The following is a 57,671-nucleotide window of genomic DNA, read 5'->3' as shown; positions in this document are numbered from 1 at the left end:
ATTAATTCGCGCAGGGGCTTCCAGTGGCGGGATGGTCATCCCTGCATTAATGATTGCAACCTACAAAAATTGGAGCCCTGGAAAAGTCATGATGGGAATTAATTTATTAATCTTTTTGTTAACAGCGCTGGTCATTGATTATAAAATCGTCTTGTATGCTATTGTCTGCCAGTTTTTCTCCACCAATATTATAGATTTTATTTATGAGCTAAAGTTCCAAAACTTGTTTTTCTTATCGGCCAATTGGAGAAAAAGATAGGAAGACCTCATAAAAGGATCTCCCTATCTTTTAAATAACCGATTATAAAAGCTACAGATTCCTCAATCGTCACTTTATTTGTTTCGATTTTGATTTCAGGCTGTACTGGCGGCTCATAAGGTGACGAAATCCCGGTAAAATCGGGAATTTCCCCTTTCCGCGCTTTTTGGTATAAGCCTTTGGGGTCCCGGTCCTCACAGACCTGAATTGGGCAATGCAGGTAGATTTCAACGAATTCATCCGGTTCAAACAGGCCCCTTACTAATTCCCTGTCTTCCCGGAACGGGGAGATGAACGCGGAAGAAACAATCTGCCCACTGTCGACAAACAATTTTGCCACTTCCCCGATTCTCCTTATATTTTCCTTGCGGTCCTCTGCCCTAAAGCTTAAATCCTTGTTTAATCCATGGCGGATATTATCTCCATCCAAAACATAACTGTTAATCTTGTTTTGAAATAATGCATAATCAACTGCATTGGCCAGTGTCGATTTTCCCGAACCTGAAAGACCTGTAAACCACAGGACACAGCTTTTATGGCCATTTAATCGATGCCGTTCGGCTTTTGTAACCGTTGTTTGATGCCAAGTGATATTTCGACTCATTTCAATATCCACACCCTCTGAACATTTGACTAAGGTAACAGATTTATTTTAGTAAATTAGAGATTTTTTGATTTTCATATACCTCTTTCATGCCCTCAATTAAAACCGCCACTACTTCCGGGCGGCTGAATTCTTTTGGAGGTTGCACACCACTCTTTAACATCTCCCGCACTTTTGTCCCGGATAAAATGACGCGGTCCTCATCCCCATGCGGACAGGTTTTTTCTGATGCCATGTTTTCGCATTTCCTGCAGTAAAAACTATTTTCAAAGAACAAAGGCTTAATTCCTAATTCTTCCTCTTCAAAGTGACTAAAGATTTTTTGAGCATCATACGTACCATAATAATTTCCAACACCAGCATGGTCTCTGCCAACAATGAAGTGAGTACATCCGAAGTTTTTACGGACAATAGCATGAAAGATGGCTTCGCGGGGGCCGGCATAGCGCATTGATGCCGGAAAGACGGAAAAGAACACACGGTTATTTGGATAATAATTTTCCAAAAGTACCTGATAGCTCTTCATGCGAATTTCACCGGGGATATCATCGGATTTTGTTTCTCCGACTAACGGATTCAAGAACAGTCCGTCCACAGTCTCCAAGGCCGATTTTTGGATATATTCATGGGCGCGATGGACGGGATTCCGGGTTTGGAACCCGACTACTGTATTCCAGCCTAATTCGCGAAACTTCTCTCTAGTCTGTTCTGGGTCCAAATAATAAGAAGGGAAATTGGATTTCTCCGGACGGCACACCATGGTAATCGGGCCGGCCACGTAAACAGCTGGACGGTCAAACAGCTTATTGACCCCAGGATGCTTTCTCTCTGTAGTTTTATAAACATTTTCTGCTTCCCAGTGTTTATCCGGCAAATACTTTTCGGTCACTTCCAGGACGCCGTAGATTTTTCCTTGGTGGATAAGATTAATTGTTTCCCCCATTTCCAGTTGCTCCGCTTGTGCATGTGGAACGGCCAAGGTGATAGGCAAAGACCAAGGAAGTCCATCAGCCAGTCTCATCCGTTCGACAACCGAACGATAATCGGCTTCGCCCATAAATCCTTCAAGTGGGCTATAGGCCCCATTTGCAATTAACTCTAAATCACTAAGCTCCAGCTTGTCGATTTCCACATAATTAGCCGAATAATCAACAAGCAGATCAAAGTTGATTCGGTTTATTAATTTGCCGCCATGCGGGGTATTTTTTTTCAACGGATTTCCTCCTCGTACCTGTTTTATTTTGTCGTTAAAAATTAGGATGGATGGAGCCCGCACTCCGTTTTCGATAATCCAGCCCAGCGCCCAGCCCGCGAATCGCCTGCATCACCAACAGATTGTGTGCAAGGGGCACAGCCAATACTCGGGTACCCCAAGTCATGTAATGGATTATAAGGGAGTTGATTAAGGTCTAGATACGTCCTTATATCACTCCACGTCCAATCAACAAGTGGGCATATCTTGATTTTTTGAAATTTATCGTCCTTGTTAATGTACTGGGTATGGCTCCTTGTCGGAGATTGATCCCTCCTTAGCCCTGAAATCCAAGCTTTGGCCCCGCTTAGTGCTTCCTTTAGTGGTTCAACCTTTCGCATCTGGCAGCATAAGTTCGGATTATACTTCCATAACTCCCCGCCATACTGTTTCGCTTGTTCTTCCAAGGACAATTTTGGTTTTACCATATGGATATTTAGCGATGGGTACCTTGTTCTCACTTGTTCAATTAAGGCGTAGGTTTCCGGGAAGTGCAGCCCTGTATCAAGAAAGATAATTTGGGCATCTCGTTTTACCTTATGAATCAAATCAATCAGGACAATTCCTTCAGCCCCAAAACTGCATGAATACACGATCTCATCCTGGTATTCTTGAAAAGCCCATTTTAGAATATCCAAAAAGTCAGGCTGCTGGCTTATAATATCACTGACCTCTTCCTCATTCCATGTTTCATAGGTAAGTGTACCGGCCAATGATCATCCCCTCCTTTTCGCTCTTTTATTTTAAGGAAACAATAGCGTAACGCAGGAATTGTTATCAAGATTGCGCTGGTTCATCTGATTGATATGGCCGAACTCCGCATAGGAGAGCATCGCTCTAATCCACGAGCCGTGGCCGAAGACCAATAAATTGGAAACCATTTTATACTTATCTAAAAACAGGACAATCCGATTTTGTAAATTTGCTAAGCTCTCACCCAGGATTAATTCTTTTGGATTGGTGATCCATTGTTCTCCGTAATGGTCGATTAATGTTTGCTTCGGCACTCCTTCAAATGGCCCAAAATCCAATTCATCCAGTAACCCTTCTGTTTCTGCCTCAAATCCATAAAGCCTGGCTGTCTGATGGGTCCGTTTCAGGGTGCTGGCGAGAACAAGGTCAAACGGGGCAAGTTGTTGCAACAAGTGCTGATTTTGGATAATTCCTTGCCGATATTCCTCGGCTAATGGCAAAATATCGATATCCCGTTTTCCTTGCAGCCACGTTATCTTATTCCATTCCGTGGGAAGATGCCGGATTAAAGTAAGTTGCATTCAATATCCTCCAGATAAAAAGTTTCACTTCTTAAACCAACCCGCTGTGTCTCCAATACTAGGACGTCGTGAATTTTCACGTTACCCAAATTGACATTAGGGCCAATCTCTTTAATAAAGTACATTTGATGTTTATGGGAAGGCGCCTCAAAAATAATTTTGTTCGGGTCCACCTCCCGGATCAGCTCACGGATTATATCAAATTTAATTTCTCCGCTTTTTTCGTAAATGCCCGAAGTCCCCGAATCCCTGCCCTCGGTTATGACATATTCGCAGCCCGTTGCAAGCAACTGGTCAATTTCACTCTTCCATTGGGATATGTCCATATCCTTTTCACAGTCCTTTGAACCCACTTCGGCAATAACATGAAATTCGCTCTTTAACTTGGAAATGAGATGGAGACGTTCTTGGATTGATATGTCAAAAGTCCCGTTGGATACCTCAATCCATTCGATACCTAAAGAATGAAGATAATTCACATAATCCGGAATTTTGTTTTGGTAATAGCATTTTTCAAATAATGTCCCGCCACAGTACGGGCGGACACCATATTCTTTGTATAAGTTAATCTTTTCCCGTAAATTTGGTGTTAAATAGGCGGACCCAATGCCAATTTTGGCGATGTCAATGAGGTGGCCATAATCGGCCAGTATATGTTTCAGTTCCCCTATGGGAGTGCCAAAATCCACTACTGAAGTGAGACCGTAACTTCTTTTCCCTGTAGTTCTTTCTGGTAGTGTCAAAAAATCCATAGGCAAAGCGCCTCCTCTTTTTTTCTAGGATAGAGTATTCAAAATATGGGTGAATGTGTAAGGAATTAGGCTGTTTTATTAGAAATTAGGCAAATGCCTTGAATAAACCTGTGTGCCAAATCAAACAATAAAGGAGGCTTATTATCACAGTTAGGGGTGTGCATTTTGGTAAAGCAAAAGCATAAAGGCTTGACAATCGCAGCCATCAGTTCCATCCCAATGATTTTGGTTTTGGGGAACTCCATGTTAATTCCAATTCTGCCACGGATGAAGTCTGAACTGGATATTTCTCAGTTTAAAGTAAGTATGGTCATATCTGTTTTTTCAATCGCCGCTGCTATTTCGATTCCTGTATTAGGATATTTTTCCGACCGTTTCTCGCGTAAAGCCGTGATTATACCAGCACTCATTTTATATGGGAGCGGAGGTTTGCTAGCAGGTGCAGCATCTGCATGGTTTTCGAGCGCCTATACCTGGATTTTGGCGGGAAGGATCATGCAAGGGATTGGAGCTGCTGGCACCGCCCCGATTGCTATGGCATTAACAGGCGACCTGTTTAAAGGCGGTGAACAAAGTAAAGTGTTGGGTTTAGTTGAGGCTTCAAACGGCTTCGGCAAAGTAATCAGTCCAATTATTGGATCACTTTTAGCACTTTTGTTCTGGTATGCTGCCTTCTTTGCATTCCCGATTTTTTGCTTAGCCTCAATCCTGCTAACCATCTTTTTTATTAAAGAAGGTAAAGCAAAAAAGGAACCTCCGCCCGTCGGTAAATATGTGAAAGGACTGGCCTCGGTATTTAAAACTGAAGGCCGCTGGCTATTTGCCGCTTATTTGACAGGAGCGGTCTGCCTGTTTACCTTATTTGGTATTCTTTTTTATATTTCCGATATTCTTGAGAAACAGCACGGTATTGATGGGCTGCTAAAAGGGGCCATTCTTGCGATTCCTTTGTTGTTTATGACAACCACTTCTTATATTACTGGGAGTAAAATCGGAAAAAGAATGAAGCTGATGAAGTCGTTAATAGTTTTAGGTCTGATATTGATGACGGCTTCTTTTGCCTGTCTCATCTTCTTCAAAAGTCTTGTTCCGTTCTTTTCCGTACTGGTTGTCAGCAGTATCGGAACGGGTTTGGTCCTCCCTTGTATTAACAGCTTTATCACCGGTTCCGTACCAACGGACCGCCGGGGATTCGTTACTTCTTTATATGGTTCCGTCCGTTTCTTAGGGGTTGCCATCGGGCCACCTATCTTTAGTACCTTAATGGAATGGTCCCTAACCGGAATGTTTCTGACTACAGCAGGGCTAACCCTTTTATGCGCGGTATTATGTATGGCACTCATCCATGTGGCCAAGAAAGAAAAACCTTCAAAAGAAAACGATACTTTATTCGAAAAACTGCAGTTTACTTAGAAAAAGCGGAAACGCTTGGTTAGCGGCGTGCGGCCTGGGCTTCGACTGAGATAAAGGAAACACGGTGAAGAGAACCGATGTTGAATTATCGAGGGGAAAAGACCGAAGGACACTAAGCGCGCTAAGCTAGACAGTACTTATTAGAACAGTAGCAGCGCTATGTAGCGTTTCCTTCATTTAAAAAATTGGTAAAGTTGACATATCCAAAAGGGAGTGTATATCATTGCAGATTTATTTTTCTCCAGAGGTCATTACCCCACAATATCAGGTGTTAAACGTCGTGGATTCTGAGAACAAGGCTGTTGGTAATGTCGCTTTTTTATTTGACGAAAAGAAGCTGTATGTCTATGGAATTTTAGAAGAAGAAGGTGTCGGGGAGGATTTCAAAGATCTAGTTACCCCCTACATTAAGGGTCTCGCTAAAGCAAAACCGGATGTGGAAGTCTATTCCTGCCTATACATTGGATGTCAAAAAATAAAGTTGAAAGAGGAAGAAGATAAACAGGAATGAAATGATGGAGTGAAACCATGGGTCAAAATTGGATCTCACATGAACACATTGTTATGATTGCAACCGCAGTTATTGTCGGGACATTGGCCAGAGGTTTAACCATTAAAGAAGATTACCGGCAATATCCGAGTTACCCTAATGGCTATTTAATCCATTTGTTAACTGGTTTTGTGTCTGCCTCGATTGGGGCGGTCGCCATACCCGCACTCATGACGAAAAACTTTATTGCTGTCACCTTTTTAACGGCTGCCGCCCAGCAATTCAGGGATGTCAGGAAATCAGAACGTGAGAGCTTGCAGGATTTAGAAAAAACAGAATACGCCTATCGCGGTTCCGCTTATATCGATGGGATTGCAAAAACATTTGAATCCCGGAATTACTTTTCGTTAATTGTGGCCTTGGTGACGGCCATAACGATGCAAGTGGTCAAAGCAAAAGCCGACTGGATCAATATTTTAGCCGGTACCATCGTTGGAATGATTGCTTTTTATCTGCTTAAACGATTTTCTAAAGGGAAAACGATTGGAGACATTGCTGAAGTTGTCCCAGGTACTATTAAAATGGATGGTTCAGAATTATATGTTAATGGAATTTTTGTTTCCAATCATTTAGGTGCCGACAACGCATCGGAATTGATTAAAAAAGAAGCCTTGGCCGTCGTCATTAAGCCACGTCATGAATTCTTCCGGATTACTTTGGAAAATTTCGGACAAAGACAGGCTGCCCTTTTCGAAGCAACAAGAGCCTTGGGCCTAAAACGTTATCATTTTACAAGGAGAGATTTTGACACCGGGAATGTTGTGATTGCCCTTGTTCCTATTGTCAAGGACATCGATGTGTTAATAGAAACCGTTAAAAAAACGCCGCTTTTGGAAAGCACTAAAAAAAGCAAGTCTGTACGGAAAACAAATCTTGCCGGCAAAGAGTAAGAGAGGATATGGAGGAACACAAACCTTCAAATCCTCTCTGTTTTAATTTTTGGCTCTGTTATATTTGGCTGTTGATTTCCGCTCCAGGCGCTCAGCGAACCCGCGGGCGTGCCGGTGAACCTCCTCGGCGCCGGAGCACCTGCGGAAACTCCCCTGCCCCGTACTCCCGCAGGAGTCGAGCATATCCGCTCCAATCAACAGAGTTAAAAATATCAACACTATCGTTCAACAGAGACTAATTTTTAAAAAAGGGCAAGTAACAAGGCATTTGGCCACTTCATACCTTATTGTATGCTTTAATTCAGAGATGGGGTGTGTGCCCAATGAGTATCGGCATCATCATGATGGGACTTTTTATTGGTTTCATGGTTGGATTAACCGGGGTTGGGGGAGCAGCCCTGTTAACACCCATTTTAATTTTACTTGGAATTAATCCTTCCATAGCGGTTGGGACGGATCTTTTCTACAACTCGATTACTAAATTATTCGGTTCACTTCAGCATTGGAAGCAGAAGACCATCAATCTAAAGCTGGTAAAGTACCTGGCAATCGGTAGTATTCCAAGTGCCCTATTGGCGGTAGCAATCCTCCACCTATTCAATGCCTTTTTCCACAATCAAGAAATAATTATTAAACATTCCCTTGGGTATGTTCTAATATTAGTCGCCGTTGCCACGTTAATCAAAACGTTCATGAAGAATAAAATTGAGTGGAACCGGATTCAAATGAAGCCATTAGAGGAGAAACGCGCTTTGACAATTACGATTGGGGCGGTTCTTGGGTTTATAGTGGGGCTGACTTCCATTGGTTCAGGTTCCATGTTTGCCCTGGCCATGCTCTACCTTTATCGCATGGGTCCGTCGGAATTGGTTGGCACCGATATTGCCCACGCTTTCTTACTCGTGACTGCAGCCGGTATTTTGCATGCCGGAATCGGTAATGTAGATTACCTATTGGCCGTGAACCTGCTTTTAGGTTCAGTACCAGGAGTTGTTATCGGAAGCAATCTATCTTCCAAATTTCCCGCAAAGCCTTTAAGAACTGTTTTGGCTATCATGATTTTATTAAGCGGGATCAAACTACTTTAATCATTCACTCTTGAAAGCCCCCTATCACTTCAACAGCATTTACAAGAAAGAGGATGACTTAAAGTCACCCTCTTTCTTGTGTTACTTTGCAAAATCAACTTAAAGAACGGGTCTTCCAGGGGTTTCAATGCTGCGCCTTGATTTTCTCTTAACCACTAGGAACAGAGCAACTATGATCAGTTCCAGTATGAGCCCAAGGGAACTCCAAGTGTAAAACGAGAAATGGATATGTTCCATACTATTTTTAAACATAAGAATAGAGATATACCCCAAAATGAAAGCAAAGGGAAACAAAAATTTGTTGGTGTTGGATTTATAATAAAAACTTAAGCAATGGTTAATGGCAAATAACAAAAACGCGGCTTTGGTGATAAGTGTCGGGAGCCAGACAGCTACAATGACTAAATCCAGCCTATCCAAAAAATCAGTCAAATTAATTTGCTGGATGAGCACATAAGATGGGAACGTTGCTTCCCTAACAATTTTCGTCCCCAAAACTGCAATCTGCATGACAATCACAATGAGGAATAGGCCTATACCCAGCAATGTGCCTGAAATTACTGCTTTCCTTGCCTGTTTAATTGGGTTAATATTTCCCACCGCTATAAGAAAGAATAACATTTCACCCAGCCATGCAAAAGTAAAATAGACGGACTTTGAAACTGACAAAACCGAACGAAAGGAAGGAAGAGGCTGAAAGTTTTTTATATCGGATTCGTTCAGCAAGAGAACAGGCAGCAAAACGATAACAAACGCGAGGATCACAAAATAAATCGCATTTATTCTTGCCGTAACCTCTAAACCTGCCAATCCAATGTAAGCAATGATGAAAACGGACAGTATCATAATGATAGAAATAGGTGTACTTGGCAGGAGCACTACTGCAACAAAGTCGATCATTGCCCTTAAATCACGGATAAAAGTTAGTATAACGAAGAGTAAAAAGAAGAAAATAAACCCTTTTTCCCAAATACTGCTTCGTTTGTTGATGGTAAAAAGATTGGTAAATGAATCAATGTACTTTCTTTTCCCAAACAACACTAAATTCATGACGATTAGGAGAGGTAGTATCATCAGAGGTACCAGCCATGCATTTTGACCGCCAATATGGACGGTAATTTGCGGCAGGCTGATGACCGTTGCACTCACAATGAAATTAGCAACTAAAAACATCATTTGTAAATTGGAAATCAATTGCTTCATATATTCACAACCATTCTTGAGAGATCCCCGAATGTATTATTTAAAAAAACAGTGACCATATTTAAATTAATATTCATTCCCTGTAACACAGTGCAGCCTAATACCACAATAACCAGCAAATACATCCATTTCCGCTCTTTCTTGGCTAAAATCTTTCCTTTTAACATGGCCACTACGTAAACAATAAGAGACAGCCATACTACAATAATGCCTATATCCATCCCATTCATTTCCTCTCGATATTTCCTGTATTCGTCGTTCTTTGTATGTCTGCATCTACGTGGATATTTACTTTCAGCGTCGGGAGAATCGTGTCCCAATTTTGCTCCCAGTTATTCTTCCAATCACGATAATGATTCCGGTACAAATTCCAGCCAAATCCATATATATCGGCCCCTTCGGAATGGGCATGATGTAAAATATCATTTATATTCGTTTTAATCATTGCTTCCATTTTCCTTATGATCAAATTGTACGTCTGCGGATCCTCTATTCTTAAATCAGGCTCATTCTCCAATAAGATACCTATTGCTCTTACGGATAAGCCAAACACAGGCTTTCCATCAATCATTCGGAAATCAGGATTAATACTGCTATTAATTATTTGGACAGAGATTTCCTTATTTTTTAGCACTTCAAATGAGAAAGGTTTCCGGACCATTCTCTCCTTAAGCCACATAATTCCTTGGGATTCACTCTTATTTGTAGTAAAGATCAATTTATCATTTTTAAAAATCGCATAACTTCCCATCAAGATTTCTTTCCCGTTCTTTTCCTTCTTTGTCGTGCCAGTGTGTTCTATCCATGGGACAATCATATCTTTTCCGGGCCGTGACATATCCTGCATAGCATCCATTGCTGTCATGTTAAGGGAGGTTTTAGACATTTCCCTAATAGCTTCTGCTGAAAATTGCTCCATCCTCGGCTGTGCTTGCAACATTTTCACAGCCTCTCCCTTTGAAATGACCAGAAAGGTAGATAGCCTTGATTGCGGATGAATAAAAGTAGCGTGCAATGCCTCTTGTATTCCATGTTTAGCCAAGTCTTCCCCGATAATAAAAACACGTCTGTGACCAAAAAAGATTTTCCTGGACAGCCTTGCTTGCACATCTTCTAAACTTTGCCGTATATTGTCACCCGTTCCGACAAGGATTGAAGCAGGACCGCCGCCACTGGTTCCTCCCCCTCCGCCGCTTGAACCCGCCCCCCCCAGCGAACTCGGCAAAGGAACTTGGATTCCCACTCGATATTTCTCCGGCCCCGCCTCATCCACACTGGTGGCAAGAACAAACGCAAGATCATTAATTTCAGTTCGATCCCAACACCCGGTCAGAATGAATAAAAGCAAGGTTAGAATGAGGATCAAACGAAGTTTTTTCATGAGGAACTCCCTTCTTCACTGATTTTTCCAGTATCCTTGGATTGCCTTACGATATCATCCTTGACCAGTTGGTTTGGCCTGCGGTCCATCGCCCACCATGGCACCCGTAAAAAGACATCCTTTAAAGACTTAACAGACATTGGTGCAAGCGGCCAGAAATAGGGAATGCCGAACGATCTGAGTTTACAGAGATGGGTTAAAACCGCCAAAACACCGAGGACTACTCCAAATAATCCGAACATACTTCCAAGAATAATTAACGGAAACCTTAACAAACGAAACGCAATCGACATGTTGAATCTAGGAATGGTAAAGGAGGAAATTCCGGTAAGGGAAATGATAATAACGGTTGGGGCAGACACTATACCTGCCTGTACTGCTGCCTGACCAATCACTAATGCCCCTAAGATTCCCACTGCCTGACCGACAACCTGCGGCAACCGGATTCCGGCTTCCCGAAGAGCCTCGAATGATAACTCCATGATCATGACCTCTACGAACATTGGAAACGGGATAGCCTCCCTGCTTGCCGCAATGGATAAGAGCAAGGATGTCGGAATCATCTCCTGATGGTAGGTGGTAACTGCCACATATATACCAGGTAATGTAAGGGCGATAAACACAAATGCTATCCGAAGCAGCCTTAAAAATATGTAGATTTGAAAACGTCCATAATAATCTTCACTAGCTTGGAAAAACTGCCAAAAGGTTGCCGGCAGAATCAACACAAACGGTGTACCATCCACAATGATTGCCACCCGGCCCTCCAATAGATTAGCTGCCACGGTGTCAGGCCGTTCGGTATTTTGAATCTGCGGGAACACGGTCCAGGCGCTGTCTTCAATCAATTCTTCAATATAACCGCTTTCCAGGATCCCATCAATCTTGATTTTGTCCAGCCGCTTCATCACTTCTTCCACTAATTCCGGTGCGGCAATGCCATCAATGTATAGAACGGCAATTCCGGTATTGGTCTCTTCCCCAAGATCCTTTGATAATATTTTCAAACGATTGGAACGAACCTTATGCCGGATTAAAGCCGTATTTACCCTTAATCTTTCGGTAAAGCCCTCCCTTGGCCCCCGCACCGCGGATTCTGTCGTTGGTTCGCCAACCGTTCTACGGTCGCCTCCTTTTGCATCAAAGATGATCGCCTTTGTTAACCCATCAACCAAAAGCACTGTATTGGCCTTTAACACATTGCTCACTACATCGTCCAATTTGGATGTTTCTGATACGGAGCTCAACGAAAGGACCCGTTCCATTAATAAATCTGCTGAAATCCTTTCTGTTTCCACATCCTCTAACAACTGGCGAATTCCATGCAGTTCCACCGACTTAGAATCTATAAACCCATCCACAAACAAGACATAAGCATGTGCTTTACCGGCTACAATCGGTCGAAAGACGACATCCGTACAATCTTTAAATAGATCCTTTAAGATTTCAATATTTGCTGTTAAATTTGCACTTATTTCTTTATGTGTTTCATCACTCGTTAAAGGTTTTGAATTCAAGCTCTTTCTTTTTCTGAATTTCTTCATATCTCAAAACTCCAAAGATTATTTTTTTATGCAATTGAGGAATAAACCTATTTGCCCGCTTGGCATAAAATCAGTTTTTAATATAACCCGCATTTAGAAAATTATCCCTTGGAATAAACAGCAAATGAACAGTTTTGGATTCTTGTCCTTCTATTACCGAAATTGAAACATATAATGGGGATGAAATATTTATTAAGGAGGTTCCTATGTTTATATTTATTGAAAAAGCAGTATTAGGAATGGCCTTGCTGAGAATACTTTCCGGGAGTATCGAGGTCTTTGCGGCGTTATTAATGATTAAATTGAATTCGGTGGAAAAAGCCCTTATGGTGAATAGTTCCCTTGCTCTTGTAGGACCGGTTATTTTAATTCTCACTACCACAATTGGAGTTCTCGGGGTGGTCGGAAATATTTCCCTAGTTAAAATTGGGTGGATTTTTCTAGGGGTGAGCTGTATCTTAATTGGGGTTTTAAAATCATAAAAAAAAGCTGCCAAAGGGAAAGGATGATCCCTCAAAGCAGCTAGTTATGATGCTATTCAGTTGTCTCTTGCTTGTGATTTAAATTATAGTCGTATTTTTCCCTGTCTACCTGGGTAAAATTCTTCGGAGTGTAGAAGCGAAGTAAATCACCATTCACAATCTTATCCGAAAGAGCCAATTTTTGTTCCACTAATTTCTTGTACTGGTTGGCCTTTTCAAGTTGATTTTTGGCCAGTTCCGTCCCGTTAGTGGAATCGTAAAACTTCCCATCGATTGACGAAATGTCCGGACTCACAAAATCACCGTTCCGGAAAGGAACAACCTGGTCGTGCTGTTCTGATAACAGGTCTGTTCCCAGTTGTACATATTCCTTCGAACCAATTCCAAGCAAATGAAGCAGTGTTGGGAGCAGGTCCACCTGACCGCCATATTGATGCATCACACCGCCTTGGACTCCTGGAACATGGATCAATAAAGGAACCCTTTGCAATCCTGCGCTTTCAAATGCATTGATATCTTTACCCATTACTTTTGACATGGCTTTATTATGGTTCTCAGAAATACCATAATGGTCCCCGTACATGATGATGATAGAGTTGTCGTAAAGACCTGATTCTTTTAAATAGGCAAAGAATTGCTCTAAGGCTTCATCAGCATACCGCGCTGTTTGGAAATAATTATCCACAGAAGGATCACCCGTTGTATCTGGAGCAATGGTTGCATCCTCCTTTTTCAGCGGGTACGGATAGTGGTTGGATACCGTGATAAATTTGGCATAAAACGGCTGCGGCAATGATTGCAAAAGTGGAATCGATTGTGAAAAGAATGGCTTATCCATGAGACCATACTCAGCCAAGTCTGCCGAATTTATTGTGTAATACTGCGAATCAAAAAACTTCTCATAACCCAAAGATTTATAAATTTCATTCCGATTCCAAAAGCTTCCCGAATTCCCGTGGAAAACGGCTGATGTATAGCCCTGCTGGCCCAAAATAGCCGGTGCTGCCTGATACGTATTCAAGCCTTTGGTCGTAAAAGCAGAACCCTGCGGCAAACCAAACAATGAGTTTTCGAGCATGAATTCAGCATCCGAAGTCTTGCCTTGTCCCGTCTGGTGAAAGAAGTTATCAAAATAGAAAGTGTTTTGATCATTCGTGAGAGAATTCAAGAACGGCGTTACTTCTTCCCCATGAAGTTTATAGTTAATCAAGAAATTTTGCATCGACTCAAGATGTAAATAGATGACATTCATCCCTTTGGCTTTGCCAAAGTACGCCGGGTTTGGCTCAGCATAATTGGATTTTGTATAGTTGATTACTTCAGTAATGTCATCGCTATCCGCCAAAACTCTTTGGGCGGACGCTTTTGTACTTTTTACGGCATCGTAAATGGTGTAATTGTACATTCCTAAATATTTAACAATATAATTCCGGTCAAATCCCCTTGTTAACAATTGGGGTCGGTCGACTTCAGCTAATGCGATATTGATACAGGAAATAGCCAATGACAAAGTAATTAGGACCGTTGCTTTCCGGCGATTCCAACTGCGTTGTTCCATCCTGCCCCAGCCAAACGCCAATAAGCCGATTAAAACAATCACATCCAGAAAGAACAACACATCATATGGTCTTAATAAGGAAAGAACACTGCCGCTGACATCTCCGAAATTTTGTGTCTGCGTAATCGTCGGCAGGGTAATAAAATCATTAAAAAATCGGTAAAATACAATATTAGCATATAGTAAAAAAGATAATAGGAAATCAATCCCTATCAGCCAAATATACTTTTTTCGGCCTTTAATAAGCAATGATAAACTCAAAAAAAGCAGTGCCGATCCTAGTGGATTTATAAATAAAAGAAATTTCTGTAATGAATTTTCTATACCTAAGTCAAATTGTGTCAGTTGGGCTGCATATGTCTTAATCCAAAGCAAAATCACAGCCAACAAGAAAAAGCCATTATATTTATGAAAGATAACTTGAACTTTAGATTTTAAATTTTCGTTATTCATCATTACACCCGCCTTCCAAGGGACTATTATGACATAAATCCTCCTGGGTTTGTCAAGCATATTGGAACCAAATCTGCCATCATATTCCTTATATTAGGCTGTTGATTTCCGCTCAGTCGCTCAGCGAACCCGCGGGAGTACGGGGCAGGACACTAAAATTCTTCCTCGGATCCGCCCACGCAAGAATAAAATGCTCCAGTCAATAGAGTTTAAAAAAACCAATATTATCGTTTAATCAATCCTAAATCCTTCTATTTTGAAATCATTTTCCTGGAATTAAATCTCTCTTTGTTTTGGCTGTAAGCTCTTTTCCTTTCCAATACGCCGTACCCGTTGCAGCCAACAGTAACAATCCTGTTACCATAAAGACCATACGGGCAGGAAAAATGCCGCCGATATAGCCGCCTAAGACTGGTCCAGCCATTCCGCCAATTTGGTTCGCGGTTTGGTTTAAACTAAATGCACGGCCACGGAAATTATCAGGAGTGGACTTCACAACCAGCCCGTTCAAAGCTGGGAAAACGGCACAGAAAAACACGCCGTAGATAAACCGGATAATCGAAAAACCCCAAATTTCGCTAAACAAAATTTGGGCCAGTGTCCCGATTGCGCCACCCAACAATCCAAGGACAAGAACGCGTTGAAAGCCGACTTTATCTGCCCATCGCCCCCAAAACGGAGCAAACAGAGCACTGGCGATGCCAGGAAGGGAGAACACAATTCCGGCTAATAACGAAGCATTTTCGGCATTACCTCCCAATTTAACAATATACAAGGGGAGAACCGGCTCAATCGTCATGACCGAACCCGAAGTGACAATGGTCAAAAGAAGGACAAGAACAAATGGACGATACGTCCATGCCTGTAGAATATCATTCTTTACCGATCCCTTTTGTTTGTTTGGGGTGAAATTTTCTTCTTTTACCCATAACACAACAAGTATGGTGGAAATAAACACGATCAATCCCGCACTGCCAAACGCCCACCTATTCCCTGCCAAATGGGCAATGGCCCCGCCCAGAAGAGGACCGACAATATTGCCTGACGCGGAAGCGGTCGAAATCAACGATAAAGCATATCCCACTTTGTTGTTAGGGGTATTGGTTCCGATTAACGCGATGGCGCCGGGAATGAAACCCGTCAAAAGCCCTTGGGAAATTCGTAACGCCAACAGCTGGTAAGGATTGGTCACAAACGCGGTTAATGAATAAATGACAAACAAAGAAAATCCCGCTCGGATAATCATTGGCTTCCGGCCATATTTATCCGCCAAGCTGCCCCAAAACGGAGAAGAAAGCGCCCCTGAAAAAAAGGCCGCGCTATATAATACACCCGACCACATTTCCACATGTTGACTCACACCTATTTGCGGAAGAAAAATGGGCAAAAACGGAATCACCATTGAAAAACTGGCTGCTGTAAAAAATACCCCGATCCATAACACATATAAATTTCGTTTCCACATGGGCATTCTGTTCCATCTCCCAAATACATCAAAAATGAATTTTTTATTGTTAGTTAATAATGGCTATCATACCACAGATTTTTAATATTTTGATACCCGAAATATTACATCTTACAAAAAACATCCTGTTTTGATTCGATTATCTCGTTGCTGCCATCAATCCTATCATTGAATTAAATTGATTAACCGTGTTTTTTCGTCTATATTTTAAAATGAATAGAGAGATAAGCTTATACATAAAGGAGAGGTACCATGACTACATCCCAGCCTAAAATTCTGGTTTTTCATCCAAAGCAGGCAAAAGAGTACGCGGATTATATTCGGGCGCACGGTTTCTCGAGGGTAACTGAAGCAGCAACTTACGAAGAGGCTAAGCGGAATCTGCCCAACACGGAGATTATCTTGGGATGGAAATTCCCCACTGTTCTCCTCAGTCAACCAATGGGTTCTACTGTCCGATGGTTCCAATCGATTGGAGCTGGAGTGGATGATTTGGTCAAAGACCAATTCATTCCATCAAACATTCTTCTCACCAGAATTGTTGACCAATTTGGCCCTGTGATTTCCGAATACGTTTTTACTTATCTATTGTATATTACAAAAAATGTCCCACGAATGAGACAAGCCCAGTTGGACAGACATTGGGACCCTTTTGTTTCCGGGTCGCTCTCTGGAAAGACGATTGGGGTGGCCGGTTTGGGCTCCATTGGGGCTGAAGTTGTCCGAAAAGCAAGGGCATTTGACATGCGGGTATATGGATTGAGCATGAGTGGCAAACAAGCTTCACTAGTCGACCAACACTTTACCCCCGACAATGTAAAAGGGTTTGTGAAAGACTTGGACTATCTAGTGTTAACCCTTCCGCTAACACAGGATACTTATCACATCATTGGCAAGAATATTCTTAATAGCATGAAACCATCCGCTTGCCTGATTAATGTGGGACGCGGCTCCTTAATCGACGAAAATGATTTGCTTTTAGTCCTGCAATCGGGCCATCTTCAAGCAGCAGTTCTGGATGTGTTTGAAACAGAGCCCTTGCCGTCAGGCCACCCCTTCTATAGGATGCCAAATGTATATATCACCCCGCATTTGTCCGGTCCAAGTACCGTTAATGGCGTGGGCAGTGTTTTTATAGAAAATCTCCATCGTTATGTAAAAAATCAGCCGCTAGCTGGATGGGTAGATCGAGTGCGCGGCTATTAAACAGACACAAAAAGCTGGCCTCATCAGGCCAGCTTTTTGTGTCATTCCATTAAGAATTACGGTTCCTTTTAAAACCTTCTTCAACTAAAAAGATTTCTGCCTCTTCATAGGTAGCAAAGGTTTCTTCCAAATTGAGTCCGTAATAAATATTCCAAAAGTCGTCTTCGTTCACTAACAACAATTGTTGGTTTTCATCGTTTATCCAGCGTTCGTCTTCATTTTCCCCGATGATTGCCTCTTCTACTACGGTCTTTTGGTCAGCAGACAAACTCTTTATCGAGTCTTGAATCAGCTGCCTAAGTTCGTCAGAAGAGATCTCACGGATATTCACCATTCCTTTATCATCGGTTTGGTACTTTTTCAACAAACCCGCATAAACAAAGCCATTTCCGTTTGGATGCAGATGGTAAACCACGTTTTTCTTATCAGAGATGCTTTCTTTAAACTGGAAATTGACCCGTCCAAGTGAAACATTTACCCGCTCCAGTTCCGGAAATTCTTCTATGATCGCTAGTTTTTCTTCAAAAGTCAGCATGTCGGCCTCCCGCTTTTTAGTCAATATTATAGTATCATAATAATAGCAAAAGCAAAGACCATGTTGACAATTTTGCATAAATATTGATTTAAGTTCACCCAAGGTTAAGCCGACTCTGAGACGTCAGATAATGGATGGATGGTTGAAATCAACAATGATGCTATCTTCCACGCCTATTTCATTCAAATATAAAACAATCTCCTGGTGCGCCGGATGCGGACCATAGTTATCCAATGAGGTTCTGTCTTCAAAACGGACAGTCAAACCGACTTCATACCCCTTGCTTCGATTGGAAAAGTTGATCCCCTGCTGAATATCGACGATTCCGGGAATAATGTCTTTTAACAACATGGTTCTGCGAATGAGTTCTTGTTTTTGTACCATTGTTGTTCTTGGTGAAAATTTAATTAAGACAATGTGTTCTACCATTATAAAACTCCTAGTTTCCTGTTTAATTTTTCACGATCAAAGCCGGCAATTTGCTTATATCGGTTCGCGATATCCTCTAATTCCTTTTGTGAAATAATATCATGTAAGTTTTCAAAACCATGGGGCGCCCGTTCCTCAACAATTTGCATAACCACTTCCGGCCCGTTTTTCCGGTTAGCCATTACGATATTTGCCGTGGGTTCCAATCTGGCAGCTTCATATGCCCTCAATGCACTCTCTTCATTTGGCTGTGCAGCAATGGCCTCTCCTAATGCGTCTGCATCAAGGATTGCTTGCGAAGCACCATTGGATCCAATTGGATACATCGGATGGGCTGCATCTCCCAAAAGGGTCACCCTGCCAAATGTCCACTGTGGCAGCGGATCACGGTCCACCATGGGAAATTCATATACATCTTTTGTTTCTTCTATTAATTTAGGTACATTAAGCCAGCCAAAGTTCCAATTATCAAAGGCAGGGGCAAATATGTCTTTTTCGATTTTTCGGTTCCAGTCAGCCCGTGATGGCATTTCATCGGTTACAGCCAGTTCGGCAATCCAGTTTACCAACGACCGCCCTTTTGCTGCTGTATCCGGGCAAACCGGATAGGCAACAAATTTTTGGTCCTGATAACCAGCCATAATCATTGATCTCCCTGTTAAAAACGGAGTAGATTCTGTCAGTCCACGCCATAAGATACGGCCGCTGAAATTCGGGAGTCCCTCATTAGGGTAAAAGAATTTTCGTACAACGGAGTGAATGCCATCTGCAGCAATCATGATATCCGCACTATAGGTTCCAAGGCTCTCCCCTGTTTTTCGATTGATAAACTGTGCAGAAACTGACTCCCCCGACATTTCAAAAGATTTCAGGTGATGGCCAGTAAATACTGCGTTTTCCCCTAATTCTTTTTTTACAGCATTCAATAACAGCATCTGCAGACGGCCACGGTGGATGGAGTATTGCGGCCAGTGGTAACCAGCGCCGATTCCCCGCGGCTCTTGCCAAATTTCCTTGCCGAATTTATTAACATAGATGAGTTCTGCTGTCGGCAAGCCTGTTTTTTGGAGTTCATCTGCCAATCCTAATTCAGTCAATACTCTTACAGCGTGAGGCAGTAAATTGATACCCACTCCTAGCGCCTTAATGGTTTCCACACTTTCAAAGACACGCGTTGCCACGCCAACGCGGTGAAGTTTTAGGGCAGTAACTAGCCCGCCAATGCCGCCTCCAACAATAATTGCAGTTTTAATAGTAGTCAAAAAGATCCCTCCAGAAGTAATCAGGACTTAATTCTTTTAAATTTCTTTTAATTATTACAACAATTTTTAATAATATCAATATAAAAAATCTTAACTCTATTATTCCAATATATCAACTAAGAGTCTTAAGTAGTCCATATTATGAACCGAAAAAATTCTATGCTACAATTTAATATGTCAAAAGGGTTAATTAGCAGTAAAGGAGTCTTTGCAATGGACTATGGTACCTCCATTTTTAAAAAGAACTACCATATTGATTTAAGGGATGTCGATTTAAAAAAACAACTGAGGTTAAGTACGCTGTTCAGCTATTTTCAAGAAACCGCAAGTTTGGCATCTGAAGCTTTGGGATATGGAATTGAATTTTTAGACAAGGAATTCGGTGTTGCTTGGGTACTAATGCGAATCCGTGTAGAAATCATCCGAAATCCGAATTGGGATGAGGAAATCACGATCGAAACATGGCCGCTTGAGCCAGGAAAAGTGGAGTTTGACCGAGATTATCTGGTTAAGGATAAAAATGGGGATATTATCATTAAAGCTGTATCAAAATGGGTGATAATGGATATTGCTTCAAGAAAATTAAGAAGAAGCGATAAGATTGGCATTCGCTACCCTGATAACATAACTGAAAGAGCGATTGAAGGAAGCTTAGGAAAGCTGAAGGATTTTGGCTCATTAGAGACAGCCTACCATAAAGTGATCGGATACAGCGATATCGACTTTAACGGACATTTAAACAATTCCAAATATGTGGATTATATCATGGATTGTTTTCCTGTCGATGACCATAAAAACTACTCGATGCTAATGATCGATATCCAATTCCAACATGAAGCATTGCCGGGAGATACCATTACCCTTCAAAAGGATACCTCCGCGGCTGATAAGAATGTTATTTATATTGAGGGATTCAATCAAGCAGACAACAAAGTCGTATTTAAATCCCAAACATTTATTGCTAGGAGTCTTTCCTAATCAGGGCGGACTCTTCTCCTGAGCAATTAATAGATTTAATGGTTAAAAATTTATAATAATTGTAGAATCGAAACGGTGATTTGTAGAATCCTTGTTTAAGTCAGTTAAATCCACCTTTAAATTTGTAGAATAACAATAATTTTTGAAGAATTCACCCTAAAAACAGAAAACTCTCCCTAGTAAAAAGCCAAGTCCCGAAACAAAGACTTGGCTTTCCCCTATTATTTCCTTATTCCCGCCTCTTCGGCCAGTTTGGTGTATCGATCTTTTTCATTTTTGACGTCCTTCGTGAAGTCAGCCGAATTCAAATACGCCGGTTCAAGTTTGATTTTCTCCAATTCGCTGATAAACGCTTCGTCTTTCTGCATTTTTGCCACTGCTTCATCCCACTTTTTGACGATTTCATCAGGAGTTCCGGGTGCAAAAGATAATCCAGTCCACCATTTGACAGCTAGGTTGTCAAATCCCAGTTCTTTTGCCGTAGGAACATCTGGAAATAACGGATTCCGTTCGTCCGATGAAACGGCAAGCAATTTGATTTTTCCAGCCTCCGCGAGAGCCGCCATTTCCCCTACTGTATGCACGGCCAACACAACATGGCCGCCGGCAACTTTTGCAGTAGAGTCAGATGCACCCTCTGATGACACCATCGAAGTCTTTTTAAAATCCACCCCAATTGTTTTCAGCCATTCCGCCACGCCAAAAGCGGAAAATCCAGCGGGACCCACACTTGCCCACGTTAACTTTTCGGGATTTTTCTTTACCCAGTCAGAAAACTCTTTTAAATCCTTCCATTCCGCATCAGCTTTTACTCCAAACGCAAGTGACCCTGCTGCAATTCTTGAAGCGAATTTATTATCTGCAATCGTCAACGTTGGATTAGCATTTCCCGCTTCATACATCGTGGTCGAGGAATTATTATTCACCAGCACCGTATATCCGTCGGGCTTTGCCTCTTTCAACGCATACTGGGCACCAATAATTCCCCCTCCACCTGGTTTATTGGTTACGACAATGGGTTCGCCCCATTCCTTGCTTAGATAGTCCGCAACAGCCCGAGCGGCTAAATCAACTCCACCTCCCGCGGCAAAAGGAACCACCAGCTCAATTTGCCTTGTCGGATAATCAATCTCCTTGTTAGCATTTCCACCGGCAGTAGTTGCCGGTTTGGATATAGAGTTAGACGAGCATGCTGCCACAACCAAAGTAAGAATGAAAGAGTAAAAGAGGGTCAGAAGCGATCTTTTTTTCAAAAATAAAACCTCCCCACAATCAAATTATGAAAATTCCATCTTCTCACCTGTTTCTTGCAGGAGTCGTTTTTTCGTTCTTCTCATCAAAAATATGGATAGAACCAGGAAAATGACAGCCAATATTAAAATGGTCAGCGAGATGGGACGCTGCACAAAGATGAATAAGTTACCGGATGACATTTCCATCGACTGAATAAAGGAGCTTTCAATTTTAGGGCCAAGTACAGTACATAGAACAAACGGGATAATCGGCCAATGAAACTTATGGAACAAATAGCCAAGGACGCCAAAAGTGATGGCGATCGCCACATCAAACATGCTATTTCGGACGGAATAAGCCCCTAAAACACTCACTAAGAGAATGATGGGTGCCAATATGCCAAATGGAACCTCTGTCAGTTTTGCCCACAATCCCACCAAAGGCAGGTTTAAAACCAAAAGGATCACATTGCCCACAAACATCGAGGCAATGACCATCCACACCATTTGACTGTTTTGTTCAAACAATAGCGGACCAGGAGTTAAACCGTAAATCATGAGTGCCGCCAAAAGAACAGCGAGAGGCGGAGATGCAGGGATTCCCAGTGATAATAAGGGAATAAAACCGCCCGAACTGGTTGCATTGTTGGCTGATTCAGGTCCGGCAACACCTTCGATGGCTCCTTTGCCGAATTTCTCAGGCTGCTTGGAAAGTTTTTTCTCCAAATCGTAGGATAAAAAGGAAGTGATGGTTGCGGAAATCCCCGGCAGGATCCCCAAGAAAAAGCCCAATAAACTTCCTCTTAAAATCGCATTCTTGCTTTGAAGCAAATCTTTTTTTGTCGGGTAGACCCGTTTGATTTTGACACGCTCCCGTGAAGCCCGATTTTCTTCGAGCCCTTTTAACACCTCGGTGATCGCAAAAAGGCCGATAATGATACTGACCATGTCGAATCCGCCAGCCAAAAAAGGAAGACCAAAATTCAATCTTGGCATGCCGGTTGTCATCCCAATTCCCACTAACGAAATCAAAAAACCGAATAGACCCATCAGGATGGATTTCCTTAGTGAGTAGCCAGTCAGATTAAACAAGACTAAAAGGGCAATTAACATTAGTGTAAAATACTCCGGAGGACCAAACTTTAACGCTTGATCAGCCAAGAACGGGGCAAAAAGGACAAGGCCGATTAATCCGATGATGCCTGCGGTAAAGGAACCGATTGCGGCTATCCCGAGAGCTGACCCGGCCCTGCCCATTTTGGCAAGTGGATAACCATCCAATGTGGTAGGCACGGATGATGATTCCCCAGGAATGTTCATTAAAATAGCGGTCGTCGATCCGCCGTACATTGATCCATAATAGATTCCGGCCATCATCATTAATCCTTGGGCCGGCTGCAGGACCGTGGTTACCGGTAAAAGGACAGCAATAGCAGAGGTGGGGCCAAGGCCGGGAAGCACACCGACCAGAGTGCCAAGCAAGGAACCCAGCAAAACGATTAACAGGTTAGAAGGCGTTACAACCTCACTAAGACCACCCCATAAATACATGATTGTTTCCATATTTAGTACCTCCTGTTAAAAAGCAAAGATGCCGATTGGAAACGGAGTTTTTAAGATCACAATGAACAGGTAATATAGAACAGCCGTAATCATTCCCCCAACCAAAATGGCATAAATCCAACGATTTTTGGCTATCAATTTTAATAGGCCAATGGATACAACCAACGTGCTTGCCACATAGCCGAAATATTCAATTAACAAACAGTAGATAAATAGAAGGATGACAGACGCCGCTAATGTAAATAGGGTTCTCCCGGCCGGCAGCACCGACTTGCTTACTTCTTGGGTTTTTTTCTCAAAAAACAGACTTATTCCAACAACAACCAGAAATATTCCAATTAGTCCTGGCAAGGCATGGTCACCTGTCACAATATTCAAGCTATATTTGTATAATTTGACAGATTCGAAAAATGAGAGAAAACCAATCACTATAGCAATGCTGCCTCCGATGCTTTTCTCTGTCAACAATTTGGCTGTCATTACCGATACCCCCATCCTCTGATATGTTGTTATGAGCCTCGATAATACAGAAAATGGCCTGCAACGTTCAATTCCTTTTTTAAACATTGCAAGCTCTTCAGTGGTCTGATCGGACCTTCATTCATAGAGTTTTAATTGGGATAAGTAAAGTAGTGACAATTGCTGGGCAGTCATGTAGAAAATGGCGTGGAAAAAACGTTTATTTATACTTATTTTGATTGGACTTATTTCATAACCAAAAAGCTTGATTAATTTTTACTGATATTTATGTATAATATTTTTTGAGAATATATTTTTGTTAAAGGAGTATTAAAAATGATTAATGTTTTATTCGTCTGTCTGGGGAATATTTGCCGGTCCCCTATGGCCGAGGCTTTATTTCGGGACTTAGTAAAAAAGGAAAATTTAACTGATAAAATTACCGTCGATTCAGCGGCAACGAGTTCTTGGCATATCGGTGATCCCCCTCATCAAGGGACGCTTAAAATCCTTAAGCAATACCATATTTCTTCAGAAGGCCTTATGGGACGCCAACTAACCAAACAAGACTTTGACAAATTCGATTATATCGTTGGAATGGATATTAACAATGTAAGAGACATCGCCAAGATGACCGGTCAGCCTAACCATCCCAAAATCCTTCGTCTGCTCGACTTAACGAAAGATAAGAAGGATGTCCCGGACCCATATTACACAGGAAACTTTGAGGAAACCTATGAGCTTGTTTCAGAAGGCTGCCAAGCTCTGCTTGAGAAAATCCGCAAAGAACATAACATTAAATAAAAGTTAATCCCGCCTGGTTAATCTGGCGGGAATTTTTAAACTTTGGCTCTGTTAAATTTTGCTGTTGATTTCCACTCCAGTCGCTCGCGGACCTTAGGGCAGGGGAGCCTCCTCGGCGCTAGAAGCGCCTGAGGGGTCTCCCCTGCCCCGTACTCCCGCAGGAGTCGAGCGCCTTCCGCTCCAATCAACAGAGTTAAAAAATCAACAATATCATTTAACAGTACCTAAACTTTTATTTCTTATGGTAATAATGCTTAACCATTTCATCCATAACCCAATTGGTTCTTGCACCCGTTACCCCGTTACTTGGACAGGCATTCCCCTCACCGGTTAACTCTGCTACGATGGTTTCAACCAGCGGCTGATGGACATGCTGGGGCGGCACAAAACTCCATTCCTCTTTACCGTGATTAGTAGTTAAGATGACTGGGTCATTGCCAAAGGTAGAAAATGTGATTTTTCCCTCACTGCCAATTATTTCATTGATATCGACATTTTCAAAAGCGGAAAAACACCAATTTCCTGTACCATGGACACCGGATTCAAATAAAAAGTTACCTGTAACGATATCTTCCGCTGTATAATGCCCTGCCTGATTGGAAGCCGTGCCCTGAACAGATTGTATTGGTCCCAGCAAAAAGTCGAACATATCTAATGTATGGCTGGCTAAATCAAAGAATAACCCGCCGCCAGCCAAATCCGGCTGCACCCGCCATGGCAAATTTTTCGGGTCCTTCACATTTTCCGAGGCTTTTTGATATTGTGTGAGAGTGACAAAACGAACTTCACCGATCGCTTTGTGTTCCAACAGCTGTTTTATTTTTAAAAATTTCGGCTGTGCCCTGCGGTAATAGGCCACATATAAGGGAACCCCTGCTTCCCGGCAGGCATTCACCATTTCCTCGCATTCCTTATAGTTTCTTGCCATAGGTTTTTCGACATAAACAGGTTTGCCGGCCCTAGCGGCTTTCAATGTATATTCTTTATGGGAACCTGGCGGGGTGGCAATATAAACAATATCGACATCAGGATCATTTATCAGTTCATCGGCATCATCATACCATTTTGGTACGTTGTGCCGTATCGCATAATCTTTTGCCAGGCTTCCTGTCCTTCGCATGACGGCGACTAGCTCCGAGTTTTCAACTTTTTGAAAAGCCGGCCCGCTTTTTACTTCTGTTACATCACCACAGCCAATAATGCCCCAACGGACTTTTTCAAATAACATCTTAGTTATCTCCTCTTAAATAAATAGAATGGGTATCCATTCCTTAATTGTAGCAATCCCCTTAGAGATTTTATAGTGATATTTTAAATATCCCGCCTTATACCAATCACTTTCATTGGGAATATTATCAATGGACTTATACCTAAAAACAGGAGTCAAGTATGAATGAATTTAATGATAGTGCTTATGACAATGATATTTGCATGCATTTTGCCGATGAACCTAACCGTTTTCAAGGTGCAGTCATCCCACCAATCTATCATAATACTCTGTTTGTTTATCCAACATTAGAAAGTTTAGGGAACGCCATTGCAGACGAGACTGAGCACTATGTCTATATTAGAGGAACAAACCCAACCGTTGAAATGGCCGAAGAAAAGCTGGCGGCATTGGAACGGGGGGAACAATGCAAATGTGTCTCTTCGGGGATGGCCGCGATTAGTGCGGCCTTATTTAACAGTGTAAAAAGCGGTGACCATGTGTTGTGTGTTGGCAATATCTATCTGTCCACCATGAGTGTAATTCAATACCTAAAAAAGTTTAACGTTAACCATTCCGTTATTTACTCAACCAACATTGAGGATATGGAGAACGCCATTTTGCCCAACACGAAGGTCATGTTTCTTGAATGTCCGACTGATATGAATTACCGACTAGTTGATTTAAAGAAAACAGCAGAATTGGCGAAGGGAAAAGGAATACGGACGATTATGGATAATACTTGGGCAACCCCGTTTTATCAAAAGCCATTGACATTTGGTATTGATGTCGTTGTGCACTCGGCCTCAAAATATTTAGGAGGACATAGCGACATAGTGGGAGGAGCCATAATCAGCAGTAAAGAAATAATGAAAAAGTTATTCAAAGATGAATTCCTGTTATTTGGAGGGGTTATGGCACCGTATACAGCCTCACAGCTGCTCCGTAGTTTAAGAACGTTGCCCCTAAGGCTTGCGGCGCATCAAGAAAGTGCCCTTAAGGCTGCCAAATTTCTGGAATCCCATCCACGAATAGCAACCGTTCATTATCCAGCCCTGACGTCCCACCCCGATTATGAACTGGGAAAAAAACAATTAACAGGATATACAGGGGTATTTAGTTTTGATATCAAGAATGGCACATATGAGGTTGTTAAAGGGATTATTGACAAGTTAAATATTTTTCAGATTGGGGTATCGTGGGGTTCATTTGAGAGCCTAGTGATGTCACCTAATTATGGGTATAACGAACAAAAGTTGATAAAAGAGCACGTGAGTCCCGGGCTGATCCGGGTTTCGATTGGTTTGGAAGACAGTGATAAGCTTATTGAAGATTTGGATCAAGCACTGGAGCTATAGCGTGATGGCAACTTGCGGATAAGAAGATTTCATTTACGCTTAACATCAGCTAACTTGCGGATAACGCCCCCCTACTTGCGTTCGTATATTAATAAACAAAAGACCCGAGCATGATCGGGTCTTCCTGTTTCCATATTAAATTTAAGCCTTTCCTATATACTCATCAAGGAAGTCTGCAACCCCTGTATAGGCTGTAATATTATTTTTCAGTTTAACAAAGAAATGCCCTTCGTCCTCAAAGCGGATATATCGGACAGGATGTTGGCGGTCGCTTAACTCTTTTACCATCTGTTCCGTTTCTTCAATTGGCACACGAGGGTCGTTTGCTCCATGCAGCATCATGACCGGGCATTCAATGTCCTTAGTCCGGTGCAGCGGGTCAATCTCATCAAAGAAATCCCCGTCATTTTCAATGCTTCCATACTCTGCTTCCCTTAGCTTACGGCGCCAAACGCTGGTGTTTTCCAAGAATGTCCTAAAACTTGATATGCCGACAATATCAATACCTGCGGCCCAGAGTTTAGGATAATGTGTGATCGCGGCGAGTACCATAAACCCTCCGTAGCTGCGTCCCATCACGGCGATTTTATCAGGATCTGCATTCCCGTTCTCCTTCAGCCATTCCACCAATAAAGTTAAATCCTTGACAGAATCCATCCGTTTTTGGACATCATCCAAATGGATATAGGTTTTACCGTACCCTGAACTTCCTCTTACGTTTGGAGTACAGACAGCATAACCGCGGTTAATGAAATATTGAAGGAACGGGTTGTAAACGGCACGGATTTGCGATTCCGGTCCGCCATGGACAAATACCACAACCGGCAGCTTCCCTGATGCATTCTTCGGTTTGTAATAAAATGCCGGAACCTTCAAGCCATCAAACGATTGGAAACTGATTAGCTCCGGTTCAACCAATTGTTCTTCCACAATCGGCAGTCTTGAAACAAAGGTCAGGCGTTTCGTTTGTTTGGTTTGCAGGTCCAGTTCCCAAATATCTGATGGGTGTGCAGGGCCATTAAACACAAAGGCTAATTTTTGATTGTCAGGGGAAAAAGTCAATTCGGTAATCACACCGATCGGCATATCCCAGTTATCAATGGTATTGTCTTCAATCATATATAGGATACCTTCGGATACCCCGCCGGCATTTACTGTATAGGCTAACCGGCGTTTATCCTTGCTCAACACTAGGTCCTCCAAATCCCATTCCCGCCTGTCAAGCCAGTTGAGTTCCTTAGTTGCGATGTCAAGTACGGCAAGGCCGGTAAACTCATGTCCTTTATTTGTTAGCAAATACAACTGGCTGCCGTCCTTGCTAAATTCAGGGTGATCAAATTTTGCTTCCTCATCATGGGGTGTTAGCCAAGCCACCTCCCCGGTAGCAAGATCAATCAGGCCAAGGTCATTATCCAGATTAGAATTCACTTGTTGAATCAATAGTGATTGTCCATCAGGCGACCATTTCAATGGTTGAAACATGCCATCCCCTTGAAAAACAAGTTGAATCTCAAGTGTTTCAAGATTCTGCACATAAATATCAAAATAAGCGGGGTGCCTTCTGTTGCTTGCCCACGCGATTGAGCTGCCATCGGGAGCACTTCCTCCGTAATGGTGGATATGGTCCAAGGAATCAGTCTGCGGCTGCAATTCCCCGTCCTCTTTTAACAGAAATAGCTGCTGTTTTTCATTCACGCCGGCGTCCATTCCAATAATTCTTTGTGAACTTCCTGAAATATATCCAACAAACATAATTCTTTCTTCTGTAAAAGAATTTTGTGATGGCCATCCTCCGGTTAAATTAACCTCCCATACTTGGGGAAGACCGGTAAAATCAGTGATAAAGTTCATTCTGCTGCCATCCGGATGATAGACAGGGTTACTGGCGGTCCGGACGTGCAAAAATGGTTGAATACCGATTCCCATTACGCTTCTCCCCTTTCGCGTTTGGACAAAAGCGGCTGATTCATGTTTTCTACCCCTACCAATCCGAGAATGGTTAAAAAGATTTTTTGCACTCCATAAAATGCATCTTTCGGGTCAAAGTATTCCTGAAGGGTATGGCATCCGCCAAAATCTCCCCCTCCCCCGAGAGTAGCGGCGGGAATCCCGAGACTGATTGGCACATTAGAATCGGTGCTGCCAGGTTCATCTAAAACTGGTTCAAATCCAAGGACCTCTGCGGAAGCCAGCGCGGACTGGACAATGATGCTGTCCGTTGATTGGCTGCCCGCAGGCCTGTCACCCACGAGTTTTATCTCTACTTGAATGCTTTCGGCACCCCAACGCCTATTTTCTTCCTCAGCCGCATTTCTTACGATTTCTAGTACCTTATCTTCTAATGAAGACAATTCGTCGGGAGAGACAGACCGCATATCAACCAGCATTTGCGCACTGGCAGATATCGTATTGACCGATGTCCCGCCATTGACGGTTCCAACATTAAACGTTGTTTTTGGCTCGCTTGGTGTTTGGATATCGCTGATTTTCGCAATCGCTCTTCCCAATGCATGGATGGCACTCGGCGTTCCAAAATCACTGAAACTATGTCCCCCCGGACCATTAAAGGTAATAAGGTATCTACGGCTTCCCGTGGCCAGGTAGGTAATCCGTTCGGGATCGCCAGGCTCTATGGAAATAAAGCCGTCAATATTTTTATTATTTTCAAAAAGGGCCTTAACGCCATTTAAATCCCCTAAGCCTTCTTCTCCAACAGTCGCGCCAAAAACAATATCACCAATTGTATGGATACCCGCTTTTTCAATTGCCCTTAACAAGGTTAGTACCGAAGCGAGTCCTCTTCCATCATCGGAAATTCCTGGAGCGAAAACTTTTTCATCCTTCCGTTTGGCTTTCACATCGGTTCCTTCAGGAAAAACGGTATCGAGGTGCCCGGTGACTACCAACCGAGGTCCGTTTCCTGACCCTGGCCGAACTCCTAAGACGTTTCCTTGTTTATCGATTTGGACATTTTGAAGCCCGTATTCTACTAACCTTTTTTGATAATCCAATCCACGTTCTTGTTCGTGGTACGTTGGTGAGGGTATTTCTGTTAGGGCTATTTGCTCCAAAACGGTATTTTCGTTATCCTGCTTCAAAAACTCGAGCCCCGCTTGAACTTGCCCATTCTCCATTAATTGCTCAAAAACCAGTCTTGTAGATTCAGATAATAATTCTGATTCGGAATTTTGGCTGATATTGCCCATTTTGTCTCCTCCTTGATGTATTGCATATTATATATACTAATATATTCCGATTATTTTTTAAATTTTAACAACCTATTATTTTTAAAAAACTATTATAAAAAAAGAACTGCCCCACATCGGGAGCAGCTCATGCTTATGGTTCCAGTACTAAAAAATATTGAATGTGATTCGGGGATATTGGGGTTACCCCCATGATGCGATAACCGATACTTAGTAGTTGGGATAAGGTTTCGGCACAGTTATGCCGCGGCGGTTCAATCGGTGCGTGGTAACTCTTGTATAGGTTAATGAATTGATTTTGGTTTGTGCAATGGAGCAAGATTACATGCCTGCCGGTCCAAGCTTGACCGATGACTGGTTGGGGTTGTGTTTCCCTGTAATACATATTGAACACCCTCACTATTTGGATACTACAACTTATGATGCTGATGGGTGCTAGTGTTCTTAAAATTTATCACTTTAGCTTTTTCAGAGGCAAAAGTGCAGTTTTTGAATAACTGCCCTTCATTCCCCCAAATGTTTTACTCTTGCAGCCGCGGTTTAGCAGGGTCACAATTAGGCGGCGTTAGGTTCGCTGACTCCGCTAACTTCAGCAGATAATAGCATTCCTCCCGGTACATATGGTCCGCCATTAACGGTGCAAAAGTTCCTAATGCTTGGTGGCTTAGCCGAAATTCTTCAATTTCAACCAGAAAATTTTGAAATAACTTTATTTCCAATTGGGCGTCGGAATTCATTTTTGTCAAAGCGGGAAACGAAGTCAAATTGGCTCTTAAATAGCCAGCAAGTTCCACTGCTTTTAAATAAAAGGCTTCAAAGTTCTTCGTGAATGAATCACTCTTCTCCCTCAGTTTCTTTTCCACCGCATCCAAGTTGGACGAAATAGCCTCTGAATGGCCGGCTGCATCTAATAACCACAATAAATGATGATGGAGTTCATGATAAATTGGCGGTATTTGACCCGATCTTAAATGGGTTAAAATCCTTTTATACTCTTCCAACTCGTTTACCATATGACTGATAAAGGTAGGAGACAAGTGAATCTTGATCTTCCCAATTAAATGCTTCCTGATGAGTTCTAACTTAAATTCCCTTAATTGGTCTACCTGCGGTTCAATTTGGGCGGATAATTGCATTAGATTAGGGTTTGACGAGTTTGCGCGTTCGAGGAGGGAATCAAAAACCTGGATAAAGCTTTCGGCCGCTCGGATTTCCTCCGTCTGAACAGGCGTTAAGGCCTCATGAATAAACCTTGAATGGTCTCCCAATATTTGAAGCCAAAACCGATGTTCAAAGCTTGCGGTGCTCTCAAATGTGCCATTCATGCTGTTTCCCCCCGATAAAAAATTCACCTCATTGTTTTGATGTTTATTCCACATGCTCATTCCTTATGAAATTTGTTAGTTTAGATTGCTTAACGACAGTGGAGTTGCCCTATGCGGCAGTTGTGGCACTTTAACCGACAATTGCGTCACTCCATGCGACAGTGGGATCAGTCTATCCGACAATAGAGCCATCCTTTGATTAAAATTCTGATTGACAAAAGAATGGATAGATTATAAAATGTGAGCGTTATCAAAAATAGAAAATTCTAGCAATCTAACCCTGCAGGTTTTTTATACTAATAAGTTAATTATCGAAGAGTACTTTTTCACCCAAAAATGTTAACGTGTGCATTATGCATCATCACCATCAAGAAACGGCTTCTCAACTCTATTACATAGTTTTAAAAACCTTCCTGGGAGCTGAATAGTATGGAGTCCGATATCCAACAAATTTATGCCAAAAATCAAAAGAGTTCTTTTAAGGTGCTGGTACGATTATATAAGGGGAATTACTTGCGGCTGTTTTTCTCCGCGGTGTTTTATATCATCAAACACATCCCTGCCTGGGTCATGCCCATTGCCATCGCCAATGTCATTAATGCTGCCACCAGCCATGACGGAAATCCTATTCGGACCATCTACATAAATGCCATTGTTATGTTCATATTGGTGCTGCAAAACATTATCACAAACTACTATCATACGAAACTGAATAGCTATGCAATCCGCAGTGTGGAATCAGGTTTACGTGGCTCACTAATAAAAAAATTACAGGAACTTTCCATCCCCTATCAAAAGGAATTGCAGTCAGGTCGGCTTCAATCCAAAATCATGCGGGACGTGGAAGCCGTTCAAACATTGTCTTCTCAAGTTTTTGTCAGCAGCTTAAATATTCTTGTGAATTTAGTAGTGGCACTGGGAATTACCTTATACAAAAGTCCCACCGTGTTTATTTTCTTTATTTTGACCGTCCCTATTTCAGCTATAATCATTGTGTTGTTCCGCAATAAAATCAAAACCTCTAACTCAGCTTTCCGTAGAGAAATGGAAGAAACCTCAGCAAGTGTTATTGAAATGATCGAATTGGTCCCGATTGCCCGGGCACACGCATTGGAAAAACAGGAAGTGTCACGGTTAACTTATCGATTTCAGCAGGTTTTACAAAAAGGGTTTCAGTTGGATATTATTCAATCGTGGTTTGGTTCAGTGAGCTGGGCCAGCTTTCAAATTTTCCAAATCATTTGTTTAGCATTCACTGGCATTCTAGCATATCGTGGAACCATCACACCTGGGGAAGTCGTCATGTATCAAACCTACTTTACGACAGTCGTAAACTCCGTTTCTGGTATTATTACCATCATCCCTACTATTGCCAAAGGGATGGAATCGGTGGACTCCATTGGTGAAATTTTGACGGCTGGAGAAGTCGAAAAACATGAGAACAAGCTAAAGCTCAAGCAAGTCCATGGAAGTTTTTCATTGCAGCATGTTAGCTATCGTTATCCAAACACTGAGCAAAATATCCTTAATGATATAAACATAGACGTACAGCAAGGGGAAACGATTGCTTTTGTCGGTGAATCCGGCTCAGGTAAGTCAACGATTATGAATTTGCTTATTGGGTTTATTCAGCCGACTGAAGGGAAAATTCTGTTGGATGGCAAAGATATGGCCGCCCTTGATTTACGCTCATTCCGCAATCATTTGGCTGTGGTCCCACAGGCAACCATTTTATTCTCTGGAACGATTCGCCAGAATATTACTTATGGGAAACCATCTGTTACGGAAGAAGAGTTAGAAAAAGTGTTAAAGGCTGCCAATTTATGGGATGTGGTTCAGAAACTTCCGGATGGTTTGGACACAAGAATCGGAGAACACGGAGATAAGCTTTCCGGCGGTCAAAGGCAGAGAATCTCAATTGCAAGGGCCCTAATCCGGAATCCAAAGGTGATTATTTTAGATGAAGCCACTTCAGCATTAGACAGCCGTTCGGAGAAGAAAATCCAAGAGGCCCTTAACGTTTTATGTCAGGACCGGACTACCTTTATAGTCGCCCACCGCCTTTCTACGATACGAAATGCGGATAAAATTGCGGTTATTGAAAATGGCCGGTGTGTGGAATTTGGCACGTACGATGAATTAATGACTCATAACGGAAAATTTTATGAGTTGAAGCAGCTGCAAATGTAATGAATGGAATGATGGGTATAATCCAGAACAACAAACCCGTACAGAAAGTGTGTACGGGTTTCCATTTGTTTGGAGAATTGATTTACAGGTTCTGAAGTATGTTCCACTTCATTTATTTATTTTGAAAATAAGCATCCAAAATTTTCCTGCCAATTGCCTTATTGATGCCGCTTTCTGTTTTTACATTCGGAACAACCACTGTAAAAGCCACTTCTGGATTATTATAGGGAGCATAGCCCACTAACGTTAGATTGTAATTGTAGCCGCCATTTCCATTATAGACTTGAGCGGTGCCTGTTTTGCCGGCAGGGTCATATGACGCTCCTTTAAAAGCTGAAGCACCGGTTCCCTGAGCATCACTCATGACCAGATGAAAGCCTTCTTGGACCCGCTTAATATAGGACAAATCCATGTCGATTTTGTTTAATAGATTGGTCTGATATTCCTCCTCAACTTCTCCAGCCTTTCCGCTTCCGTCGGTTACGCTGCGGACTTCCTTCATAAAATGGGGCTGAACACGATTTCCGTCATTTGCTATGGTTGAAACATATTGAAGCAGCTGCAAAGGAGTATACGTATCAAATTGTCCAATTGCAAAATCCATTAAGTTCCCAAGTTTTTGTACTCCACCATTGTAACCTGTTGCTTCATCAGGTAAATCGATTCCGGTTTTAACCCCTAATCCAAATTCACCAAAGTATTTTCTCATTGTTTCATAGGATTTCTTGGGATTGTTGAAACCTGTCTTGCTGGTATAATCATATTCTCCTATTTTCATAGCTATGTTAAACATATAAACATTGGAAGAACGCTCTAGGGCAGTTAATTCATTAATTCTTCCCATATTGACATACGATTTTTTAACAGGCGTTCCACTAATTTTTATTGGCTCGTCTACAAACGTATCCCCTGGGGAAATCGCACCTGTTTGATAGCCAGTTAAAACAGTTGCACCTTTTACAGCTGAACCCATTGCATATGAGTTGTAAAAAGTTCCGTATAGTTCATCGGTTATCCCATTTGAGGTTTTTTTCTTGCCTGCAATCGCCAATATTTCCCCGGTTTTTGGATTGCTCATTACCACATATGCACTGTTTGCATTTTGGTCTTTTTGCAATTCTTCCTCCATGATGGTTTCAACCTGTTGTTGCAGGTTAGAATCCACTGTCAAGATTAAATCCTTACCCGGTTCCCCTGAAGTGACTTTTACATTAGAGACTTCTCCATCTTTATCCTTTACATAAGTTTGTTTTTCCTTCGTTCCACGAAGCACATCCTCATATTGCTGTTCAATAAAACTGGTACCCACCAGGTCACTTAAATCATAGCCCGACTTTTTGTAGGAAGCAGAATCCTCCTCGGGTATTTGCCCGACATTGCCGAAGAGCTGTCTAAGGGTATTGTCTAACACATATTTGCGCTCTGAATCCACTTTCACCTCGACCCCAGGAAGATACTCTAAGTGTTCATTGACTATGGCCATTTCTTCTGTCGTTAATCCTGACTTTATTCGTTTGGCGGAAGAAGTGTCTACATCCATTTCCCGCTTAATCGCAAGAACTTTCATTTCATCATCCGTTATACTTTCTAGTTCTTTATCGCTAATCCGTTTAAGGATAAGCTGGTATTCCTCCTGATCATCCAATTTCTTTTTTTCTTTTTCCGTTAATTTCGCATAGGCTTCTTCTTTTCTTGTTAAGATCCAATAATCTTTCTTATCCCTTTCCGTTACCTTATCTGTCGTAACGTCAATATATGTTGCCAGCTTTTTCGCTAATTGCAGCCTGTCCTGCTGGGTATCTTTATTATAAGGGTCCGTATAGGTTAACGTGTAAATCGCTTCATTATCGACTAATAAAATCCCATTTCGGTCGAAAATTTTTCCACGCGGAGTAGTCCAGGAATATTCCGTTTTTGTCGTTTTTTCACTATCCTCCTTATATTCTTCCCCATGGACAATTTGCAGGTTACCAAGCCTTAGAATCAACGTTGAAAAAAGGAAAAACACAATGATGAATAAAATTCTTAACCTAAAAAAGAGTATTTTGTTCGTTTTCCTCTTCTCCCTCATGTTCCCTCTTACTCCTTTCTATAAAAGGAAAAATAAAACACAAAGGGAGTCCTCCATTAAAATTCAGACTCCCCTTTGTATGATTAATTTTCTTTTGAACCGCCTAAGAAATGCATGCTGGAATGCTTACCTGGAAAAAGCCCCAACTCCTCCAATTGATCCGGATGCTTCGTCATAATCTCCTCGAAAAGTTGATCAGCAGACTTATTTTGGGTTTCCATTCCCAATTTTTCAGCAGCCAGGAAAATTCGCTTTTCTCGGACCTCACGGGCAATTTCGTGAACGTTTTTGTTATCCGTAGAAATCCCCAGTTCTTTGGCGTCCTTTTTCACTTGAGTTTCGTGAACTTCTCGGGCTAGATCCATTAATTCTTTTCCTTCAGTTGAGATCCCTAGCTCTTTGGCCTTGTTTTTGATTTGGGTTTCCCGAACCTCTTGTGCTAAATCCCTTATTTCCTTGCCCTCTGCTGAAATTCCCAGCTCTTTTGCTTCTTGTTTAATTTGCGTTTCATAGACTTCCTTTGCTAAAGTATCGATATCTTTTCCTTTGGTGTCGATCCCTAGCTCCTGAGCCCTCTTTTTAATAAATACTTCCCTGATTTCTTTTGCTAGGGTTTCTGTATCTTTACCATCTGTTTTAATTCCTAGCGATTCCGCTTGTTTTTTTATAAACTCTGGATCCGGCCTAAAATGTCCATGATCATGAGCCATTTCAGTTTTACCATGGGACTGCTCCTCTGCTGCAAAAACTTGGACAGGGCCTGCCAATCCAATGATTAATGCAACAATAAAAAGGTAGGTGAGCTGCACTTTTCTCATCTGTAATTTCCTCCTAAAAGTGGGTTTGATGGTTATTACAGATGGTAGGATGCCCAAAAGTTGTTACCGAATTATGAACAAATTGTTAAATTTTGCAATATAGAAATTACCTCTGTTAAATATTGATTTCCGCTCCAATCAACAGGGTCTAAAATATCAACAATATCGTTTAACAGAGACTAAAAATTAAACAATCTTGAATTTGTCTTTCTTCTTTTCCATGTCCTGATTTAAAATTTGAGCCAGGATCTCTTCTGAATATCTATTGAATGAAGGGTGGGAACGATGTCTTGGCCTTGGCATGTCAATGATCTGGTCCAGAGCAACTTTACCATCTTTCAGTACAATAATTCGGTCCGATAGAAGGACTGCCTCTTCCACATCATGTGTGACCAATATCGTGGTAAATTGGTTTTTTTGCCAAATGGATTCGATTAACTGCTGCATCTCCATTCTCGTTAATGCATCCAATGCTCCGAGAGGCTCGTCCAAAAGTAAGAGCTGAGGTTCATGGACGAGTGCCCGTGCTAGTGCAACGCGTTGCTTTTGACCTCCTGATAGGGAGGATGGGAATTGTTGGGCCCGGTCCTCTAGTCCGACACTCCGCAATCTTTCCATCGCTTTGTCTTTCCAATCACCGGTTAGCCCCATTCCAATGTTTTGCAGGATTCGCTTCCAGGGCAGGAGCCGGCCATCTTGAAACATCATTCGGGCTTCTTTGTTTAAACCCTGTATTTGATTTCCGTTCATCAGGACATGACCGCCGCTTACTTTTTCTAATCCCGCAATAATCCGAAGCAAAGTGCTTTTCCCGCATCCACTCTTTCCAACAATAGAGATGAATTCTCCTTGTCTAAAACTAAGGTTAATTCCTTTTAACACTTGTAGCTGGTTATATGATTTTTTTACATCTTGTAAAACCAATTGCTCCATTTTCTAATACCTGCCTCTCTTAAAGATTTTTAAAAGTTTCAGGACAACTGCCTCCACACCAGCCACTTGTTTTCAAATAATTTTGCAATCCAATCAGAGAGTTTTCCCAGTAATGCATAGATCAAAATACTTAAAACAATGATATCCATCTGCATAAATTCCCGGGCATTCATCGCCATATAACCGATTCCGGAATTGGCTGAAATGGTTTCGGCCACGATTAAGGTCGTCCACATAATTCCCAGTGAATAACGAACCCCTACTAAGATTGAAGACAATGCCCCTGGAAAAATGACTTGGGCAAAAAGAGTGAAACCCTTTAAGCCATATGCTTTCCCCATCTCAATTAACCCTTTATCCACTGATTTTATGCCATGGTAAGTATTGATATAAACTGGAAACAGAACTCCCAATGCAACAAGGAATATTTTTGACGTTTCATCAATACCAAACCATAAAATCACCAGCGGGATTAATGCCAGATGGGGTATGTTTCTTAACATCTGTATGGACGTGTCAAATAGTAAATCAAAATATTTAAACAGCCCGTTAAACAAGCCAAGGGCAAATCCAAGGGAGCCGCCAATGATAAAACCGATTAGTGCCCTCCATAGGCTGATTGAGATATGGCCGGACAGTTCACCCGAAGCAGAAAGTTCCACGCCTGCCTTAATCACATCCGTCGGTGATGGCAAGATTTTAGAAGGTATGATGCCTGCTTCACTTAGAAGTTGCCATAAGATCAAGATCACCATTGGAATCAACCAAGGGAGCCATTTCGCTCCTCGTACTTTATTCCCCAATGTTTCCACCTCCATTAATCGTCCATTACTGCCTCTTTTACCGAAATCTTTTTCGGGATGATATTTAACTTGTAAAATAAATCAGCGATTTGCTGCTGTTCCTCGATAATTTCATCTGATATTTCCTCAACCCCATATACGCGTCTCTCCACTGCCTTTGTGACAGATTCCGTATCCATCTTTAGTGCCTTTGATAGGAGGGTAATTAATTCCTGATGGTTATTATTCGCCCAGTCCATGGATTCAGTTATTTGTTTAAGGATCGCATCGATCACATCCGAATTATTTTTAGCAAAATCTTCAGATGATACGAAGAAATCACGGTCAGTGGTCAAACCTTCTCCATTCACCAGAAGTCTCGCATCGGAACTCACTTCCGTTGACGAGGTATAAGGGTCCCAAACGGCCCACGCATCTACTTGCCCTTGTTCAAAGGCGATACGGGCGTTACCGGGAGTTAAATAAACCGGCTCAATATCTTTCAATGAAAGGCCTGCTTTTTCAAGGGCCTTTACTACTAAGTAATGAGAGCTCGATCCTTTGGAAAAAGCGATCTTTTTCCCTTTTAAATCACTAAGACTTTGAATGGAGGAATCCTTTTGGACCAATATCCCGCTTCCTTCATATTTGGACTTGCCGGCAGCAACATATCGTAACTTAGAACCTGAGCTTTGTGAAAAAATCGGTGGTGTATTACCTGTTCTGCCGAAATCAATGCTTCCTGCATTTAATGCCTCTAAAAGGGAAGGCCCATCCTGGAATTCTTTCCATTCCACTTTATACCCTAATTCCCCTAACTTCTCATCCAATGATCCTAATGATTTAACAATATAAAGCGGCCCATTTTTCTGATAGCCAATTCGGACAATCTTATCTTCGGTATTGTCAGATTGACTGCTGCTATTTCCACAACCGGCAGCTAAAAGGCAGAAGACCATTAGAAATGCCAATATGGAAATAAATCTTTTTGTTTTTTTCACTGTTTATCACAACCCTTTTGTATCATCCTGTTACTTTACCTCGAGTTTTTTGTTCTTCATATGTTGCAAGGAATCAGGTCTTAACTCTCTTAATCTGGTCCTTTGAATTTTCCCCGTCGGTCCTACCGGTATTTCGTCTACAATATAGACCTCGGATGGACATTTATAGCCTGACAGCGAATGTTGGCAATGAGCCATAATCTTCTCCTTAATTCCGTCAGGAGTTCCTTGATTTTCATGGCAAACAATATAGGAAACAACCATTTCTCCATACAGCTGATGCGGCACTCCGACCACTGCTGCTTCCTTGACTGCAGGTATCTGCCTAATCACATCTTCCACTTCATACGGACTAACCTTTTCTCCGCCTCGGTTGATCATTTCTTTTATCCTGCCGACAATAAAAACATAGCCATCTTTATCGACATACCCCAGGTCTCCGGTATGAAACCAGCCATCCTGAAAATCATCCTGATTGTCAGCTTCAATGTAGGAATGGATTACATTACTCCCTTTAATCACGATTTCTCCTATCTTGTTTGCCAAACATTGCCGTCCTTGTTGGTCCAAAATTTTTAAATCCAAACCGATTGGCAAGCCAACAGAACCTAAGACTCGTTTATTGGGAGGGAGTGGATTTACACAAATTTGACTGGCTGCTTCCGTCATTCCATAAGATTGGATAATGGGAACACCAAATCGTTGTTCAAAACGGCGGGCATTTACCATTGGCAGCTGGGAGGATGCGGATCGAATAAAACGCAGACTATTGGAAATATGTTCAGGCTTAGGTGTATTTAATAGAATGGAAATGACTGCCGGAACAGCAGAAACCCATGTCACCTTGTGTTTATTCATCACATTCCAAAACTTCGACGCGCTGAATTTTGGTGCGATAACCATTTTTCCATTAGATAGAATCGTGGATAGGACAACAACCACTTGTGCGTTTATATGGAATAATGGCAAAAAGCAATAAGTGACATCCTGCTCGCCCAATTTATGAGAGTCAATAATATTTTCTATGGATGCCAGGATTTGTCCGTGACTTAAACCAACTGCTTTCGGTCTCCCTGTAGTTCCAGAAGTATAGAGCAAAATCGCTACTGAATCCTCGGAAGTTTGATGCGGTTTATAATGGACTATTTTTCCATTCGGATCATTCTGCAGCCATGCTGCCCCCCCATTTTCATACCTTTTATATAAAAAAGAATTTGCATCAACGACAAACAATGTGTTTAACGATAGATTAGAAACATGGTAGTTTAATAAGATATTGCCATGCTCATGGCCAATAAAAGCACATACTGGCCGGCACCGCTCTACGAAGGTGAGAAATTCATATTCTGGCATGTTCGGATTAATCGGAACCACTACCGCTCCATAATTAATAATCGCAAGAAATATACTGACAAACTTATACGAATTGGGGAAACTCACTAAAATTCGCTCCCCTTTTTGAACACCAGCGCTGGCTAAACAATCCTGCACTTGAGATATATCCATAAGTAAATCATTGGTTAAATACCACTTGTCATCATCATGAATAATGGATTTGGACATTGACAGTGAAAATTTAAGCCGGTCTGCTAAAACAGACATATAATCATCTCCTTTAATATCTTTACAAATTGCCTCGAGCCGTTACGGCTCTTCCTGAATTCGTTATGCTTGATTTTCTCCCCACCACGTATGAAACGAGTGGCAATTTATTCAGCCAGTAGGACAGGAACATGGATGAACCATAGACAAATAGAATGGATAACGGTATAGCCAACACATACAGCCACTTCATGTCGGAAAGCATCGGAGCCACCTGTTTGACGATAAACAAGGGAAATGGCTGGACAAGAAACATACCAAACGAAGTTTTAGAAGCAAGCATGATATACGCGCTGAAAGGCTGCCACTTTTGCTCTGTTCGATGCCCTGCCCACCTTTTTCCAAAAATTAACAATGCTGCAATCACCAGTAGGCTATAAGGGAGAAATAACGGCTGATGCGGTTCCTGTGCTTTATTTTCCGTTAGCAAAAGAAAAAACCGATTGTAATAGTAATAAAACCACATGAGAAAAACACCCGATAGCAAGCTAATCATAATTGACTTTGTATGTTTTTCTATGAATCGGCTAATTTTTTCGTAATGGCACGCCACCATGCCTCCAGCAATAAACCAGCATTGATAGGTCAAAACAAACACCCCGTAATGTGAGAGCAAATAGGGCCAGCCAGACCGGTCAATGTGCGGAATCCCAAATTTATAAAAAGTCATGAGTGCCAATTGGAAGATGACACTGCCAATAAAAATCTGGGGATGCCATTTTTCATATTTCCTTATTGCAAATAGCAGGAAAGGAAATACAAGATAGAACTGAAAACTAACTAATACGAAATAAATGTAAAATTCATCCCCCTGGAGGAGAGAGGTTACCAGCTCTTTTAGAAATGATAAAAATGAGCCATTAAAATCAAGCGAATAAGTACTGCGGAATAAGATATAAACGATATTCCAAAACAGGTAAGGAATAGCTATTAACGAAAGTCTCTTCTTCCAAAATGAAAGAATATGAAATTCTTTAGGATAGTAAGTGATAAACAATACCAATCCCGTAATGAACATAAACCCCATTCTCGTTACATGCATGGAAGAGTGGACAGCCGACATAGCCAAAGAAGGAAATGTCCCTTTCTCCATTTCATTTGTAAAAATGGTCATGGTATGTACAGAAAGCACTCCTAGCATGATAAAAGTCCGCATGAAATCTATTTCGTAAAGATGAATTTTTTTCAAATAAGAAAATACCTCCTTTACTTCATTTGACCTGCCCGTTTACTATAACTGTTTAACCTTAAGAAAAAATTAAGAAATTCCTAAAGGACAATCAAGAGAAAAAAATTTCCAAAAAATGTTAAATTGTTTTTTGGTGCTATTACTATTGAAACGAAAAAGTATGAACATTTTATTACCAGATTTTTAACAAATTGGGCAATCTTGCTATAAAACCGTTTACAAAGAAAAAAAGGTGACTATAGTCACCTTTTTAAATGGCGGTCAAAGTATTTATGAACAATGTTGAGGATAGTGGGCTGTGAGAATCCGCCATGCCCTGCCCCTTGGATTTGGTACATGGTTACCTCTACATTTGCTTTTTTTAATGCTTGATATAGCAAGACACTTTGGTTATAGGGAACCCTCTTGTCTTTGTCTCCATGCATGATTAAAAATGGGGGATCATCCGGTGTGATGTAGGTGATAGGATTGGCAAGTTTCACTTTTTCCGGGAGTTCCTGAATTGGCCCACCAATCAACATGGACTCAGGTGAATCCGGCGCATCAAAGTCAACCTCCGATGGAAACTTACTCATTTGCAAAAAGTCAGTTGGACCATACCAATCCACCACAGCTTGAACACGGCTGTCCAAACTGGGATGTCCAACATCCCCTTCTAATGGGTCAACACCTCCGGTAGTTCCTAATAACGCGGCGAGGTGTCCGCCTGAAGAACTGCCCCAAACACCCACTCTTGCTGGATTGATATGGTATTGCTCCGCGTTAGCCTTAAGATAACGGACCGCAGCTTTTATATCATGAAGCTGGGCAGGAAATTTGGCTTCATGACTGGTCCGATGCTGGACACTAGCAACCACATAGCCCTGCCTGGCAAATTGGACTAATTGCGGAATAAAGCTAAAGGACTTTTGAGGATGATTCTTGCCCCAGCCTCCTCCCTTAATAAAGATAATCAGAGGAAGTAGTTTGTTAGCATTTTTAGGGATAAGAAGATGTAGTTTTGCCGAATTAGAGTCCTCTTTGGAGTAATTGATATTAGGCAAAAGTTCCACATTGTCTTCTTGTGATTTTTTGGATCTAATGGTTTTTATGTCTGGTTCTCTTTTGCTTGCATCGGCAAAGTCGGTGGCCAAGCTTGAACTGGATAATAGGAGAATAACAGACATTATGGGAATGAAATATTTCATTGAACCAATCCTAGTCTTTGAGTATTTTAGTCGTGAATTATTATTCACTCGACTTTCTCTTTTATTCCTATTATAGGAAGACCTGGGATTGATTTTGGATTTAAACAAGAGAGATGGGCGTTTTGACGTCATCGCTCCACAACATGATCACGAAATTTCTTTGGTGTTTGACCATATTTTTCTTTAAAAATTCGATAAAAATAACTGATATTATCATAACCAACCTGCTCCACGATTTCCGATATCGGCAGATGAGTTCCTTCTAATAATTCTTTCGCTTTTTCAAGCCGCTTTTCCTGAAGTAATTCTTTAAAAGTAAACGAAGTGGCTTTTTTGATGATCTTACTGAGTCCATAGTGGGGTTGGTTTAATTTTCCAGATAATTCATAAAGTGAGGCATGCTTAAAATGTTCCTCAATATATTTAAGTGATTCCACTATCAAGTAATGATGAACCGATGCCTCTTCTTTCCGTTCCACCTTATCGGAGTTTTTGATGAGTTCTATCATTAAGAGTCCCATATAAAGCTTGATGGCTGACTCAGAAAAAGTAGACGGATACATAATTTCATAAATCATTTTTCCCATGAAGTGTTGAATTGACTCGACCTCAGAAACTTTAAAGTACAAATACTGACCGTTTTGGGTGTTATTGTATAAACTGTTTAATAAGAAGTCACTGACGATATTTTCAGAGCTTAAAAAAGAAAAAATAAACTCAAAGAAGGCCGGGCGAATGATTAAGTTGATGACGATATCCTCTTTTCCAGAGGCTTTAATTTCATGTTCAATATGCTGGTTTAGCAGGAGAAGTTCACCTTTCTTTAAGGTGATTGGCCGGCCGCCGACTGTCTGTCTCAATTCCCCATTGAAGACAAAATTAGCCTCAATATAATCATGTTTATGAAGGGGAAAATCGACAAACCTTGTATGTTTTCGCACCATAATCATTTTATCTTTACTAAGGAACTTCTCACTTTCAATAATAAAATTCTTATTACTTGTGTATAATTCCTTACTCACATCTGACTGTTGCTCGAGGATCGCTTTTTCTTCCTCGGTTATCTCCAATAGTTCGGATAAAATGTCAGGATTCATTTGACTCACCTATTTCTTTCATTATTACTAAAAGAAATCATACCACATTCTCTTGTTTAACCAATAATAATAAAAGGGCATATCCTTTTCGCGGATATGCCCTTTGGTTTTATAGAAGTTCTTTAAACATTTCAATGACTTCTTCTTTTGTAGGCTGGAATGGGTTTCCTGGTGCACATGCATCATTTAAGGCATTAACAGCTAATTTTTCCAGGTCTACATTCTCAACACCAAGTTCTGCCAATTTAGTTGGAATGCCTACCTGTTTCGATAAAGATTTGATGGCTTCAATAGCTTCTTCTGCGCATTGCTCATCGGTTTTTCCAGACACATCAAGGCCGGCTGCTTTGGCAATCACACGGAATTTCCGTGGATCACGTTTTGCATTCTCCCTTTCAACGATTGGCAGCAGCATCGCATTACATACACCATGCGGCAGGTCATAAACTCCGCCAAGCTGGTGGGCCATCGCGTGCACAAATCCAAGACCCGCATTATTAAAGGCAATTCCGCCTAAAAACATTACATAAGACATTTGTTCACGCGCTTCAATGTCATGTCCATTCTCTACGGCACGTGGCAAATAATTGAAGATAATTTCAACAGCTGCAAGGGCGGTTGCATCCGTAACACCGTATGCACCAGGGGTAACGATTGCTTCAATCGCATGTGTCAGTGCATCCATACCGGTTGCTGCAGTTAATGCCGCCGGTTTATCGACCATTAATTCTGGGTCATTGACGGAAATTGTAGTTAAACTATTTTTATCAACCATTACCATTTTTATTTCCCGTTCTGTATCGGTAATAACATAGTTAATAGTAAATTCACTGGATGTGCCTGCCGTAGTGTTTACTGCAACGATCGGGATTGATTTATTTTTTGTTTTGTTGACACCTTCATAATCACGGATGTCACCACCGTTTGTTACATAAAGGCCAACTGCCTTTGCTGTATCTTGAGGTGAACCGCCACCTACTGAAACTAGGAAATCACAGCCATTCGATTTAAATACATCCACGCCCGCATAAACATTTTCAATGGTTGGATTTGGCTTTACTTCATCATATACAATATATTCAAGATTAATAGAATCAAGTTGTGCAAGAACTTTACCGGCAACACCAGATTTGCTTAAAAATTTATCAGTTACTACCATTGCTTTTTTAAATCCAAGGTCTTTCACTAATGGAGCCAGTTCATCTAAACAGCCTCTGCCAAACAAATTGGTACTTGGTACGTAATAAACACTCACACTAATTCCTCCTCAAAGTTTGTTCACTTATTCACAAATTTATTTATAAAATTAAGGAACTTTTACGTCCCTTAATTTGTATACGGAAGTGATTTACACATTTAGAATTCCTGGGCGTGGAACCACCTTAAAGGCGTCTGCCAATTGTTGAAGCTGTGCATCAGTAATGGTTTGTTTTTTGCCGCCTTGGGCACAAACAAGGGTATAAACTTCTGCTGCTTTTTCAGCGGTTTCAATCAGGCCAAATGTTTCATCCATTGTTGAACCAGCACCAAAGATTCCATGATGCGGCCAAAGAACCAGGCGGACATGCTCCATTTTTTCAGCAGTGGCTTCACCAATCTCGTTTGTACCTGGAACAATCCATGGAACGATGCCAACACCTTCAGGGAAAACAACCAAACATTCTGTACACATTTCCCAAAGGGTTTTTGTAAATGCATCTTCGTTTAAGCTATGTGTAAATGTCATGGCTATTAAATTGGTAGCATGGCAATGCATAATCACACGATGATTTTTATCAACAGAAAGTCGGGTCATGTGATTCATTAAATGTGTCGGAAGTTCGCTTGTTGCCACCGCGCCGTTTTCAAATCCCCATAGAATCTCATAGCTTCTGCCATCATCCGAAATCCGAATGAGTCCCATGTTGGAGGCAGGATCTTGTTTCACATTTTTAAAGTATTTGCCTGAACCAGTTACAATGAAAAATCTTCCGGCAAGTGCAGATGCATCAAAATTCATCGATACTCTTCTGATTACTTTGGTAACATCCAAGTAAGGAATGACTTCGTATTCGTTTAACAGATAGCTGATATTTCCTCCATTGCGTTCATCCCAGCCGTGACGATACAAGTTAGTGGTTGTTTCAATCATTTCCTGAAAAAATGGTGCCGTTTCAATTGAATTTTGGTTCAATATCATAGCCATGATTTATCGCTCCCTATATTTAAAAAGTCTTTGTTTTTTATCAAACACTTTTGTTAACTTCTCTACACTGAAATCATACATCGAAAACTCACGTAAATCAACATAAACACAGAATTTATTTTTGTTTATTTTTACTTTATTAACATTTTTGTCACAATTATCGTTTAACCGTCCTTTAAATCAAAAGAAAACAGACTTAAAATAGTCCGTTTTCTTTTGGTTTCTATTCACTTCTCAATCTATTCAAACTCTTCATCTTTCCAAACGAGATAGGCCAACTCCAGCTTCTTGCGCCTCTATCTCATTTAACTTTTCAATAATTTCCTCCATATGACTAATGGACAAACCCGTTAATGGATGATTTGCCAACTGCTTTAGTTGTTGCTTTTTTAAGCTGGCCAAAATGCTTGTATTGCCCTCGATTCTAGGAATATAACGAATTAAAACCTCAGCGGTCTTTTCATTGGCCAGCAGGTCAATCACTTTTGTCTCTGGGGAATATAAAGCAGCAAGTCCTTGCTCATTCGGATAAATGAATATATAGGTTCCAGAACCTATGTTTAGAGAAACACCATCTTCTGTTTGACAGAAATCAAAAATTCCAATAAGTTGTGCAGGAAGTTTTTCATTTACTATAAGATGGGAAAGCTTGGCATTTGGCAAATGGACTTGTGCAGTTGTATTAGCTGGAATTTCAACTTCTACTGTTATCTCCTCATTGGTTAATTTCCAAGCAACTGAAATTCTCCCATACATCGATTGATGGGCTGCACGGACGCTGGTCAATTCCCTGCCCGCGAAGTTTGGCTTAAATAGAATGCGCTTGTAGGCAGGCCTAGTTTCATCCATGTCCAAACCTGCCAATACTCTGTACATCCAATCCCCGATGGCCCCATAGGCATAGTGATTGTACGAGTTCATGTCATCGCTCCAAAACGAACCGTCCGGCTTAATGCCGTCCCAGTGCTCCCAGATGGTTGTTGCCCCTTTGGTGATAGAGTAAAGCCATGAAGGATAGGATTTCTGCAAAAGCAACTTCACTGCCGTTTCATGATACCCATTATTGGAAAGGGCAAAGCAAAGATAGGGTGTACCTACGAATCCAGTCGTCAGATGATAATCATGATCCAATACCAGTTCATTCAAATCATGGGCAATCCGTTCCCTCACTTTCCCTTCAACCAGATCGAACATGAGAGTAAGGACATGGGCGGTTTGCGTCGAAACAGCCAAACGGCCGTTATGGGTCACAAACTCGTTTCGGAATTCTTGGATGATATGGTCTAGTAATTCTCCATAGGTTTTAACATCTTTAGTCTTGTTTAAAACCGCTGCCGCATCACGGAGCAGCCGTGTCGAATAGGCGTAAAAAGCGGTTGCTATCAAATCATTAGGGGTAGCACCATAATAGCTGTCCTCCTTCCCATCCAGCCCGAGCCAATCTCCGAAATGGAAACCAGTATCCCAAAGGTATTCATTGTCCCCTTGTTTACGGATATATTCAACCCAGGCTTTCATGCTGTCATATTGTTCGGCAAGGAGTTTTTCATCTGCATAGCAGAGATAAACGTTCCAAGGACAGATAACTGCCGCGTCTCCCCAAGCTGCGGATGATGCACCGTCCACCACTTGCGGGATCACGAATGGAACGCCGCCATCCGGCAGTTGGTCTGCTTTTAGGTCACGTAACCATTTCGTAAAGAACTGCCCGCCTTGATAGTTAAAAAGGGCAGTACGGATAAATACTTGGGCATCTCCTGTCCAACCAAGACGCTCATCCCGCTGCGGACAATCTGTCGGAACATCGACAAAATTACCTTTCTGGCCCCAAACAATGTTTTGCTGCAACTGGTTAACCATGATATTGGAAGTTTCAAATTCCCCTGTCCGCTCCATGTCGGAATGAATGACCTCTCCTGTGAATTTTTGAAGCGGGAGCCCGTTTTCTTGACCTGGGTAGCCTTCCACTTGGACGTAACGGAAGCCTTGAAAAGTAAAATATGGCGCATATACTTCGTTTCCGGTTCCCTTGGTAATGTAGGTGACTGTTTGCTTGGCAGTGCGGAGATTGCCAAAATAAATATTTCCATCCTTATCCAAAACCTCTGCGTGTTTTAACACAATTTCGGTCCCTGGAGATGCATCTACGGTGATCCTGATTCGACCGACCATATTCTGTCCAAAATCCAAAATGGTGTCTCCAGCAGGGGTGACAAACGATGCAACTGGACTAATGGTTTCAGTTACGCGGACAGGGACGTTTTCTTGCGCAACAAGATTGCTCAATGGGGGTTGGCATGCAATAACGCTTTTCCAGCCGGTGTCATCACATTTCGCTTGATTCCACCCCGCAACTTCCAGCCGCGCATCATAGGTTTCACCATGATATAATTCGGAATAGACAATAGGACCAGTGGAAGCCCTCCAAGAGGAATCGGTCACGATCATTTCCTCAGAATGATCGTCATAGCGGATATGAAGTTGAAGCAATATCGCACGCTGAGCTCCGTAAATATTTCGGTTCTCTTCCCAGCCCAAGTTACCTTTATACCAGCCATCAGCCAGCATGATACCAATTGCATTAGCGGTACTATTAAGCTTGGCAGTTACATCGTGTGTTTGGTACTGAATCCGTTTGTTATAACTAGTCCATCCGGGGGCAAGCCATTCATCCCCTACTTTTTCCCCGTTTAAATACAACTCATAAAGACCAACCCCCGTCACATATAGACGAGCTGATTCAATTCCCTTCGTAAGTTCAAACTGCTTACGCAACATAAAGGCTGGCTCTGTTTCAGCACCGATTTCTTCAGGATTTGGAGTAATCCATTCTGCCTGCCATTCATTGCTTTCTAGAAAGGCGGTTTCCCACCATGCCGTGCCACTCCAATCAGACTCCCGGCCAAAATTGTCCCAAACCTTTACACGGTAAAAATACCTAGTTCGGGATACAAGCTGTGGACCATTAAACTCGATATGAAGAGATTGCTCAGACGATACACATCCTGTATCCCAAATAAGAGAATGAAAATTTTCATCTGTTAAAGAAACCTGTACCTGATAAGCTGACTGAATCGTCCCATGTTGATCCGAAACTATTTGCCAGCTTAATCTTGGCCTTTTACTATCGATTCCTAACGGGTTCCTTTGATACTCACATGTAAGGGATACTACTTTTAATGGTTCCATTGTGATTCCTCCTCATCTTTTTCAAAGACTTCCTATTACTTAATTGAGCCGGCAGTCATGCCAGCTACAATTTTTTTATTGAAGAAAATAAATAAAATAAGCGGCGGAAGTGAGATTAATAGAATATTTGTGAACAGCAGGTTCCATTGCGTGTTGTACATGCTGGAGAAATTATAAAGGGTAAGCTGCAATGTGGCATTTTCCGCGCCTGGGTAGAAATATAACGGGTTGACAAAGTCATTGTAAATTCCTACTGCTGTCAAAACGATAACCGTTGCGGAAACAGGTTTTAACAATGGTAAGATTATTGAGAAAAATAAGCGAAAACGGCCGCAGCCATCCATCAACGCGGCTTCATCAATCTCACGTGGAATGGTTGCCATAAAGCCTCTATAAAGCAGCACAGTAAACGGCAGGCTCAGCGCCACCTCCACCAAAACAATTCCTGGCATTGTTTTAAACAAACCGATTCCGTCTAACACCCAGATGGTGGGAACGATGGCTGGCGGTATAATAAGACCGGCAAGAATCAAAAAGTTAATAAACGGTGTGGCTTTGTTTACCTTACGCTGCAAAACATATCCGGCCATTGCACCAAGAATAATTAACAGGATGATAGAAAAGCCTGTAATGGCGATGCTATTAAAGAAAGCGCGGATAATCATGCCATCCTGTGCTTCGATTACGGCCCTCATATTCTCCATCAGGTGGAAGGAACTCGGCCACGCCATATTTAACAAAGAAGACTCCTGGACATTTTTCACTGCGTTAATCATAACAAAATAAAAAGGAACTCCGAAGATGACCAAGGTCAATAAAACTGCTATGCATTCCACTACCAGCCTTAGGATTCTTTTTCCCGTGGGTCCCTTAGTTTTTTCCATCACAATGGAAGGATCGGAAGGTTGAATCACCGTCTTGCTCATTACAAATCCACCTCTTTTCTGGTTAGAAAGGCATAAAGCGGGAATGCCAGCGCTGAAACAAGCAGGAATAAAATGACGTTCCCTGCTGTGGAAAGCCCGTAAAAACCAGCTTGGTACTGCTTGTAAATAATCGAAGCGATTAGGTCGGTGGTAAAGCCCGGACCGCCTTTTGTCATTGCCCAAACCAAGTCAAACGATCGCAATCCTCCGATAAAGGAAAGGATGATTACTGAGTTCATTGCAGGACGACTGAGCGGTAAGGTGATTTTCCAAAATTTATGGAGCGAGTTTCCGCCGTCCATCATAAGTGCTTCGTAATAATCGTTCGGAATCGCCATGATTCCTGCGATAAAAATAACAGTGGCAATTCCGACCCCTTTCCATACATCTACTAAGGCAACAGAAAGAAGGGCAATCTTTGTATCACCCAGCCAATCCAGACCAACAATGCCCATTGTATTTAATACCATGTTAATTAGTCCTCTTGATGGATGCATCATCATCATAAAGGCCATTCCCACCGCAATCGTACTAAGGAGCGACGGAAAAAAAATCATCGAACGGATAAAGCCGATTGTTTTCAGTTTTGTGCTTAAAAATACACCAAGCAGCAAACCAATCACGACCTTCAAAGAACAAGTAACAACGGCATAGATAATCGTATTTTTAAACCCGATGGTTAAGGACTCTTCGGTCAAAAACATTTTAAAGTTTTCGAGTCCAATAAATCTCCAGTCTGTGAGCGACCACCATGTCATACTAAAGAAAAACGACATAATGGTGGGGAGTAAAAAAAATACAAAATAAATAATGCCGGCTGGAACAAGAAACATATAAGTGTAGGTCCTATTGGCAATCTTCCCCATTCCGCAAGCTCCTTTCTTTTTTAGTGAAAAAGCCCTGTCGTATTTAGGACAGGGCCTTAGTTTCATGGTTACTCAGCGGATTACCAACCCTTTAAACCAAGCTGCTTTGCTTGCTTTTCTACATCTTTATCGTAGGACTCTGCACCTTCTTTTGCAGTTGTCAAACCACTGCCAACTGAAACGGTAATTTGCTCCAGGTTTGGTCCTTTTACTGGACTTAAGAATTCAAGAGCTGGGGCTGTTTTGCCATCTTCAAAGTATGGAAGCATGTCTTTTACGGCAGTATATGAATCTTCTGGAAGCTCTACGCCCTTTACGGCTGATGGACCAAATGGCTTCACTTTGGACATTAAAATCTGTTGGGCCTCAGGAGAAATGAAGAACTCTACCCATTTCTTTGCTTCTTCTACATGTTTGCTTGCTTTATTAATATAGACTCCACCCGGTGACCAAACTGTAATTCCATTTTTATCAGAGCTTTCACCCGGCTGCGGGAAAAATCCTATATCGTTAATTTTATCTGGATACAATGTTTCAATGTTTGGCAACGCAAAAGTAATCATCGGATACTGGACACCCGTGCCTTCTGCCAGCATCTTCAAGCCGTCTTCATAGCTTGTTGCATTGAATTCTTTATTCATATAACCTTTTTTGTAGATTTCCTCCAATTTTTCAAATCCTCTGAATGCTGCGGGTGTTGTCGCAATTTTTGCCTTGTTTGCGGTGAAGTCTTCCGCAAAAGCAGGCTCTTCTGCCGTCACGTTATAGAAGTCTGCCAAAAAGACAACCTGAGATGTCCAAGTAGTTTTATAGGAACTGATAACAGCTGTTTTACCGGCTGCCTTAATTTTTTCACTGTTTTCCTTCAACTCATCCCATGTTTTTGGAACCGAAAGACCCAACTCTTGGTATACCTTTTTATTGTAAAGCCAACCGCCTGCACTGAAATTTCCTAATGGAACCCCAAATACCTTTTTATTTACCGTTACCGAATCTTTAAAAGAATCCTCTAGCTTATCCATATACGGCTCGTTAGTTAGGTCCACAAAGTTTTTCTCTGGGTTCAGTGCTTGCATGAGTGAACCAGAGTTATAAGCAACCAGGTCTGACATATCACCAGTAGCGAGACGTGTTTTTACTAGATTATCCCCTTCTGTACCGCCGGGACGGGTTTCGATTTCAGTCTTAATGTCGTATTTCTTTTCAAACTCTGCTGCAATCTCCTTAAGTGCCTCCAGTGTGGAAGGATTTTCATTATCAGTTAATAATGTAAGCGTTTTGGTTCCTTTGGAATCCTCTCCACTTGAAGCATCTTTGCTTCCGGTGCAGCCTGCCAAAATAACTGCAAATAACAAGGAAGAGCATACAACTGTTAAAAATTTGTTTTTAATCTTTAACACTCTAATTGACCCCCTTTGTAAAATTTATTGGTGTGCCACTCATGATCTTTCTTTTATTGTAAGTGCTTACATTATATTTTTTAATAGGTTGATTTTTTGTGTTTTATCCTTTTTTTTCTGAATAAAGGCAGTGTTCACAAGTCAGATTTTTTAAATACGCTGTGTTAAATAGGCTGTTGATTTCCTCTCCATTCGCTCAGCGAACCCGCGGGCGTGCCGGGGATTCGAGCTTATCCGATCCAATCAACAGAGTGAACAAAGTCAACATTATCATTCATAAATGCCCTTCAGAATAAATGCAGTTCACAAGGTTGCTCTTTAGTTAGAAGAAACAGAAAAAGCCGGCTCATCATAATATGAGCCAGGCCCTAAATCTTTTTCCAGTTAATGTTAATCAACCTTTAAAAGGAATCACGAAATTGTCCGGGTTTTACTCCGACATGCTTTTTAAATAATTCGGAGAAGTGTTTGTAACTATGGTAGCCGACCAATTCACTTACTTCCCCCACCTTTTGTCCACTTCGCAGGAGTTCCTTTGCTTTTTCCATTCGCATTTGGGTCAAATATTTGATATATGATTGATTCATTTCTTCTTTAAATAATAGACTAAAGTAGGTTGGATTCATTTCCACATATTCTGATACTTCTTGCAGAGACAGGTCACGAAAGTAGTTGTTTTTTATATAGTCACAGGCTTTTTCAACTGCTTTATGTTTCGTTTCCTTCCGTACCGTTATCAACCAATCAATCATTTTTTCCATTTGTGTGCAGAACCAGCTGTTCATTTTTTCTCTCGTGTTCAAGGACCGTATCTCTACATGTGGTAAAAAGCCTGTATCGTATAATTGGGTGACGTCACCTCCACCTTCTTTTGTTACTTCCATCCCCAAATAAATGATCTTTAAAATTTCACGTTCCATCACATCTGGATTTAGCCGCTGCCCTTCTAAATGTCCTATAAAGCCGTTTACCTGATCTAAAAGCCCTTTTTTATCTCCGGTACGCATGCAAAAAATGATTTTTGCTTCCTGTTCCGATAAATGAACTGGAATTTTTGGATTGTCTCCAATGTCCTCAAAACGAATCCAGCCTTTCTCTTCCATAAACTGCGCATATCTAAATGCTTGTAACGCCTCATTGTAGCTTTTTTTCGCCTCTTTTAAATGGCTGTACATTTTACCGGATCCAACTGTCATTCCAAGCGGCTCCGGACAAGTTAACAATTGCGTCCACAAATCTTCCATTTCAGGCTGCAGATGAAAAACCACATGCAAATGTTCCGTCCCGTTTGAAACTTGAACTGACTTGTAGGTTGAATGATTATCCAAAGCAAAGTTCTTACTTGATACAGTTAGGACAGTTACGCCAACAATAGGCCCAGCATCATCCCCATAGATTTCCTTCCACTTGGGAATGGCCTCTTCACCCAGCAATAGCAAATCTAATGTGACTTTTTCCAGCAGCTCTCCCCTTGTGTCTTCCCATCTTGACTGTAAAGAAGAAATACTTTTTTGATGGCTAATTTTCTCCGTGATTTTTTTTATGGCTTCTTCAATCATTTTAATGGTGATCGGTTTTTCTAAATAATCGGCGACGCCCAATTTTAACGCTTTTTTTACATAGTCATATTCATTAAACCCACTGAAAACAATGCAAATCGTTTCAGGTGCCATTTCGAGGATTCTTTCAATTACCTGTAAACCATCCATACCTGGCATGCGGATATCGGTAAAAATAATGTCAGGACGGCATTCTTCAAATAACATTAACGCTTCCTTTCCGTTTGTTGCTGTTCCAACTAATTCGATTCCATACTGGTTCCAATCAATCATCATTTGCAAGCCTTGAAGTACAATGTATTCATCGTCGAATATTAACGCTTTTAACAACTGTTACTCCTCCCTTGCATGGGGCCGGAAGTGGATTTCGATGGACGTTCCCTCATTTACCCTACTCCTGACCGTAAACGTGCTTTCCGGACCATTACATAACAGTATCCTCTCTTGAACATTTCTCAGACCGAAACCTTGCTCGGTTACTTTTAGATCTTCAATCCCAACTCCAGTGTCGCTTACTGTAAAGGTAATCCAACCATCTTCTATTTTTCCGGTCAGCTTAATTAAACCTTTTCCTATTTTTGGTTCTAAACCGTGATAAATGGCATTCTCGACAAGTGGTTGCAGAAGGAGCTTTAAGATTTTCTTCTCCATTAATTCTGGTGTTACACTTTCCTCATAATGAAAGCGATTTCGATAACGGTGATTCTGAATCGTCATATAATGGCGGATATGTTCTAATTCCTTTTTTACCGGAATCATATCTTCCCCTTTATTCAGACTTAATTTAAAGCTTTCCGACAGAGCAACAGCGATTTGGGCAATATCGGGATTATTTTGCAAGGTGGCCATCCAATAAATCGAGTCCAAGGTGTTATATAAAAAATGGGGTTTAATTTGTGCTTGGAGTGTCCTTAGCTCCGCTTCTTTTTCCTTTAATTGTGCACGAACAAGCTTTTCACTTAATTCTTTATTTTCATCAGTGACCTTTTGGGAAATTTTCATGAGGTTATTTATGGGTCTGGCTACTGTACCAGACAAGAAGAAGGATAGAAAAAGGGCGATTACACCAAGAAACAATGAAATAAGTAGTGTTGCGATCCTAATTTGATTTGACTGTTGAAACAGTTCTTTTTCCTTTATTAATTGGAAAAAGGTCCATCCCGTTGTTTCATTTTGATAGCTGCTAAAAAGGTAGCCTTTCTTCTGAAGATTAATACTGGGGGTGTTTGAATCAATAGAATGAACAAACTTTACATTTGATGAAGTTGGGTAATGGAAAATAACATTTGTTTCTTCACTGGTTGGATCAAGTACAATCCATTCTCTCTTGCCATCCTCATGAAAGACTCTGGCGAACATTGATTTATTCATGTTCACCACCAATAAGCCAATTATTTCAGGGGCAAATAACTTTTGTGGATCTTTTAAGAGTTTGACAGATGAAAAAGTATTCTTCGATTGTTCTTTATTAAGTACATTATGACCAAAAAACACCGGGCTTCCCTGTGATTCAACAGCTTTCTCATACCAAGCAGAAGCAGAGATATCTTGATAAATACCACCATTGTCATACACACCAATGCTGGATGAATTCCCATAACAAACAGATCTGAAGTTCACATCAAAGAGGCAAACAGAATCAATATATTGAGTGTCTATAAGATATCTTGAAATTAAAGTTTGGATCCTTACAGATGTATCTTGATTAATGATATTTTCTCCTGCCCCGGCATTCTTTGCGCTATCAATTAGTTCCCGTCGGACATCTTGGTTCCAAGAAATCAACCGTTCCATGTTAATAATATTCCGGAATAAGAGGTCTGCAACTTCACTTGATGTTTTTAAATGGTTCTTTGTTGTTTGCAATTGATTTTCAACTAAGGTATTTTTGGCAATATTAAATGAAATAAAGCCCAGTAAAAGAAGCGGCAAAATAGATATACCTAATATTAAAAGGAAATATTTCACTCTCACATGATCCTGTTGAAGCAGGTTTTTGAGCTTTATCAGACTCCCTTTCATCAACCGACCAACCCTTTTTGTTGTTATATCTTCTATTATACCAAATATTCAGGAATATATTACTCTCTTTTTCTTTTGTAAAAAAATAAAGCCCGGAGTCGTTTTCCACGCCCCGGGCTTGAAGTTATTATTCTTCTTAAACAGCTTTATTTTTTAGGTCTTTTGTTTTGCCAAACCGTTCTTCTTCAATTTGTTTTAATGTTTTACCATTGGTATTTGGTGCAAGCAGTATACCGACGACACAATGGATGGCCAAGAATACGAGCATGACAATCCCGGCAACTTTGAAGCTTAATTTATCCATGATTGTTGGTAAGATGAAGGACCAAATGGCAATCCCAAATCGAACTAAGAAATACATAATTCCTTGTGCACCGGCACGATACTTCGTTGGGAAAAGTTCGCTTGCCCATAGGCCATAGAATGCTTGGGCGCCAAATCCTGCCGCACAGCCCCAAAGGATAACGAAGGCAAATAGCGAGAACCAGTTCATACCTGTAAAGGTTAGGATAAGCCATGCGGCGATTCCCATTACAGCACCTAATCCAAACAAGAATTTCCTGCTGTACTTATCGCCTAATTTCATGAAGACAAAATAGGTAGTTGCAACGGTTAAGCTCCAAAGCAATACTTGAAGCAAGTTGGCTTGAGTGCCTGTTAAGCCGCCGACATTTTGATAAATATATGGCATAAAATATCCCATGGCACCTGCAGTTAAGTTCCAGAACAAGTAAATTCCGATTAATAGAAATAATGCTTCACGGTTGGGTTTAAGGCTGAACAATTGCTTCAGCACACCTTTATTCTCTGTTTCTTTACCAAGTTTTGCTTCTTTTTCTTTTCCTTCTTTCCAAATGGCCGATTCAGATAAGCCTTGACGGATGTACCAAGTAATGAAGGCAATAATCAATAGATGGATAAA

Annotated in this window: 51 protein-coding genes (2 of these 51 only partly in view); 11 read left to right on the top strand and 40 right to left on the bottom strand. The window is 41.4% G+C overall.

Features of this window, described 5'->3' with window-relative positions:
* Positions 1-259, top strand: the 3' portion of a protein-coding gene (locus ACY8D0_RS06215) for a YitT family protein (RefSeq protein ID WP_462409606.1). 359 nt of this gene lie to the left of the window's left edge; only the last 259 of its 618 coding nucleotides appear in the window; the start codon falls outside the window, past its left edge; the stop codon is at positions 257-259.
* Positions 260-266: 7 nt separating this feature from the next.
* Here the strand turns inward: ACY8D0_RS06215 and cysC are convergent, their stop codons facing one another.
* Genes cysC through ACY8D0_RS06190 form a run of 5 tightly spaced genes read right to left on the bottom strand, consistent with a single transcriptional unit; the run spans position 267 to position 4,141 of the window.
* Positions 267-863, bottom strand: coding sequence for an adenylyl-sulfate kinase (gene cysC / locus ACY8D0_RS06210; protein ID WP_462409605.1), 597 nt, complete (start codon positions 861-863; stop codon positions 267-269).
* Positions 864-906: 43 nt separating this feature from the next.
* A complete protein-coding gene (gene sat / locus ACY8D0_RS06205) occupies positions 907-2,076 on the bottom strand; it encodes a sulfate adenylyltransferase (RefSeq protein ID WP_462409604.1) in 1,170 nt (389 codons plus the stop codon).
* Positions 2,077-2,117: 41 nt separating this feature from the next.
* On the bottom strand, positions 2,118-2,828 hold the full coding sequence (locus ACY8D0_RS06200) for a phosphoadenylyl-sulfate reductase (RefSeq protein ID WP_462409603.1): 711 nt from the start codon (positions 2,826-2,828) through the stop codon (positions 2,118-2,120).
* 30 nt (positions 2,829-2,858) lie between these two features.
* Entirely contained in the window at positions 2,859-3,389 is a 531-nt protein-coding gene (locus ACY8D0_RS06195) for a histidine phosphatase family protein (RefSeq protein ID WP_462409602.1), read from the bottom strand.
* Positions 3,374-4,141: a phosphosulfolactate synthase gene (locus ACY8D0_RS06190; protein WP_462409601.1), complete on the bottom strand. Its 768-nt coding sequence runs from the start codon at positions 4,139-4,141 to the stop codon at positions 3,374-3,376. The genes ACY8D0_RS06195 and ACY8D0_RS06190 overlap by 16 nt, the downstream gene beginning before the upstream one ends.
* Positions 4,142-4,360: 219 nt before the next feature.
* On the opposite strand from ACY8D0_RS06190, the gene ACY8D0_RS06185 reads away from it, so the two are divergent.
* The 4 genes from ACY8D0_RS06185 (at position 4,361) to ACY8D0_RS06170 (ending at position 8,082) form a co-directional block, all read left to right on the top strand.
* Positions 4,361-5,554 (top strand): MFS transporter, encoded by a 1,194-nt coding sequence (locus tag ACY8D0_RS06185; RefSeq protein WP_462409961.1) that lies wholly within the window; start codon positions 4,361-4,363, stop codon positions 5,552-5,554.
* A 223-nt stretch (positions 5,555-5,777) separates the two neighbouring features.
* Positions 5,778-6,065 carry a hypothetical protein gene (locus ACY8D0_RS06180; RefSeq protein ID WP_462409600.1) on the top strand — a complete coding sequence of 96 codons (288 nt, stop codon included), beginning with the start codon at positions 5,778-5,780 and terminating at the stop codon, positions 6,063-6,065.
* Between the two features lie 17 nt (positions 6,066-6,082).
* Positions 6,083-6,994 (top strand): YIEGIA family protein, encoded by a 912-nt coding sequence (locus ACY8D0_RS06175; RefSeq protein WP_462409599.1) that lies wholly within the window; start codon positions 6,083-6,085, stop codon positions 6,992-6,994.
* 323 nt (positions 6,995-7,317) lie between these two features.
* Positions 7,318-8,082, top strand: a complete 765-nt coding sequence (locus ACY8D0_RS06170; RefSeq protein WP_462409598.1) for a sulfite exporter TauE/SafE family protein — start codon at positions 7,318-7,320, stop codon at positions 8,080-8,082.
* 99 nt (positions 8,083-8,181) lie between these two features.
* Here ACY8D0_RS06170 and ACY8D0_RS06165 read toward each other — a convergent pair whose 3' ends face one another.
* From ACY8D0_RS06165 to ACY8D0_RS06150, 4 genes are read right to left on the bottom strand one after another with little or no spacing between them, the layout of a single operon-like run.
* Positions 8,182-9,285, bottom strand: coding sequence for a GerAB/ArcD/ProY family transporter (locus ACY8D0_RS06165; protein ID WP_462409597.1), 1,104 nt, complete (start codon positions 9,283-9,285; stop codon positions 8,182-8,184).
* Positions 9,282-9,506 carry a hypothetical protein gene (locus ACY8D0_RS06160; protein ID WP_462409596.1) on the bottom strand — a complete coding sequence of 75 codons (225 nt, stop codon included), beginning with the start codon at positions 9,504-9,506 and terminating at the stop codon, positions 9,282-9,284. The genes ACY8D0_RS06165 and ACY8D0_RS06160 overlap by 4 nt, the downstream gene beginning before the upstream one ends.
* A gap of 5 nt (positions 9,507-9,511) precedes the next feature.
* Positions 9,512-10,666: a Ger(x)C family spore germination protein gene (locus tag ACY8D0_RS06155; RefSeq protein WP_462409595.1), complete on the bottom strand. Its 1,155-nt coding sequence runs from the start codon at positions 10,664-10,666 to the stop codon at positions 9,512-9,514.
* Positions 10,663-12,210, bottom strand: coding sequence for a spore germination protein (locus tag ACY8D0_RS06150; protein ID WP_462409594.1), 1,548 nt, complete (start codon positions 12,208-12,210; stop codon positions 10,663-10,665). The genes ACY8D0_RS06155 and ACY8D0_RS06150 overlap by 4 nt, the downstream gene beginning before the upstream one ends.
* 206 nt (positions 12,211-12,416) lie before the next feature.
* Here ACY8D0_RS06150 and ACY8D0_RS06145 point away from each other — a divergent pair, with 206 nt between their 5' ends.
* Complete coding sequence (locus ACY8D0_RS06145) at positions 12,417-12,692, top strand: YqhV family protein (protein ID WP_462409593.1); 276 nt, start codon at positions 12,417-12,419, stop codon at positions 12,690-12,692.
* Between the two features lie 52 nt (positions 12,693-12,744).
* Here the strand turns inward: ACY8D0_RS06145 and ACY8D0_RS06140 are convergent, their stop codons facing one another.
* Complete coding sequence (locus ACY8D0_RS06140; RefSeq protein WP_462409592.1) at positions 12,745-14,706, bottom strand: lipoteichoic acid synthase; 1,962 nt, start codon at positions 14,704-14,706, stop codon at positions 12,745-12,747.
* A 259-nt stretch (positions 14,707-14,965) separates the two neighbouring features.
* Complete coding sequence (locus ACY8D0_RS06135) at positions 14,966-16,174, bottom strand: MFS transporter (RefSeq protein WP_462409591.1); 1,209 nt, start codon at positions 16,172-16,174, stop codon at positions 14,966-14,968.
* 246 nt (positions 16,175-16,420) lie between these two features.
* Here ACY8D0_RS06135 and ACY8D0_RS06130 point away from each other — a divergent pair, with 246 nt between their 5' ends.
* Entirely contained in the window at positions 16,421-17,374 is a 954-nt protein-coding gene (locus ACY8D0_RS06130) for a D-2-hydroxyacid dehydrogenase (RefSeq protein ID WP_462409590.1), read from the top strand.
* A gap of 49 nt (positions 17,375-17,423) precedes the next feature.
* On the opposite strand, the gene ACY8D0_RS06125 is transcribed toward ACY8D0_RS06130, so the two are convergent.
* The 3 genes from ACY8D0_RS06125 to ACY8D0_RS06115 form a co-directional block, all read right to left on the bottom strand.
* Positions 17,424-17,909, bottom strand: coding sequence for a hypothetical protein (locus ACY8D0_RS06125; protein ID WP_462409589.1), 486 nt, complete (start codon positions 17,907-17,909; stop codon positions 17,424-17,426).
* A 123-nt stretch (positions 17,910-18,032) separates the two neighbouring features.
* Complete coding sequence (locus ACY8D0_RS06120; RefSeq protein ID WP_462409588.1) at positions 18,033-18,338, bottom strand: Dabb family protein; 306 nt, start codon at positions 18,336-18,338, stop codon at positions 18,033-18,035.
* Positions 18,338-19,600 (bottom strand): flavin-dependent oxidoreductase, encoded by a 1,263-nt coding sequence (locus tag ACY8D0_RS06115; RefSeq protein ID WP_462409587.1) that lies wholly within the window; start codon positions 19,598-19,600, stop codon positions 18,338-18,340. Before ACY8D0_RS06115 ends, ACY8D0_RS06120 begins: the two co-directional genes overlap by 1 nt.
* Before the next feature lie 213 nt (positions 19,601-19,813).
* On the opposite strand from ACY8D0_RS06115, the gene ACY8D0_RS06110 reads away from it, so the two are divergent.
* Positions 19,814-20,578: an acyl-[acyl-carrier-protein] thioesterase gene (locus tag ACY8D0_RS06110; RefSeq protein WP_462409586.1), complete on the top strand. Its 765-nt coding sequence runs from the start codon at positions 19,814-19,816 to the stop codon at positions 20,576-20,578.
* Positions 20,579-20,799: 221 nt separating this feature from the next.
* Here ACY8D0_RS06110 and ACY8D0_RS06105 read toward each other — a convergent pair whose 3' ends face one another.
* Genes ACY8D0_RS06105 through ACY8D0_RS06095 form a run of 3 tightly spaced genes read right to left on the bottom strand, consistent with a single transcriptional unit; the run spans position 20,800 to position 23,853 of the window.
* Entirely contained in the window at positions 20,800-21,831 is a 1,032-nt protein-coding gene (locus ACY8D0_RS06105; RefSeq protein WP_462409585.1) for a tripartite tricarboxylate transporter substrate binding protein, read from the bottom strand.
* Positions 21,832-21,855: 24 nt separating this feature from the next.
* Positions 21,856-23,373: a tripartite tricarboxylate transporter permease gene (locus ACY8D0_RS06100; RefSeq protein ID WP_462409584.1), complete on the bottom strand. Its 1,518-nt coding sequence runs from the start codon at positions 23,371-23,373 to the stop codon at positions 21,856-21,858.
* A gap of 15 nt (positions 23,374-23,388) precedes the next feature.
* Positions 23,389-23,853, bottom strand: a complete 465-nt coding sequence (locus ACY8D0_RS06095) for a tripartite tricarboxylate transporter TctB family protein (protein WP_462409583.1) — start codon at positions 23,851-23,853, stop codon at positions 23,389-23,391.
* A 315-nt stretch (positions 23,854-24,168) separates the two neighbouring features.
* Between ACY8D0_RS06095 and ACY8D0_RS06090 the strand changes: the two genes are divergently transcribed.
* Positions 24,169-24,636 (top strand): low molecular weight protein-tyrosine-phosphatase, encoded by a 468-nt coding sequence (locus ACY8D0_RS06090; protein WP_462409582.1) that lies wholly within the window; start codon positions 24,169-24,171, stop codon positions 24,634-24,636.
* Positions 24,637-24,868: 232 nt separating this feature from the next.
* Here the strand turns inward: ACY8D0_RS06090 and ACY8D0_RS06085 are convergent, their stop codons facing one another.
* Positions 24,869-25,864 (bottom strand): Gfo/Idh/MocA family protein, encoded by a 996-nt coding sequence (locus tag ACY8D0_RS06085; protein WP_462409581.1) that lies wholly within the window; start codon positions 25,862-25,864, stop codon positions 24,869-24,871.
* Positions 25,865-26,025: 161 nt separating this feature from the next.
* Here ACY8D0_RS06085 and ACY8D0_RS06080 point away from each other — a divergent pair, with 161 nt between their 5' ends.
* Positions 26,026-27,201 carry a trans-sulfuration enzyme family protein gene (locus ACY8D0_RS06080; RefSeq protein WP_462409580.1) on the top strand — a complete coding sequence of 392 codons (1,176 nt, stop codon included), beginning with the start codon at positions 26,026-26,028 and terminating at the stop codon, positions 27,199-27,201.
* 141 nt (positions 27,202-27,342) lie between these two features.
* Here ACY8D0_RS06080 and ACY8D0_RS06075 read toward each other — a convergent pair whose 3' ends face one another.
* The 4 genes from ACY8D0_RS06075 to ACY8D0_RS06060 form a co-directional block, all read right to left on the bottom strand.
* On the bottom strand, positions 27,343-29,127 hold the full coding sequence (locus ACY8D0_RS06075) for a S9 family peptidase (protein ID WP_462409579.1): 1,785 nt from the start codon (positions 29,125-29,127) through the stop codon (positions 27,343-27,345).
* The gene (locus tag ACY8D0_RS06070) at positions 29,127-30,407 is read right to left on the bottom strand and encodes a M20/M25/M40 family metallo-hydrolase (protein WP_462409578.1); all 1,281 of its coding nucleotides are present in this window, start codon (positions 30,405-30,407) and stop codon (positions 29,127-29,129) included. Before ACY8D0_RS06070 ends, ACY8D0_RS06075 begins: the two co-directional genes overlap by 1 nt.
* A 133-nt stretch (positions 30,408-30,540) precedes the next feature.
* Complete coding sequence (locus ACY8D0_RS06065; RefSeq protein WP_462409577.1) at positions 30,541-30,792, bottom strand: hypothetical protein; 252 nt, start codon at positions 30,790-30,792, stop codon at positions 30,541-30,543.
* 136 nt (positions 30,793-30,928) lie between these two features.
* On the bottom strand, positions 30,929-31,732 hold the full coding sequence (locus ACY8D0_RS06060) for a DUF2935 domain-containing protein (RefSeq protein ID WP_462409576.1): 804 nt from the start codon (positions 31,730-31,732) through the stop codon (positions 30,929-30,931).
* Between the two features lie 429 nt (positions 31,733-32,161).
* Here ACY8D0_RS06060 and ACY8D0_RS06055 point away from each other — a divergent pair, with 429 nt between their 5' ends.
* The gene (locus ACY8D0_RS06055; protein ID WP_462409575.1) at positions 32,162-33,922 is read left to right on the top strand and encodes an ABC transporter ATP-binding protein; all 1,761 of its coding nucleotides are present in this window, start codon (positions 32,162-32,164) and stop codon (positions 33,920-33,922) included.
* 112 nt (positions 33,923-34,034) lie between these two features.
* Here ACY8D0_RS06055 and ACY8D0_RS06050 read toward each other — a convergent pair whose 3' ends face one another.
* The 18 genes from ACY8D0_RS06050 to ACY8D0_RS05965 form a co-directional block, all read right to left on the bottom strand.
* Entirely contained in the window at positions 34,035-35,993 is a 1,959-nt protein-coding gene (locus tag ACY8D0_RS06050) for a peptidoglycan D,D-transpeptidase FtsI family protein (RefSeq protein WP_462409574.1), read from the bottom strand.
* Between the two features lie 83 nt (positions 35,994-36,076).
* On the bottom strand, positions 36,077-36,811 hold the full coding sequence (locus ACY8D0_RS06045) for a hypothetical protein (RefSeq protein WP_462409573.1): 735 nt from the start codon (positions 36,809-36,811) through the stop codon (positions 36,077-36,079).
* A gap of 186 nt (positions 36,812-36,997) precedes the next feature.
* On the bottom strand, positions 36,998-37,744 hold the full coding sequence (locus ACY8D0_RS06040; protein ID WP_462409572.1) for an ABC transporter ATP-binding protein: 747 nt from the start codon (positions 37,742-37,744) through the stop codon (positions 36,998-37,000).
* Positions 37,745-37,782: 38 nt separating this feature from the next.
* Positions 37,783-38,547 carry an aliphatic sulfonate ABC transporter permease SsuC gene (ssuC, locus tag ACY8D0_RS06035; RefSeq protein ID WP_462409571.1) on the bottom strand — a complete coding sequence of 255 codons (765 nt, stop codon included), beginning with the start codon at positions 38,545-38,547 and terminating at the stop codon, positions 37,783-37,785.
* A gap of 14 nt (positions 38,548-38,561) precedes the next feature.
* The gene (locus ACY8D0_RS06030; RefSeq protein ID WP_462409570.1) at positions 38,562-39,527 is read right to left on the bottom strand and encodes a sulfonate ABC transporter substrate-binding protein; all 966 of its coding nucleotides are present in this window, start codon (positions 39,525-39,527) and stop codon (positions 38,562-38,564) included.
* A gap of 30 nt (positions 39,528-39,557) precedes the next feature.
* Complete coding sequence (locus ACY8D0_RS06025; RefSeq protein WP_462409569.1) at positions 39,558-41,129, bottom strand: AMP-binding protein; 1,572 nt, start codon at positions 41,127-41,129, stop codon at positions 39,558-39,560.
* 22 nt (positions 41,130-41,151) lie between these two features.
* Positions 41,152-42,318 carry an acyltransferase gene (locus tag ACY8D0_RS06020; RefSeq protein ID WP_462409568.1) on the bottom strand — a complete coding sequence of 389 codons (1,167 nt, stop codon included), beginning with the start codon at positions 42,316-42,318 and terminating at the stop codon, positions 41,152-41,154.
* 242 nt (positions 42,319-42,560) lie between these two features.
* Complete coding sequence (locus ACY8D0_RS06015) at positions 42,561-43,505, bottom strand: prolyl oligopeptidase family serine peptidase (protein ID WP_462409567.1); 945 nt, start codon at positions 43,503-43,505, stop codon at positions 42,561-42,563.
* 128 nt (positions 43,506-43,633) lie between these two features.
* Positions 43,634-44,602, bottom strand: a complete 969-nt coding sequence (locus tag ACY8D0_RS06010; protein WP_462409566.1) for an AraC family transcriptional regulator — start codon at positions 44,600-44,602, stop codon at positions 43,634-43,636.
* A gap of 109 nt (positions 44,603-44,711) precedes the next feature.
* The gene (locus ACY8D0_RS06005) at positions 44,712-45,863 is read right to left on the bottom strand and encodes an iron-containing alcohol dehydrogenase (RefSeq protein WP_462409960.1); all 1,152 of its coding nucleotides are present in this window, start codon (positions 45,861-45,863) and stop codon (positions 44,712-44,714) included.
* Between the two features lie 87 nt (positions 45,864-45,950).
* A complete protein-coding gene (gene rhaD / locus ACY8D0_RS06000; RefSeq protein WP_462409565.1) occupies positions 45,951-46,787 on the bottom strand; it encodes a rhamnulose-1-phosphate aldolase in 837 nt (278 codons plus the stop codon).
* A 252-nt stretch (positions 46,788-47,039) separates the two neighbouring features.
* Positions 47,040-49,976, bottom strand: coding sequence for a family 78 glycoside hydrolase catalytic domain (locus tag ACY8D0_RS05995; protein WP_462409564.1), 2,937 nt, complete (start codon positions 49,974-49,976; stop codon positions 47,040-47,042).
* A 35-nt stretch (positions 49,977-50,011) separates the two neighbouring features.
* Complete coding sequence (locus ACY8D0_RS05990; protein ID WP_462409959.1) at positions 50,012-50,860, bottom strand: carbohydrate ABC transporter permease; 849 nt, start codon at positions 50,858-50,860, stop codon at positions 50,012-50,014.
* A 41-nt stretch (positions 50,861-50,901) separates the two neighbouring features.
* Complete coding sequence (locus ACY8D0_RS05985) at positions 50,902-51,768, bottom strand: carbohydrate ABC transporter permease (RefSeq protein WP_462409563.1); 867 nt, start codon at positions 51,766-51,768, stop codon at positions 50,902-50,904.
* Positions 51,769-51,848: 80 nt separating this feature from the next.
* On the bottom strand, positions 51,849-53,168 hold the full coding sequence (locus ACY8D0_RS05980; RefSeq protein ID WP_462409562.1) for an ABC transporter substrate-binding protein: 1,320 nt from the start codon (positions 53,166-53,168) through the stop codon (positions 51,849-51,851).
* A 401-nt stretch (positions 53,169-53,569) separates the two neighbouring features.
* Positions 53,570-55,057 carry a response regulator transcription factor gene (locus ACY8D0_RS05975; protein ID WP_462409561.1) on the bottom strand — a complete coding sequence of 496 codons (1,488 nt, stop codon included), beginning with the start codon at positions 55,055-55,057 and terminating at the stop codon, positions 53,570-53,572.
* Positions 55,058-55,060: 3 nt separating this feature from the next.
* Positions 55,061-56,749 (bottom strand): cache domain-containing sensor histidine kinase, encoded by a 1,689-nt coding sequence (locus tag ACY8D0_RS05970; RefSeq protein ID WP_462409560.1) that lies wholly within the window; start codon positions 56,747-56,749, stop codon positions 55,061-55,063.
* A gap of 136 nt (positions 56,750-56,885) precedes the next feature.
* Positions 56,886-57,671, bottom strand: the 3' portion of a protein-coding gene (locus tag ACY8D0_RS05965) for an MFS transporter (protein WP_462409559.1). The gene runs 519 nt beyond the window's last position; 786 of the gene's 1,305 nt are visible here — the last part of the coding sequence; its start codon lies off the right edge, out of view; its stop codon occupies positions 56,886-56,888.

This window comes from Neobacillus camarae (assembly GCF_054950115.1).
Note: the sequence above shows the minus strand (reverse complement) of the source record. Positions and strands in the feature narration are given on the sequence as shown.

What these genes read in the sequence shown, in the direction of transcription:
- cysC (WP_462409605.1), bottom strand. Translation starts at nt 863, where the DNA reads ATGAGTCGAAATATCACTTGGCATCAAACAACGGTTACAAAAGCCGAA.
- ACY8D0_RS06195 (WP_462409602.1), bottom strand. Translation starts at nt 3,389, where the DNA reads ATGCAACTTACTTTAATCCGGCATCTTCCCACGGAATGGAATAAGATA.
- ACY8D0_RS06190 (WP_462409601.1), bottom strand. Translation starts at nt 4,141, where the DNA reads ATGGATTTTTTGACACTACCAGAAAGAACTACAGGGAAAAGAAGTTAC.
- ACY8D0_RS06185 (WP_462409961.1), top strand. Translation starts at nt 4,361, where the DNA reads ATGATTTTGGTTTTGGGGAACTCCATGTTAATTCCAATTCTGCCACGG.
- ACY8D0_RS06175 (WP_462409599.1), top strand. Translation starts at nt 6,083, where the DNA reads ATGGGTCAAAATTGGATCTCACATGAACACATTGTTATGATTGCAACC.
- ACY8D0_RS06170 (WP_462409598.1), top strand. Translation starts at nt 7,318, where the DNA reads ATGAGTATCGGCATCATCATGATGGGACTTTTTATTGGTTTCATGGTT.
- ACY8D0_RS06165 (WP_462409597.1), bottom strand. Translation starts at nt 9,285, where the DNA reads ATGAAGCAATTGATTTCCAATTTACAAATGATGTTTTTAGTTGCTAAT.
- ACY8D0_RS06160 (WP_462409596.1), bottom strand. Translation starts at nt 9,506, where the DNA reads ATGGATATAGGCATTATTGTAGTATGGCTGTCTCTTATTGTTTACGTA.
- ACY8D0_RS06155 (WP_462409595.1), bottom strand. Translation starts at nt 10,666, where the DNA reads ATGAAAAAACTTCGTTTGATCCTCATTCTAACCTTGCTTTTATTCATT.
- ACY8D0_RS06150 (WP_462409594.1), bottom strand. Translation starts at nt 12,210, where the DNA reads ATGAAGAAATTCAGAAAAAGAAAGAGCTTGAATTCAAAACCTTTAACG.
- ACY8D0_RS06145 (WP_462409593.1), top strand. Translation starts at nt 12,417, where the DNA reads ATGTTTATATTTATTGAAAAAGCAGTATTAGGAATGGCCTTGCTGAGA.
- ACY8D0_RS06140 (WP_462409592.1), bottom strand. Translation starts at nt 14,706, where the DNA reads ATGATGAATAACGAAAATTTAAAATCTAAAGTTCAAGTTATCTTTCAT.
- ACY8D0_RS06135 (WP_462409591.1), bottom strand. Translation starts at nt 16,174, where the DNA reads ATGCCCATGTGGAAACGAAATTTATATGTGTTATGGATCGGGGTATTT.
- ACY8D0_RS06130 (WP_462409590.1), top strand. Translation starts at nt 16,421, where the DNA reads ATGACTACATCCCAGCCTAAAATTCTGGTTTTTCATCCAAAGCAGGCA.
- ACY8D0_RS06125 (WP_462409589.1), bottom strand. Translation starts at nt 17,909, where the DNA reads ATGCTGACTTTTGAAGAAAAACTAGCGATCATAGAAGAATTTCCGGAA.
- ACY8D0_RS06120 (WP_462409588.1), bottom strand. Translation starts at nt 18,338, where the DNA reads ATGGTAGAACACATTGTCTTAATTAAATTTTCACCAAGAACAACAATG.
- ACY8D0_RS06110 (WP_462409586.1), top strand. Translation starts at nt 19,814, where the DNA reads ATGGACTATGGTACCTCCATTTTTAAAAAGAACTACCATATTGATTTA.
- ACY8D0_RS06100 (WP_462409584.1), bottom strand. Translation starts at nt 23,373, where the DNA reads ATGGAAACAATCATGTATTTATGGGGTGGTCTTAGTGAGGTTGTAACG.
- ACY8D0_RS06095 (WP_462409583.1), bottom strand. Translation starts at nt 23,853, where the DNA reads ATGACAGCCAAATTGTTGACAGAGAAAAGCATCGGAGGCAGCATTGCT.
- ACY8D0_RS06090 (WP_462409582.1), top strand. Translation starts at nt 24,169, where the DNA reads ATGATTAATGTTTTATTCGTCTGTCTGGGGAATATTTGCCGGTCCCCT.
- ACY8D0_RS06085 (WP_462409581.1), bottom strand. Translation starts at nt 25,864, where the DNA reads ATGTTATTTGAAAAAGTCCGTTGGGGCATTATTGGCTGTGGTGATGTA.
- ACY8D0_RS06080 (WP_462409580.1), top strand. Translation starts at nt 26,026, where the DNA reads ATGAATGAATTTAATGATAGTGCTTATGACAATGATATTTGCATGCAT.
- ACY8D0_RS06075 (WP_462409579.1), bottom strand. Translation starts at nt 29,127, where the DNA reads ATGGGAATCGGTATTCAACCATTTTTGCACGTCCGGACCGCCAGTAAC.
- ACY8D0_RS06070 (WP_462409578.1), bottom strand. Translation starts at nt 30,407, where the DNA reads ATGGGCAATATCAGCCAAAATTCCGAATCAGAATTATTATCTGAATCT.
- ACY8D0_RS06065 (WP_462409577.1), bottom strand. Translation starts at nt 30,792, where the DNA reads ATGTATTACAGGGAAACACAACCCCAACCAGTCATCGGTCAAGCTTGG.
- ACY8D0_RS06060 (WP_462409576.1), bottom strand. Translation starts at nt 31,732, where the DNA reads ATGAATGGCACATTTGAGAGCACCGCAAGCTTTGAACATCGGTTTTGG.
- ACY8D0_RS06055 (WP_462409575.1), top strand. Translation starts at nt 32,162, where the DNA reads ATGGAGTCCGATATCCAACAAATTTATGCCAAAAATCAAAAGAGTTCT.
- ACY8D0_RS06050 (WP_462409574.1), bottom strand. Translation starts at nt 35,993, where the DNA reads ATGAGGGAGAAGAGGAAAACGAACAAAATACTCTTTTTTAGGTTAAGA.
- ACY8D0_RS06045 (WP_462409573.1), bottom strand. Translation starts at nt 36,811, where the DNA reads ATGAGAAAAGTGCAGCTCACCTACCTTTTTATTGTTGCATTAATCATT.
- ACY8D0_RS06040 (WP_462409572.1), bottom strand. Translation starts at nt 37,744, where the DNA reads ATGGAGCAATTGGTTTTACAAGATGTAAAAAAATCATATAACCAGCTA.
- ACY8D0_RS06025 (WP_462409569.1), bottom strand. Translation starts at nt 41,129, where the DNA reads ATGTCTGTTTTAGCAGACCGGCTTAAATTTTCACTGTCAATGTCCAAA.
- ACY8D0_RS06015 (WP_462409567.1), bottom strand. Translation starts at nt 43,505, where the DNA reads ATGAAATATTTCATTCCCATAATGTCTGTTATTCTCCTATTATCCAGT.
- ACY8D0_RS06010 (WP_462409566.1), bottom strand. Translation starts at nt 44,602, where the DNA reads ATGAATCCTGACATTTTATCCGAACTATTGGAGATAACCGAGGAAGAA.
- rhaD (WP_462409565.1), bottom strand. Translation starts at nt 46,787, where the DNA reads ATGGCTATGATATTGAACCAAAATTCAATTGAAACGGCACCATTTTTT.
- ACY8D0_RS05995 (WP_462409564.1), bottom strand. Translation starts at nt 49,976, where the DNA reads ATGGAACCATTAAAAGTAGTATCCCTTACATGTGAGTATCAAAGGAAC.
- ACY8D0_RS05990 (WP_462409959.1), bottom strand. Translation starts at nt 50,860, where the DNA reads ATGGAAAAAACTAAGGGACCCACGGGAAAAAGAATCCTAAGGCTGGTA.
- ACY8D0_RS05985 (WP_462409563.1), bottom strand. Translation starts at nt 51,768, where the DNA reads ATGGGGAAGATTGCCAATAGGACCTACACTTATATGTTTCTTGTTCCA.
- ACY8D0_RS05970 (WP_462409560.1), bottom strand. Translation starts at nt 56,749, where the DNA reads ATGAAAGGGAGTCTGATAAAGCTCAAAAACCTGCTTCAACAGGATCAT.